This is a genomic window from Streptomyces sp. NPDC059875 (assembly GCF_042731085.1).
In the GTDB taxonomy this organism is placed as follows: Bacteria; Actinomycetota; Actinomycetes; order Streptomycetales; family Streptomycetaceae; genus Streptomyces.
The window spans coordinates 1-54,923 of record NZ_JBHWJZ010000025.1; the positions used below are offsets into that span (position 1 = coordinate 1).

Here is a 54,923-nt window from a genome sequence, read left to right on the forward strand (position 1 = left end):
GGGCCGCCTCCCGGAAGGCGGCCCTGCGCCCGGCCCACCCTCTTCCGCCTCACCAATCCCAGCCCGCCGCCCGAATCTGAAAGGTGCCCCTTTGACGACCCGACCAGACCCCGCTGGCGCGGGAGCGCCCCGGCGTATCGCGCGGTGGGTTGTCCCCGCAGTGTTCTGGACGCTGGTGCTGGCTGTGCTCCTGCTCGTCTTCGGTCCAGGGATGTTCGCACAGGACGCGACTGCTCCGGCCAAGCCCGCGGCCTCTTCCGTGGCCGGACACGGTCCGGCGGCCGCTCCGGACACGTCCCGCCAGGCTTCGCCGAGCGTCGTCCCACCGGCCGGTCCGGCGATGCCGAGGTCGGCTCCTACACGCCTGAAGATTCCCAAGATCGGAGTGGACGCGCCGTTCACCGGCTTGGAGATCGGCCCTTCCGGCGCCCTGGACCCGCCCCCGGCGGACGACACGAACCTGGTCGGCTGGCACACCTCCGGCATCTCCCCTGGCGAGCGGGGAACTGCACTCATCGCCGGCCACCTCGACACCGCCACTGCCCCGGCCGTCTTTGCCCGACTCGGCGAACTCACGCCCGGAGACAGCTTCGAGGTCAGGCGCGCTGACGGCACCACCGCCGTCTTCCTCATCCACTCCGTGGAAAAATTCCACAAGGACGACTTCCCCGACCAGCGCGTCTACGACGACACCCCCGACGCACTCGCGCGACTCATCACGTGCGCGGGCAGCTATGACCGCACAGCGAAGGACTACACCGAGAACCTCGTGGTCTTCGCCCAACTGAACCCCGCTGCCTGACACGGCATTGCATCGGCAGGCCAGCCAGAGATCGGCGGCGCTGGACGCCGGCGAGATGATTCGTTCCGGCCCTCCCGCCGGGTCGGTAACGTCCCAGCCCATGAGCACACACCGAGCTTCTCCGGGCGAGCCGTGGCAGCGCCGCGCGGCTCGGGCCGCGTACGGCCGGCGCCCGGTCCGTACCAGCGTGCTCGTCCCGGCCCTGCCGTACATGCAGCTCATGGATCGGCACCACCTGGCGGTCGGGCCCGCCGCCCGCACTAACGACGTTGTCGGCTATTGATGTTCGGGCGCGCTGGCCTGGAGGGTCGGCCGACGGGTGATTCAGCAGGCCGTCGTGTGGACGAGCACGAGTTCGGTGGTCCAAGAGCCTCAGGCCCACCAGCAGCCGAAGGACCGGCTCGGCACCGCTGCCGCTGGCTTCCGGCGTGTCCCTACGACCAGAACTCGTCGTATGTCGCTTGATCGGCCCAGAGCTCCCAACCTTCGATGATCTTGCCGTCGCTGATGTGGAAGACGATGACATAGTCCATATCGAGCTCCTTACCCGCGCGCGACGCGGTGGCATGGAGCAGAGCGACCGTATGGGCATCGTTCGCGAGAACATCGTGGAGCTGGGGGCGGTACGTGCCACCTGACAGCTCGAAGTCCCGGGCGAACATCTCGAACGTGGCTTCGCGACCCTGGTAGTCCCCCGACAGCGGTCCCCGGCCCCCCAAGTGCCATGCAACATCGGGATGGAAGACCTCCGCCAGTGTGTTCATGTCGCCGGCCGAGAAGGCCGCCATCGCTCGCTGGAACACACCGATGTGCGGGTGGTCCGTCATCGCTTCCTCCCTTCGCTGGCTGTGAACGTAGCCCGAAGCCGGCTAGCAGGGCGAGGGCGCACCGTCCGGGCAGGTGCTGTCACCTGATCGGGCCCGCCGCCCGCACTGAGTGGGCCTGTTGAGATTGCGACGGGTCTCACGTGCGTCGGCCGGGAGGCGGGCGACCCCCCGGATGCGGCCTCGGGCGGTGGGGCCGCCAACGCGCGGCCCTCCCTTTGAGCTGCGCGCCTCGATCGCGCCCGGCGACGGCGACGGCCCGGAGCCAGGGACCGTGGGCCTCATGCAGGCGATCCGGCAACCGGAGCGGTGGGGGACGCCGACGGCGGCGGGCATGTACTTCCGAGGGCCGAAAACGAAAGGGCCCGCTCGCGGAGCCGTCAAGGTCGCCCTCACATGTGGCGTCCGCCGCCGAGCACGATCCGTGCGCAGCGTGATCGTCCGGTGACGCTTCCCGTGCGAGTGGGAAGCCTGCGAGGAAGTGTGGCCCACCGCGCGGGACAGGGCTGGTGTGCGGAAGCCGTTCGGTTCGGGTGCAGGTGCTGGGCCGGTTGCGGGTCTGTCCCCAACTTCCTCCGCGACCAGGCACCCGTGTGCCCGGCCACCAGTGGCGCGGTCCGTCTGACTCACGGAAAGCGTCCCTGGGGGACGAATGGATGCCTCCTTGCCTGTCAAATAGAATCGAGGTACTCCCGGAGACCCATGAAGCAGAGCTGGGAAGGCGGCCGTCATGGCTGGGTCCGGCGATCTTGAGCGGGGCCGGGCGGCCTACGCCGTGCGTGCGTGGGCGGATGCCCACAAGGCTCTGGAACTGGCGGATCGGGCGACTCCGCTGAGTGCCGAGGACCTCGAACTCCTCGCCACTTCCGCCCACATGACAGGCCGCCACGAGGACATGGTGAGCGCGCTGGCGAGGGCGTACGGCTCGTACGTGGAGGCTGGACGGGCGCTGAACGCGGTGCGCTGCGCCGTCTGGGCGGGGTTGGATCTGGCATTCAGAGGGGAGATGGGCCGCGCGACCGGGTGGTTCGGGCGGGCGCATCGGCTGGTCGCGGTCGAAGAGGGCGCCTGCGCCGAGGAGGGCTGGCTGCTCATGCCGGCCGTCATGGGGCAGCGGGCGGGCGGTGACTACGCCGGCGCCTACGCCACCGCGGGCCGGGCAGTCGTGATCGCGGAACGGTTCGGGGACGCGGACCTGCTCGCCCTCGCCCTGCAAGAGCAGGGGCACTCACGAGTGAGGGAGGGGCGGGTTGAGGAGGGGCTCAGGCTCCTTGACGAGGCCATGGTGGCCGTCACCGCGAATGACCTCTCTCCCATCGTCACCGGTGTCATCTACTGCGAGGTGATCGACGCCTGCCGTGCGGTGTACGAGCTCCGCCGCGCGCAGGAGTGGACCGAGGCGCTCGCGGCGTGGTGCCGGCAGCAGCCCGGCATGGTGGCTTTCACCGGCCAGTGCCTCGTATATCGCGCCGAGATCATGGAGTTGCATGGTGCGTGGCGGGACGCGTTGGTGGAGGCGGAACGGGCGGGCGAGCGGTTCCGGCAGGAGAAGAGACAGGGGGCTTCCGCTCAGTCCTCCTACCGACAGGCGGAGATCCACCGCTTGCAAGGGGCTTTCGCGGCGGCCGAGGAGGCGTATCGGGACGCCAGCCGGTGCGGAGGGGATCCGCAGCCGGGGCTGGCCCTGCTGCGGCTGGCCGAGGGGAACGAGGGTGCCGCAGTCGCCGCGATCCGTCGGGCGATCGAGGAGACCACCGAGCCCTTGGAGCGGGCGAGGCTGTTGCCCGCCTGCGTCGAGATCATGCTGGCCGTGGGAGAAACGCAGGCTGCGCGAAGCGCCTGTGACGAGCTCGGGGGTGTCGCCGAGAACTACCGGACCGGCGTACTGCCTGTGATTGCGACGGCCACCCGTGGCATGGTGCAGCTGGCGGCCGGTGACGCACGGTCTGCCCTGATCGCACTCCGTAAGGCCGCGCAGGCATGGCGGGAACTCGATGCACCGTACGAGACAGCACGGATGCGCATGTTCATGGGCACAGCATGCCGTGCTCTGGCCGACGACGAGACGGCGGCCCTGGAACTCGAGGCGGCCCGTGCCGTGTTCGAGCGTCTTGGAGCCGCACCGGACGTCGAACGGGTCGACTCGATCACTCGGGATGCCGCCGCGGCCGAGGAGGCGTCTGGGCACGTCCCCGGGAGTGTCCTCGGGCTGACACCGCGGGAGCAGGTCGTGCTGCGCCTGGTCGCCGCCGGGAAGCACAACAGGGAGATCGCGTCCGCCCTGGTCATCAGCGAGCACACGGTCGCGCGGCACATGCAGAACATCTTCGCCAAGCTCGACGTGTCGTCGCGGACCGCCGCAAGTGCTTACGCGCACGAACACCACCTCGTCTGACGCCCGAGTGGTCAGAAATGACCACGCCTTTCTCCGGGGCCCAGTTGGTGATTCCGGGCGATGCCGGCCGTCGTCGCCACGAGGACGCTGAGAGCGGATGGAGGTGGCAACGATGGCAATGATGAACACGTCCTACGCCGACAGCGACATCCGCGAGCGGCTCCTCGCGGGGTTCCCCGCCACGGAACGACGAATCGACCTGGCAGGTATCCCGACTGCCGTGCTGGCAGGTGGTGACGGCCCGCCGCTGGTCCTGCTGCACGGCCCCGGGGAGTTCGCCGCGACCTGGATGCGCGTGATGCCGGACCTGATGGCGACCCATCGCGTGATCGCTCCCGATCTGCCCGGCCACGGCGCCTCCGAGGTGGGCGACGGCCTGCTGAAGGCCGATCGCGTTCTGGCGTGGCTCGACGAGCTGATCGAGCGGACCTGTACGTCGCGCCCCGTCCTGGCCGGACATCTGCTCGGCGGCGCCATCGCAGCCCGCTTCGCCTGCGATCACGGAGACCGGATCGGCCGGCTGGTCCTCGTGGACACGTACGGCCTCGGCCGGTTCCGGCCCGCCCCCAAGTTCGCCCTCGCCATGGTCCGTTTCATGGCACGGCCCACGGAGCGAGCGCAGGACCGGCTCATGGCGGCGTGCATGACCGACCTGGGCAGGCTGCGCGAACAGCTCGGAAATCGCATGGAGTTGCTGGAGGCGTACGCTCTCGACCGCGCCCGTACGCCGGGCCAGAAGGCCGCTCTCCGCAGCCTCATGCCGGAGTTCGCGATGGCCCCGATCCCGGCGGAGGCCCTGACGCGGATCGCCGTACCCACGAGCCTGATCTGTGGGAGGCACGACCTCCAGGTGCGGCTGAGGGTCGCCGAGGCCGCGAGCGCCCGATACGGATGGCCGCTGTACGTGATCGAGAACGCCGCCGACGACCCCGCCTTCGAACAGCCCGAGGCCTTCCTGGACGCGCTACGGACGGAGATCGACACCCCCCTTTCCCCGCACACCACATGATCAAGAGGACAGGGACAACCGACCAGAGGGAGACCGTCATGGCGATCGCAATGCTGGTGGATAACCCACACGGCACGCAGGAGATCTACGACAAGGTCCGGGAGCAGCTGGGCTTGCAGGAGAAGCCCGCGGGTGGCATCTTCCACGCCGCCGGACCGAGCCCGAACGGTGGTTGGCGGGTCATTGAGATCTGGGAGTCGGAGGACGACGCGAAGCGCTTCATCAAGGAGCGTCTCGCACCTGCCCTCCAGGCCGCCGGCGCGGTGGGCCCGCCTCCCACGCCGCAGTTCTGGCCCGTCTACAACTACATGGCCTAGCCGCGACGCAGCATGGTCGGCCGTCAGCTTCGGCTGACGGCCGACCTGTGCTCCTGAGCGCTCTTCGGGCGTGAGGACGGCCCGGTGTCGCGACGGGGGCGTCGGTTCCACGGCTCCGCAAGGCGTGCCTCAGGCTCGTCGGGGCAGCACCGCCTGGGCCGGCCGCGGCCGCGGTGAGCTTGCCGACGGCGTGCACGACCGGGATCGGCGGGGAGCCGGCGGTCAGGTCGACGCGGTGGAGGCGGGCCTGGAGGACCGGGCCGAGGCCCATCTGGTCGAGCGGGTCGCGTACCGAGCCGCCGACAGTAAGCTCGAAGTCGGTGACCTCGCGTACGTCGAGGGGGTGTTCGCCGGGTGTGAAGCCGACGATGCGGGGCAGGGCCGCTCCGGTGAGGCCCACGGCGTTGCGGTGCGGGCGACAAAGGATGGGCGGTGGGTCGTCGATCCGCTCGCCGAGGGTGCCGCCCATGGTGATCAGCGTGCTGCCTCGTCTGCGTGCCTCGGCGTGGATGGTGTCGCCGTCGAGGTGCCATTCGATCTCGCCCAGCTTCTTGGGGGTAGCCGAGCAGTTCACGGCCGAGGATGAGCGCGACGTCGTCGTCGAGGATCATCCAGGGGCAGTGGATGCCGGTGCGGCGGCCGACCTGGATGTGCACGAACACCCCGGCCTCGTGATAGACGGAGCCGTAGGTGCAGTCGGGGAAGAACGCGGTGAACACGTCCGCCCGGGCTGGCTCGGCGAGTCGGACTCCGAACGGCAGCCAAGGCCGCATCCGTTCGGGGTCGACCTCGGCGGTCGCGGTGAAGTAGTGCGCGTCGCGGTACAAGGTGCGGCGCGGGTTGCCCAGGGTGAGCAAGCGCCGCAGGTCGGAGGCCAGGCCGCGGCCTTGGGTGCGGGTGGTGGGTTGCCAGTCGGTCACGTCAACCTCCTGTACACCGCGCGCAGCGGCCGGCCGGTGACCCCGCGGGGGGTGTACTGCCCGCTGACCGTCTGCACCTTGGCGAAGGCCCCCGGAACGACACGCCGTCTGCCCCGGGCCATGCCGGCGATGGCCTGCCGTGCGGCCTGTTCGGCCGATACCCACAGGGGGCCGGGGACCAGCCGGCCGACCGCTGGTACGTCGGCGACGCGGGTGAACTCGGTGCGTACCGGGCCGGGGGCAAGAAGGGTTCAGCCGACCCCGCTGCCGGCGAGTTCGGCGTGCAGGGATTCGGCGAAGGTGTTCGCGAACGCCTTCGAGGCGGCGTAGGTGGTGTTGTTCGGGCCGGGCTGGTTGCCCGCGGTGGATCCGGTGATCAGGATCGCGCCCGCCCTGCGCTCCAGCATCCCCGGCAGCACCGCCAGGGTCGGCTCGTGCACAGCCATCACGTCCAGCTCGACCTGCAGCCGCTCCCGCTCCGGCGCGAGCGTGGACAGCGGGCCGTACGTGGCGAAGCCCGCGTTGTTGCACAACACCGCGATGTCCCGGGGCGCGAGCTCCGCGACCAGCTTCGCCCGTTCCTCCCGGTCGCCGAGGTCGCAAGGACGCACCTCCGCCTGGACGCGGTAACGCTCGGTCAGCTGCCCGGCGAGCGCATCCAGCCGGTCCTGGCGGCGGGCCACCAGGATCAGCGAGTGGCCGCGGGCGGCCAGGCCCTCGGCGAGCGCGGCGCCGATGCCGGACGACGCGCCGGTGACCACGGCCCGGCTGCGTGATGTGGGGGTGGGCAGGCTCATGCGGACAGCTCCTTCTCGACGAGGTCGGCGACGTCGGCGGCGTCCGGGACGTTCACCGGAGGCGGGTGCGGAAGCTCGGGTACGGGCGCGCGGTGCGCGCTCCACGACGCCACACCGCCCCCGAGCAGCCGGGCCTGGCGGCCGTAGGCGCGCACGATCCGGCGCAGCAGGCGGATCCGGGTGAGGATCTCCGCTGACCCGGCCAGGATCGAGCTGCGCGCCGCCATGCGGCGGGCGACCAGGCCGGACAGCGGGATGGGGGAGCAGCGGTTGCGCGAGGACCGCTTCGGCGCGGAACTCCGAGCCGTGCGAGATGACCCTCCCGGCGCCGGAGCGGTGCGCGACCAGGCCCCAGATGTAGAGGTTGGCGTAGCGGGGCACGAGCACGTGCTCGATCAGCAGCGGCTTGCCGTTCTCCCACACGAACAGCGACTCGTCCAGGAACGGGAACCGGGTGCGGAACCCGGTGGCCCACACGATGGTGTCGTACCCCCACTGGTGCCGTCGACGAAGTGAACCGTGGATCCGTCGAAGCGGGCGATCTCCTTGCGCGGCCGGACCTTGCCGTGCACCAGCTCGTACATCAGCGAGGAGTTGACCGTGACGTCCTTCCTGAACAGCTTGTGGTCGGGCCGCTAGAGCCCGTACCGCTCGTAACGCCCGTAGGACAGCCGCAGCAGCGCCTTGAAGCCGAGGCCCTGCACCGGCATCGGCAGCCACACCCGGTCCAGTTCCGAGGCCGGGATCCCGAAGATCCTCTTCGGGATGAACCAGTACCCGGAGCGCATGGACATGTCGGCGCTGCCGAAGGTGGCCGCCGCCTCGACCGCGAGGTCGCTGGCCGAGTTGCCGCCGCCGACCACGAGCACCCGGCCGCCGGTGCCGAAGTCGGCGGGGCGCTTGTCGTCCTTGGAGTGCAGCCGGCGCCGCTGAACGTGCCGGGGTACGCGGGGATGGTGCGCTCCCAGTAGCGGCCGTTGGTCACGACGACCCCGGCGTACTCGCGCTGCTCACCGGTCGACAGCGTGACGCGCCAGCCGGCCATGATGGTGCGGTCCAGCGGCCGCACCTCGACGACCTCGGTGTCGAACTCGATGTGCTCGCGCAGGTGGAAGTGGTCCACGTAGTCGATCAGGTACCGCAGCATCTGCGCCTGGCCGGGGAACGTGGGAAAGTCGGCCGGCATCGGGTACTCGACGTACTGCGTGGACTTCTTCGAACTGATCAGGTGCGTCGAGTCGTAGACCCCGTGCGCCCAGTTCCCGCCGATCTCGCCGGTGGCCTCGACTTGGTCGTACGGGATGCCCGCCTGCCGCAGGGCACGCGCCAGTCCGTTGCCGACGTAGCCGGCGCCGATGATGCACAAGCGCTCTGGTGTGCCGGTGGTCGTCATCGGCCCTCCCTTCCCGCAATTTCTACACGCCTGTAGCTTTCATTGCTACGGGACTGTAGCTACAGGGATGTAGCTTCACAAGGGTAGGATTGGGGTCATGACATCCTCCAGCACGGCCCGCAAGCGCCCGTACGCCCCACGTATGGCCCCGGCCGAGCGGCGCGAGCAGCTGCTGGACACCACCCTGAAGATCATCAACACCGAGGGGGTGGCCGGGGTCTCCGTCGACGCGGTGGCCAAAGCGGCCGGTGTGACCAGGCCGGTCGTCTACGGCCAGTTCACCGACACGAACCACATCCTGCGCGACCTGCTCCGTCGCGAAGGCGAACGCGCCCTCGCTCAGATCGCCGACACCCTCCCCGCCGACCTCGCCGACGCCGACCCGGTCGACACCTTCACCCACGTCGCCGAGGGCTTCTTCACCGCCGTCACCACCCACCCCGACCGGTGGCGCGCCATCCTCCTGCCCGTCGACGCCACACCCCCGCCCGTACGCACGTACCGCCGGCAGGCCGAAGCCGCCATCCGCGCACAGTTCGCCGACATCACCCGCCACTTCCTCGCAGGCCGCCCGGGCACCGAGACCATCGACGTCGCCCTCCTGGCCCACCTCCTGCTCACCGCCATGGAGGAAGGCGGCCGACTCGTCCTGGCCGACCCCGACGGCTACCCGCCCGAACGACTCACCGCCATGGCCCGATTCATGGTCGAGACCTTCTTCGCTCGCTATCCGGCTGGCCGTTGAGGTGGTCGGCCCTGCTCTTTGGTGTCGATAGCTCTGCCTGACGTCATCCCAGGCTGTGTGGGCGTGGCCTGTGCGATGAGGATGGCGACGTCGTCGTGGTCGTCGGGGTGTCGCAGGGTGTGCAGGAGCCACTGACAGGTGTCGTCCAGGGGTCGGCGTGATTCATCGAGGGTGTGCAGCAGGGTGTCGAGGCGTTCGTCGATGGGGTGGTGGCGGGTTTCGACGAGCCCGTCGGTGTAGAGGACGAGCCGGTCGCCAGGATTCAGCTCGAAGGCCGTGGTGTCGAAGGGGATGCCGCCGACGCCGAGGGGTGCTCCGGTGGGCAGGTCGAGCAGCCGGGGGTGCCGGCCGACCGCGGCGAGGACGGGCGGGAGGTGTCCGGCGTTGGAGATGCGGCACCAGTGGTCGTGGGGGTCGTAGACGGCGTAGACGCAGGTGGCGATGGAGTGCTCGAGCCCGCGGGTGAGCTTGTCCAGGTGCTGCAGCACCTGATCGGGATCCAGGTCGAGGTCGGCGAAGGCACACGTGGCGGTGCGTAGGCGTCCCATGGTGGCGGCGGCGTCGATGCCGTTGCCCATGACGTCGCCGACGACCAGGGCCGTCCTGTCGCCGGCCAAGGGGATGACGTCGTACCAGTCGCCGCCGACCTCGCTGGATGCCTGGGCGGGCTGGTAGAGGGAGGCGACCTCCAGCCCTGTCAGTTGGGGCGGTGTGCCGGGCAGCAGACTGCGTTGCAGGGTCTCGGCGGTATTGCGCACGCTCTCGTGCCAGCGGGCGTTGTCGATGCAGACGGCAGCACGCGCGGCGAGCTCGCCGGCGAGGAGGACGTCGTCTTCGTCGAAGGGGAGCGGGTTGCGGGCGCGCAGAAGGTCGAAGGCGCCGAGGATCTCGCCGCGGGCGATCAGCGGCACGGCGAGGTAGGAGTGTGCGCCTGCCTGCGCGAGGACGGCCGCGGATTCGGGACTGCGAGCGATGTGCAGGAGATCCGTACTGCCGACGCGGGCCACGAGAACCGGCCGACCTGTGTGGACGCACTGGGTGACCAGGCGGTCGGCGCCGTAGGCGGCCAGATCCCCGACCTCGTCGGCGGCGGCGGTGATCTCGGTGGGATAGGCACTGGCCACGGCGAGCGCGCGGAACAGCTCCGGCCCCTCGTGGGACCCGTTGGCGCGGCGGAAGGCCAGGACGGCGTCGAGGACGTCGACCGCAGCGACATCGGCCAGATCGGGGACGGCGACCTGGGCCAGCTCGCGGGCGGTCTGCTCCACCCCCAGGGTGGTGCCGACGCGGGAGGAGGCGTCGGCGATCAGGGCCAGGCGGCGCCGGGCCCGGTCCGCCTCGGTCGCCGCCCGATGGCGTTCGGTGACGTCGACGACCGAGATGGCTACGCCGATGATCCGCCCGCCCGGGGCCTCGAGCCGGTAGTTGGACACCGACCACGCGTGATCACGATCCGGATCCGCCGCTGTGCGGCCGACGGTGTAGTGATCGATCAGCGGGGTCCCGGTGATCAGGACCTGCCGCAGCGCCGACTCGATGGTGTCGATGTCTATGGACGGCAGGATCTCGCGGGGTCGGCGTCCGAAGTGGTCGGCGGCGGGGATGCCGTTGATGCGCTCCAGGGCCGGATTGACCAGCAGGTAGCGCAGGTCGGTGTCCAGCAGAGCGATGCCGATCGGGGACTGCGACACCAGTCGCTGGGACAGGGCCAGGTCCGTCTCCACCCGCCGCAGCGTGCTCTGGTCGGCGGCGATGCCCAGGGCATAGACATCGCCGAGGTCGTCCAGCAGCCGCATGGCACGGAACTCCACCAGGCGCGTGCTGCCGTCCTTGTACCGAATCGGAAACGCGCCGGCCCAGTTCGCGCCGGTGCCCATCACCTCGGCGAACAGCTTGGCGACCAGGTCGTGGTGCTCCTTGTGGACCAGCAGGTCGGCCGCCCCGTGGCCAAGTGCCTCCTCGGCGGTGTAGCCGAACACCTCATCGGCCTGCGGGCTCCAGAACACGATCCGGCCATGGTCGTCCAGGACGACCGCGGCGACGCTGAGCACGTCGAGCAGCCCTCCCGGTGGCGTCGGCCCCGCCGGACGGTCCTGCTCCTTGCCCGGGTGCGGCTCCTGTGTACCCATCCCTGAAGGCTCCCTCCTCAGCAGAGCCCGCTCGCGTCGCGGGCCGGTCGAGGACTTCCCCTCCATGCTGCTCCCCGAGCCCGCGCCGCACGATCCGGACGCCGGGCGCGGCGCCCGGAGAACCCGGTAACGCGCGGTCGACTAGACGCTCACGATTCCGCGGGCCGGGCACAGAATGTCCCCGCGCTCACGGGACGGACGGCAGCCATGATGAGGCGAGGGCTGCACGCCGTACATGGCCGGGAGGACGGTGTACGTGTTGTGCCGGTGGCGCCGTTGCGCGTCGGCCAGGTCCTGGTCGTTGAGGCCGCCGGTCAGCGCCTGGCGCAGCTGGTCGAGGGTGGGCAGGCGGGCAAGGCCATCCGGTGTTCGGTACACCCGGCACGCCAGCCCCGTCGGGCGACCCGCCTCGGTGAACGGGTCGCGTCCGAGCTAAGTCCTGTCCGGCCGATCTTGGGCTGTGGGACGATGTCGTCTATGACTTGCATCCGAAGGGGCCGTGCCTCGTAGAACACCAGCCTCGCTTCGGTCACGGACACGCGGCTGGGGAAGCCCCTGGGCGCGGTGGCGCGATATCCCAGGTCTGTCGGGAGCGGCGAATGCTGCCGTCCGTGTGCTCGAACGGGAACGATTGTCTCCGGGCATCGTGGCGGTGGCGCTGAGCGTGTGGTCGGTGCGTGTTCACGGCACGAAGCGCCGATGGAGGCAGTGGGAGGCTGAATTCACCTGCCCCTGCTGCGGTGAGGGTTGGGCCCGGGACAAGCTGCAAGAGGCCTTGTTCATGCTTCCACCGAGGGCCGCCGGCGAACTCCGGGTGCAGGTCGAGCGCCTGGACGCGATGCTCCTCGGGCGCACGCATCACGAGCCAACGGCAGAGCCGGGGTTGGCTTGGTGGCATCGCAGGTGCTGACCGCACCCAAGTCGTCCACTGGATCGTTGGCTCTTGTGTGACTGGTCGGGGGGATCTGACAGAGGCGGAGTGGCGACGTCTGGAGCCGCTTCTACCGACGGGCAATAACCGCTGCGGGCAGTGGCGCGATCACCGCCAGGTGGTCAACGGCATCCTGCACAGAGTGCGGACCGGAGTGCAGGAGGTGAGGCGCTCGGTCGCTCCCGAGGAGGCTTCACCGGCCGAGGTGGTGGTGGCCATGGCACTTCCTCTCGCTTTGAGTCTCGTACGGGATCGGGCGCGGCGGTTGGGCCGAGACCGACGAGGTGTCGATGAACAGCGGCGGTTCGACCAGGAAGTACTTGACCGCGCGCTCGACCTGCTGTTCGTCCGCCGCAGCCCGCCGGCCTGGAGCCGCTCGAATGCCGCGTTGCCCTTCAGCTCGGCCCACCCGATCAAGCGCTGTGCGGCATCGGGACACCCAGGGCTCCCCCTGCGGTGACGATCTCGTTGTGGGTGTACTGGCCCTGCCTGCGCGCCTTCCACGCGGCCTTCTCCGGCGCGTACCCCAGCGCCGCGGCGAGCAGCCCTGCGGCATCGTCACCAACCTCCTCGATCAGCACCTCGCCGACATCGACCGTCGCATCGCCGACCTCCAGGCCCTGCGCACCACCCCCGGACTGCCCGCGCCAAGGCCGGTCAGGCCGTGGACCGGGGCGAGAACGTCGTGGTTTGCCACATCATCGAAGGCGTGCCCGCCGGGTCCTGACTGGCTCCAGGAGCGCCGAACGGCCGACGATTCAGTGCACGGCTCAGCATGTCGCGCATGTCGCGACGCCTGCCCCTGTCGCTCCGGACGTGGTCCGGAGTGCTGCTGGTGTGCGCGCTCTTCGCCTGTCTGACGGCGCTGGCGCGTCCCGCGGTGTCGATGCCGGGGCCGATGGGGATGTCCCCGCACGTCGCGATCAGCGGCCGTGCCGCGACTCCGGCCGCCGCCGAGTTGCCGGGCCGTGGCCCGGGCTGCCCGATGGCCGCTGAACAGCGCGTAGCGCCGCAGGGCATCGTCGCCCAGGACGGGTCGGCCATTCCCGTGCTCGCGGTCGCGTCGGACGCGACGCCCTGCTCGTCCGACATCCTGATGACGCAGCCCAACGCCCCCCGCCTACGGTAGCTCCTCCTGATCTGCACAGATTGTGCGTGTCACGGACGTGACAGCCGGCCACCCGTGAGGCGAACGCCTTTATCACCGCCCCGAACGGCGACCATGTGCCGGTCCGTCGGGGCGAGCATCCGGAGTGCCGTCGTCTGCTGGCCCCCTTGGTCAGAAGATGCGCTGGCCGGGCGTGAGGATGCCGTCGGGGTCGTAGCGGTGCCGGGCGGCTTCGAACTCGGTCCAGAAGGGGCCGAAATGGCGCACCCAGTCGTCCGTCGTGAGCGGTACAGACCCGATCGGGTACCAGCGACCGCCCGCGTCGAGTGTGGCGTCGTACTGGCTCCGGTTCGCGGCCACCATCTCCTCGGCGGAATCCGCTCCGGGGGAAGCGGTCTTGAGGAGGGAGAAGAGATAGACGAGCTCCTCGTCCGGCATGACCGGGAGCGGCGTCCTGCACTTGGCGGTGAGCACGGGGTAGAGCAGGATGACCGCGCTCGCGCCGATCGCGGAGGCCTTGAGGCCGGACAGCGTCTCCGTGACGACGTCGTTCACGGTGGACGCGGGGAGCAGGCTGTCGTACCAGGGATGGGGACGCTTCCACTCGCCCATGGACCTGAACGCCTCCACCGCCGGGGCGATCCGATTGAGGAAGTCGAAATAATCCATGTCCTGGGCCTCTACCGACGTGTGCTCCAGGTCGTCCGTGAGCCGGGCGTCGTCAGCGGCGGTCCCGTCGTAGGCGGCAGCCTCGATCATGTAGGTCCAGCCGTCCGGGGTGAGCAGGGCCTGGCCGACGAGGAAGTCGAACCGTCCTTCCTCGATCAGCTCGGCCTGCTGCGCGGTGAGCGCGGCGACAGTCGGGAACATCAGGACGTAGTGCCGTACGGAGCGGGGCGCGGGGACGAGTGAGATCGTGGCGCGGGTGACGATCGCGCACTGTCCGAGGCCGCCGAGGACCGCTCGGAACAGGTCGGGACGCACGGTGGGCGAGCAGGTCGTGATCTCGCCTTCACCGGTGACGACCTGGAGTTCGAGCACGTTGTCGACCTGCGTGCCGTAGCGACCGATCTGCCCGCCCAGGCCCCGGCCGACAGCGTGCCGCCTACGGACAGCTCCAGGTAGTCGGTGAAGGCCGGCGGCGTGAGCCCCACGGGCAGGGAGGTCCGAACCAGGGCGCTCCACAGGGCCCCGCTCTGAACTATGGCGGTGTCCTTGCGGATCTCGATGGAATCCAGAGAGCTGAGGTCGATGACGAGCCCGGACGGAACCTGGGCCTGTCCGTTGGTGGAGTGCCCCTGCCCCCGCCCGGCGACCTTCAGCCCGCGCTCCCGGCAGTAGCGCACCATCGCGGCGACGTCCTCGGCCGAACCGGGCCTGAGGACCGCGGCGGGCAGCTGCCGGACGAGTCCGCCGAAGTCGGCTGCCGCCGCTTCCAGGGCGTCCTGGTCGAAGCGCAGCTCCCCGTCCAGTGCGGGAACCGCGTCGAAGGCACTGCCGACGCCGGTGTCGACGGCCGGATCCGGCTGCGGGGAAGGAAGGTGAGGAGGCGTCACGCTCACTCCAGATCAACTCGGCTACAGGGGGCCGCCCCGACCCCCATGCGAGTCGGTCGACACAGTTCCTCCACATTGTGATCGTTGCCGTGTCAGAAGGTCCGCCAAATACCCAAGTCGGCGTCGGCAGTACCACGCGACGTGTCGTAGTCCTCCGAAGATTCAGAGCGGGCGGGCCCGGGTTCTGCCGTGCCCCGCACACGGACCTGTCCTATTCCTCCGCCTCCGCCTCCGTTGATCACGAGGGCCCGTCGTCCGGATCTTGATCGGGTCCGCACCGACCACGGGCGCGGGCGCGGGCCCCGGGTATCCGGGACCCGCACCCGGCCCGTTCAGGCGGCCCGGTAGGCGAGGGTCAGCTTGGTGACCGCGCCGGTCAGGTTTCCGGTGAGGAGCAGGTGGTCGGCTTCGGCGAACGGTCGGGCCGACGCCTCGGTGATGTCCTGGCCGATCTTCTGCTGGACGATCAGCCGGGCCTTGCCGATGAGTTCCCTGCCTTCCGGCGACGCGCCGCGGCCCGTCGCCTGGAGCACACGTGCCGCGAGACCGATGGCCTTCAGGGCGGTCTCCCCGCCGGCGGGCGTCGCGGTGAGGGTGGTCAGCCCCCAGCCGTACGGGAACTGCGGATCGTAAGCGGTGTCACCGACGTTGATCGGCAGCTGCGCCTCGGACTTCGGCCAGGTGACCGGGAGTTGACCGGTGAAGGGCCGCTTGCCGTAGAGGACGTCGGCGACACCGTCGCCCTCCGTGCCCGGCAACCAGGAGGCGACGAGGGCGTCGATGGCCCCCAGCCGGTCGCCGATGAGCTGCGGGCGGCCGGAGACGACCAGGACCGCGCACCTCATCGCCGCGCAGACCTTGTCGACGGACGCCTTGTCGGCGGCGGTCAGTTCGAGGTCGTTGCCGTTGCCGACGTCCCCGAACCCCTCGGCGTAGGGCGTCTCGCCGACGACGACCACACCGACGTCATAGCCGTCGGTCGCGGCCGAGGCGTCCTTGGAGTACGAGATCTCCGCGTCCGGAGCCGCCTTCCGCATGCCCTCGAGGATCGTGGTCCCGCTCGTGGTCCGGCCGGACGCGCCCTGCCAGCTGATCGTCCAGCCGCCCGCCTGGTTGCCGAGGTCGTCGGCGTTGGATCCGGCGACGTACACCTTCTGGGACTTCCTCAGCGGCAGGACGGCGCCGTCGTTCTTCAGCAGCACCTGGGATGCGGCGACGGCCTCTCGGGCCACGGCGCGGTGCTCGGGGGAGCCGATCGTGTCCATGTTCGAGGTGTCGGCCCAGGGCTGCTCGAACAGGCCCAGCTTGAACTTCTGGGTCAGGATCCGGGACACGGCGTCGTCGATTCGCGCCTCGCTGATGCGGCCGGCTGTCACCTCGTCCTGGAGGGTCTTCGTGAAGTCCTGGTAGTTCGTCGGCACCATGATCATGTCGAGGCCGGCATTCACCGACGTGCGTACATCGCTCGGGTAATCGCCGGGAATCTGGTCGATGGCCTGCCAGTCGCTGATCACGAAGCCCTCGAAGCCCATCCGGTCCTTCAGCACACCGTTGATCATCTCGGCGTTGGCGTGCATCTTCACCGGGCCCTGGTCGTCGCCCAGGACGTCCAGCGACGAATACGAGGGCATGACCGTTCCCGTACCGCGCTTCACCGCCTCGGCGAACGGCGCGAGATGTACGGCCTCGAGTTCCTCCCGGGTGACCTTGGTGACGCCCTGGTCGATCGTGTACGAGCCCGTGGTCGACGAGCCGAACTCGGTACCGCCGTCGCCGACGAAGTGCTTCGCACTCGTGAGCACCTTGTCATTGCGGTCGAGGTCCCTGCCGTTGCGGGCGCCCTGCATCCCGTTGATCACCGTCTCCATCGCGGTCACCAACGCGGGATCCTCGCCGAACGCCTCGTAGGAGCGGCCCCAGCGCTCGTCACGCGTGACGCAGAGGCAGGGGGCGAAGTCCCACGGGATGCCGGTGGCCCGGACCTCCTTCGCCGTGACGGCGCCGGTCCGCTCGGCGATCCTCGGATCACGCCCGGCTCCGATGCCGATGTTGTGCGGCATGATCGTCGAACCGATCACGTTGTTGTGGCCGTGCACCGCGTCCACGCCGTAGATCAGCGGGATCTGGAAGCGGGTCGCCCGAGCACGCAGCTGGTAGGAGTCGACCATCTTCGCCCATGCCTCGGGCGAGTTGGGGGTCGGCACCGAACCGCCGCCGGAGAGCAGCGAGCCGAGCTCGTACGCCGCGATGTCGCCCTGAGACCTGAGCGCGTTCCGCTCGGCCTGCGTCATCTGGCCGGCCTTCTCCGCCAGGGACATCCTCCCGAGCAGATCGGCGACGCGCTTCTTCATGGGCAGCTTCTTGTCGAGGTACGGCAGGCCGTGGGCGTTCACGACGACCATCGGGTTCTCGGCGGGGGCCTTCGCACCGGTCACGGCCAGCGTGAGCGGGATCGTTTCCGCCGACTCGTCGGAGGCGTCCTTCCGGGTGGCCACCGCGATCGAACGGGTCTCGCCGGATGCCGTGCCGGCCGGGAAAGTGATGGTGCCCGTGACCGGTGTGTAGTCCGTGCCGGACTCGGCACTGCCGTCGCCGGCGGTGTACGTGACGGTGACGGGTTCGTCGATCGGGCCGGATCCTGTGGTGGCGACCGAGAGTCTCACCTCCGCAGTCCCGCCCTCGGCGACCGGGTACACGGCGGCGCTGGTGACGACCTTGGTGTTCAGGGCCGGTTCGGCCTTGCCGTACAACTCCATGCCGTCGACGGCGAACGAACCGGGTGCGCCGGGCGGCAATGTCAGGGCGTAGCCCCACATCGCGTTCAGGCCGAGGACCTGGTCGATGCCGCCGACCGGCTGGTAGTCGGTCCGGTACCGGAAGTCGGCGAACGGGATCTCGACCAGGTGCCAGCCCTCCCAGTCATCGGTGAAGGACGTGGTCCACAGCTCGGACGCCTCGCCGTTCGCCCCGCCGTCCTTGATCTCGAAGTTGATGCGCTTGCCCGAACCGGGCGGCAGGGGAGCGGTGTTCTGGCCGTACCACCAGAAGCGGATGCCCTTGAAGGGAGTCCAGTCATGGGCGGGCTTGTCGAAGGCGAAGTCGTGGCTGAGCCCGCCCCACCCGCTGATGTCGTAGTCGCCCTCGAGGACCTTGGCGCCCTCGGGGGCGTCGGCGCGCTCGACGATCCGCAGCCTCGGCTGGTCGTCGGCGTCGCTTCCCCAGGTGAAGATTCCCTCCGCCGGCGGGCCCGCGAAAGGAATCTCCCCTTCGTACCGGTCGACTGCGACCGGTACGGGCTCGTCGGAGGCGGAGGCGGCGGCGCTCGGCAGGGCTCCGGCGAGCAGCCCGCCGAGTACGGCGGTGGCGGCGATCACCGCAGTACCGGTTCTGCGCCTGAAACGGCTTCGAAAGCGGCTACTGACGTGGCTTCCGATGCGGGGTCGTGGCATTGCGGCTCCTTCTTCGGGACACGGACGGACGGGGGCCGAGGGAGTGAGGGACCGGGGGAGCGGGGACCGGGGGACCGGGGACCCGGGAGAGCAGAGAAACGGCAGGGGTGGCGTCCGGGTGCCGCGCCGCTTCAGAGGGAGGGGGCGGAGCGTCGGACGACCAGTTCGGTGGGAAGGACGACCGGTTCGTCGGGGATGGCGCCGCCGGCCAGCCCGGCGAGCAGCATCCGGGCGGCCCTCTCGCCCATCTGCCGCATGGGCTGGCGGACCGTGGTGAGGGGCGGTTCGGTGTGCCGGGCCATGGGAATGTCGTCGAATCCGACGACCGCGACATCGTCCGGAACGCGGCGGCCCGCCTCGCGCAGGGAATGCAACACGCCTGCGGCGATCAGGTCGTTGTGCGCGAAGACGCAGTCGAAGTCCCAGCCCTCGGCGATGGCCCGCTCGACGCCCGATCGCCCCGTGTCCTCGGTGAACTCGCCCTCGACGATCAGACCGGTGGGCAGGACGTCGAGAAAGCCCTCCAGCCGGTCGCGCACGCAGCCGAAGTCGCGACGCCCGGTGATGACAAGAGGCTTGGAGCGATCCGAGGAGAGGAGATGGGCGGCGGCGGACGCGCCGCCGGCGCGGTTCGTGGTGGCGACCGACGGGAAGGCCGGGTGATGGCCTCGGTCGTCGATGAGTACGACGGGCAGGCCACGGCGGTGCATGGCCGCGATGGTCTCGAGGGTGTTCTCCGGCTCCACGACGAGGAGTCCGTCGAAGGCCCGGGCCGAGACCTGACCGGCGAAGTGGCGGACGGAGTCCGCGCCCCGGTTGCAGGTGAACAGCAGCAGACCGTATCCGGCGGCCTCGACGGTGTCGACGACGCCTTGGAGGACCTCGCCCATCCACGGCCAGGTGAGCGACGGCGTCAGCATGCCGATGGTCTGGCTGCTTCCACGGGCCAGGCCGACCGCCCCGGAGCTGGGCACATAGCCGAGTCCGGCGATCACTTCACGAACACGGGCCGCGGTGGTGGAGTCCACCTCCGCCCCGGAGTTCAGGACGCGTGAGACGGTGGTCTTGCTGACACCCGCCTCACGTGCGACGTCGGCGATGGTGACACGCATCGTGGGGCCTCCGCGTCGGGGGACTGACATCGCTGTCGGAACCGCTTCCGGAACCGGTTCCGACGCGGTGCGGTGAGTCAACCGCCATGCCACCATGGCGTCAAGACTTGACGCGGACAACGGCTGAATCGCAAGTGCCGTACCTGCGGCGCCAGTTATGTGTTCAGGATCTGAATGCGCGAGACCTTGACGGGCGCCTCTCGGAGCAGTTCACTCACGCCTCGGTCCATCACTCGGTCCACGGACTCACCCCCAGATCCACAGACCCCCCACACCCTGCCGAGAAGGGCACCGACATGTTCCGTTCGACGCACAGGCCGTCGGCCACCGGCCGACTCGCCAGAGCGCTCCTCGCGGGCGCACTCACCACGGCCGGCCTGACCGGCCTCACCGGACTCTCCGCCGGCACCGCACAGGCCGCCGGCGAGCAGGTGAACATCTGGCTCACCACCACCGACGACTCCGGCGGCCGCCACGTCACACGCGGACTCCAGCAGCAGACCCCCGTAACCTTCCAGAGCGGAAACGGGGGTGGCGGCACGAACATCACCGTCGACGAGAACACCCGCTACCAGACCTTCACCGGTGGCGGTGCCTCGTTCACCGACACCGCCGCCTGGCTCATGAAGGGTTCCGGAGCCCTGTCCCAGGCGACCCGCGACGACACCATGAGGAAACTCTTCTCGCCGACCGAGGGCATCGGCCTCTCCTTCGTCCGCAACCCCATGGGCGGCTCGGATCTGGCCCGCTTCGGCTACACCTACGACGACCTTCCGGCAGGCCAGACCGACCCCACCCTCGCCAAGTTCTCCCTCACGCACGACCTGCAGGACGTCCTGCCCCTCACCCGGCAGGCCAGGCAACTGAACCCCCAGCTCACACTGGTCGCCTCGCCCTGGACCGCACCCGCCTGGATGAAGGACAGCGGTCAGCTCAACGGCGGCTGGCTGAAGGCCGAGCACTACGGCACCTACGCCGACTACTTCGTGAAGTACCTCCAGGGATGGCGGGACCAAGGCATCCCGGTCGACTACGTCACCGCCCAGAACGAGCCGACCTGCTGCTCCGGCTACCCCTCGATGAGCTGGAACGCCTCCGGGCTCTCCTACTTCACCAAGAACGAACTCCTGCCGAAACTCCGGTCGGCCGGCCTGACCACCAAGGTCCTGGCGCACGACTGGAACTGGGACACCTACGACGCCTACGCGGCGCAGACCGTGAACGACGCCGACGTACGCAGCCACCCGAACTTCGGCGGCGTCGCCTGGCACGGATACGGCGGCAACGTCACCAAGCAGACCGAGGTCCACCAGCAGTACCCGCAGCTGGCCGCCTTCCAGACCGAGCACTCCGGCGGCACCTGGATCGCCCACCAGCAGCGCGAAGACATGATGAACATCATCGACTACACCCGGAACTGGGCGAAGTCGGTGACCAAATGGTCCCTCGCGGTCGACCAGAACCGCGGCCCGCACAACGGCGGCTGCGGCACCTGCGACGGCCTGATCACCGTCCACAACGGCGACTCCCGGCACGGTCAGGTCGACTACACCGTCGAGTACTACACCATGGGCCACCTCACGAAGTTCGTGAAGCCCGGTGCCCACCGCATCGCCTCCACCGGCAGCTCGACCGTACCGAACGTCGCATGGCGCAACCCCGACGGCTCCAAGGCCCTCATCGCCTACAACGACTCCACCAGCCCGCAGACGGTCACCGTCAACTGGGGCACCCAGAGGTACACGTACGCCCTGCCCGGCAGGACCTCGGCCACCTTCACCTGGTCCGGCAACCAGACCGGCGACCCCGAGCGGACCGGCACCCTGGTGGGCCTCGACGGCAAGTGCCTCGACGTTGCCGGCGGCTCCAGCGCGGACGGTACGCCCGTGCAGCTCTGGGACTGCAACGGCTCGGCGGCGCAGCGCTGGACGATCCGCAGCGACGGTTCGGTCCAGGCCCTCGGCAAGTGCCTGGACGTGTCCGCCGGCGCGACGACGGACGGAGCCAAGGTCCAGCTCTACACCTGCAACGGCTCCGGCGCGCAGCACTGGCGTCACGAGTCGACCTCGGCCGACCTGGTCAACATCCCCGCCGACAAATGCCTGGACGCCTCCGACAACACCTCCACGAACGGCACCCGGGCGCAGATCTGGTCCTGCACCGGAGCGGCCAACCAGAAGTGGCGCCTTCAGTAGCACGAACCGCGACGGCGGCGGCCGGCTCGGCAGGACGGCTTCGCCGCGGCCTGCTCAGCCGGCGGCAGCCTGAGAGGGGAGTGCTGTGAAGGTGGCCTCGGTGAACTCGGTGACCTCGGAGAAGCCGAGCCTGCGGTAGAGCCCGACGGCTGTGGCGTTGTCCGCCCGGACGTTCAACCCGATGTGGTCCACGGTCTTCCCGAGCCGCCGGCACAATTCGGCGACGCAAGCTCCGGCCGCTCCCTGCCCGCGCACGTCGGGGTGGGTGGTGACGTTCCCGATCGCGGCGACCCGGTAGGCAGCCGAGTAGACGTGCACGCCCGCGACGGCGACCAGCTGTCCGTCGTGCCGGGCGCCCAGGTACTGGCCGGTGTCGAGCATCCGGTGGTCGAACCAGTTGCCCGGATACGCCTGCGCGAACAGTGCCAGCAGCTCCGGCAGGTCGGCCCGGCCCAGCGGGGCGGGCCGCCAAGGGCCGTTGGGGTGCGCAGTGGTGCGGTCGGGATCGGTGAGCGCCATCCGCAGCAGGGTGCCGTGCGGCTGCACCGCGTACGCCGACTCGAGCACCTTGGCGGCTGCTCCGGTCAGATGCCCGAAGAAGCGCCGGGGGAGGACGGGCAACAACGAACCGGCCAGTTCCTCCAGTTCCGCGGCATCCCCGGGGCGGGAGAAAGCGAGCAGGGTCGGGATGTCGCCGACCGAATACAGCAGCGCGACAGGACCGTTGTGCGACACCGTGTACCAACTGGTGTGGGGCCACAGCAGATCGTCGAGGTCGCCGAGTTCCATCAGGTGCATCGACGGGTCGCGTCCGAAGCGGTCGGCCAGGGCGGATCGGTCGTGAAGACTGCGCAGGGTCACCCGCCCAGCGTACGGCGCTGCTTGAGTTCTCCCTGGCGGCGGGCCCGCCCCGGCCTCGCAGTGCGGTGCCGAACGGCGTTGGTGGCGCGCGGGTTCGGGGTCAGAGGATGTGGATGCGCTCGAGGGAACCCTCGGTGTCGCGGATCATGAGGTCGTGCCCCTTGGCGCGTTCGCGCTCGACGAATCCCAGGAGCAGGATGGCTCGGTTGATGACGTCTGCCTTGCTGACGCCGCTCTCGGCGACGAGTTCCGAAACCGCGGTCACGGCAGGGGGGCAGAGCGTCACGGACAAACGCTCGCTGTCGGGGTGGGAGGGGAGCTGGCTCATGGCGGTACCTTTCCAATCGATCGACGAATCTGCGCACCAGCATGACACGAATGTGGTGCATAAGTGCACCACATTTACGCAACTCTCGTGATGGCTGCCGGGATCCGGCCCCAGGGCGGCCGGGTCGGGGGCACGTGATGCGCCGCCCGGCCCGGAGTCTGTCCGGCTCGTTGTCCCGGAAGCGCTTCAGGAGGTGGTCAGGTTGATCATCTTGTGGTCGGACAGACCGCCGTCCACGACACGGCAGGCGTAAGAGGGCCCCTGAGGGCCGAAGATGTAGTCGATCTTGTTGCCGCCATCCGTGGCCTCGCCGGTGTGCGGTGAGGTCGGAGTCGGCTGCCCGCACTCCTGGTGGCCGGGGTAGAGGGTACTGAGGTAGCCGACGTCTTGCGTGGTGGTGTTGAGATCGCCGCCGTAGTAGGTGGTGTAACCGCCGGCAGTGAGCGTGTCGACGTGCTCGCGCATCTTCGCAGCCTGCTTCGGACGGAAGAGGTTGTCGGGATCCCTGTCGTCACCGGCCGGATTGCCGTTGGAGTCGCGGTAGGGACCGCTGCTGAAGTGGGCGTTGCAGTATGCGGAACCCTCGGCCGGAACGACCGCGCAGAGCATGGGCCGCTGCTCCTTGCCGGTCGGCGACGGCAGAACGGTGCCCTGGTACCAGGTGTTGCTGTCGGGCACGGCAAGGGCGATGCCGAAGGCTCCTCGGTCGATGTGGTCAGTGCCGTCCGAGCAGTTCTTCTGCGCGTGGATGACCGTGCCGTCGGTTGCGGTGGCCACCCTGTAGTACGTCGGCATGAACCGCACATCCAGTTGGCCGGCCCAGTCCTCAAGTTTCAGCTCCAGGGGTTTGGCTGACTTCTCGCAGATCTCCTGGAAGAAGATCGCGTCGGGCCGCCTGGTGCCCATGGCGAGGTGGAGAGCAGCCGAGACATCGTCCGCGACGGTCGCTGGCGGGGCGTACTCCAGACCGCAGTCGGGGTCGGGGTTGTTGTTGGCGCAGATATTCCATGAGACGACGTCGCGTGCCTTGGGGGCCTGGGCGGTCGGTGCGGGCATGTTCCCGGTGTAGGCGCCCTCCGGTCCGATCCTTTCCAGAGTGAAGCGCTCCCAGGAACCGAGGTCATCGGGATGGGTTACGGACGTACGCGCGCGCAGCAGCCCGTAGTCGGGGTAGCTGCCGAGTTCCGCCGCAACGTACTTGTCGTTGTGGGCCATGAGGCCGAAGGTGCCTCCGGCCAGGGGCTTCAGCCTGAAGCGCTCCCAGGATCCGGTGGTCGTTCCGCGGGTACGCAGCAGGGATTCGCCGGCGTCGCCCTCCGCCGTGACGTAGTTGCCCGTGGCCTCCGAGCGGAAGCTGACCGTCGTCCCGTACTTCTTCACATCCGCGACGTAGTCGGTGTGCAGGGTGAACAGCTCCCACCCCTTGGCCGTGGTGGCCTCCGGGTTGGCCCTGAGCTTCGTGTCACCGTTCGGCCCGGCGTACACGGTCACGTAGTGGCCGTTGACCTTCAGCGCCCACCTCTGTCCCGCCGACGACGGCGGCACCGCGGTATCTGCGGCGGCCGACGGCGCGGCCAGCGCCAGGGCGCTGACGGCGATGAGCACCGCCGCCATCGCGAGCCGTATTCGCTTCAGCATTGCCTGTTCCCTCGTGAATGCTCCGCACTCGTGTGCGGAGATGAACGAGGCGAGTCAAGCATGATCGAGATTCAAGGGAACACGAACAAAGCCTTTTGAGTCCGGCCGCCCACAAGGGGACCGCCCGCCTTCGATCGCGACGCCTACAAACAGCGCAACACGGCCGAGCGGTGCATCAACCGCCTCAAGCAATGGCGCGGCCTCGCCACCCGATACGACAAGACCGCCACCGTCTACCTCGCCGCACTCCACATCGCTGGAATCTTCATCTGGTCCTCGAGGTGATTTCAGGCCTCAGGCAACCGCTCGAACAACCGCCAAGGTCAGGGCGATACCGGCCGTAATACCCAACACCAGAGCGGTGATGGCCCCCGTTCGGCCGACGCCCTGCTCGAACGGGACACTCGGCACAACCTTGTGCAGCACAGGCGCCACTACCGCGATGAGACTGAAGCCGACACCAAGGCGCCAGTACGTCCCGCCTGAGCACGAAGCATGGAAGCGACCTCCGCAACCACTCGGTTCCACGGTGAAGCCCGTCACGACGAGGAACAACGCGCTGGCATACACCGCGCCAAACAGCACCGTTACGCCGAAGTCGATGCGCCGCGCTCTCGCAGAGCTGTTGCCGTCACCTGCCACGTCGCCCCCCAAGCGCGCTGAACCAAGAGCGCGGAGTCTACTGCGTCGGGGCTGCGGCCCGTCAGCGACGGAAGATCCTCTGATCCGAAGGAACAGCCCTAGTTGAGCCTTTCGGTCGAGAACAGTCGGCCGAAACTTCAGGGTGGGGACTTTGGCACGGCGAAGATGACACGGTGTCCGCATGCGTTCACGCGACTGCGCTGGTCGCCGCCGGGCGGCCCGAGGAAGCCCGGAAGGTCGCGCCGGTGGCGCTGGAGGCGGACGGCCTCGAGCCTGCGCTCCTCCTCGCGGCCGCCCGTGGGAGCATGGCCGACACCTGGGCGGCCGACGCGGGATCCCTTGGCGGCTTGAGGCCGCGGCGCCGCCGGCACTGCTGGGCAGTGTCACAGCTCCACTCACCGCTCCGCGGTCGTCACGTGCGCTTGTCCCGGACGGGCGGATTCGACGAAGGGTGTGCGCAGGTCCGCGAAGCGTTCCATGAGCGGGTCGCGGATGAGGCCGCCGATCATCTGCGGCCAGGCTGCGGGGACGCGGTCGGCGAGTGCGAGCACCCGGGATGTCTCATCACTCGAAAAGCACTGGCTCTCCTGGAGACAGAACTCCAGGAGGTCTCGGTCTTTCCACCTCTCCTCGTCATCCTTGCTGGACCAGCCCATGAGGAGATCCCACGCGACGAACGCGGCGCCGTGGCAATCGTGATCGGAGGTCTCTGCGTTGAAGGGACCCCAGCCGGACTCCAACGCCTCCAGCGCCGAGCGGAGCACGGCCCGGTCCAGGGCGAGCCTCTCCAGCGTCCGGCAGTACTCCAGCAGAGCCTTCGCCGCACGCAAGAGGTCCGGTGGAGCCAGCAGCTCCAGCGGACCGAACGCCGTCTCCACGGCCATGCCGTGAGCGTCGAGCTGTGCGCTGCGCTCATCGTGATCGACACTGGGCAGATGCCGAACTGTGCGCGCCAGTGCGTCAGCCGCACGGAGGAATACCGAAGACGTGTCGGTCAGCGCGGTCTGCTGCAGTAGTTCGTGCTCGCTGCGCGTTTGAACATGTGCCGCAGCGAGGGAGGCGTCGGCCTGGCTGAGACCCGCACTCAGTGTCGCGTCTGCCGACCGCTCACCGCTGCGCCTCGCCCACAAGGCGGTCATGAAGCCGACAGGAAGTGCGAGTAAGGCGGCTGCAACAGCGCCTAGTTCTGCCACATTCATGGACTGATGCTGCCTGGCCCGACAGTCCGCACCGGGTCCATGGCAGATACTGCCGCAAAGTGACAGGCTGTGATCGTCCGCGGTGTTCCTCACCGCCTTCCCGCTGCCTTCCACGGCATCCCTCTTCCTGGCGTGGACGGCACGGGTGCGAACCCGTCCACGGTTGAGGGCAGGGGTGGAAGCCTGGGGGCAGTGCTGGCAAGGGGGTTCCATCGGGATTCGCCGGACCCGCGTCCGATCGGCGGTCTACGGTACGGATATGCCGCGCCGTCTGCCGCGGTCACATGAGGAGGAATCCTGTGTCTTCGCCCTGCGACCCCCGGTACGCTCCCGCCGGCGATGTGGGTGCAGCGCTCATGATGATCGACTCTCGGCTCAAGGCCATCTACGACGGAAGAACCGGGACCGACCCCGAACAGCAGCGGCTGATCGCCCAGTTCACCGCGTCCTTGGGCCCCAGGGGAGTCGATGAAGTGCTGGACGGCGCGTGCACGCTCATCTTCATGTTCATGAAGTGGCTGCGGATGGCATATGAGGATCACGACAAGGACGTCATCGAGTACGTGGTGCCCAACCTCGTGGCCGCGATGCGGATGATGCCCAAGAGCGTCCGTCCCGAGGCCATCCCCACCATGGCCGGTCTGGTCATCGCGGCCGGCACCGGCCTGAGCCCCAGCCTGTGGCGCAGGCAGTACGGAGACTGGACCGAGACCGAGATGAATCCCCTGGAAGCCACGGCCTTCCTGCTCGCGGAGCACATCAACCGGCTTACCGACGACCGGGACTTCGCCACCCGCCTGATCACTGAAGCCCTGTCCAGCTCGGAGCAGGACTGACATGGCGGCCAACGGGGCCCCGGACCGTCCTTCGCGCCACGAAAGCGCTGGTCAGGAGGTCGCAGGGCGGCCGCTACGACCCGCCCAGCACTCGTGCAGGTCAGGCGTTGGCGCCGCCGGACTCGTCATGGGCTCCTGACCCGGGACGGCCGTGTCCGGGAAGCCGGACGCGCGAGGTCGGACACGTCGGTGCGCCCCGGCGGGTTCCAGCTCCAGATGGGGCGGACGAGGGTCCGAGTGACATCGGCATGGACGTGGTGGCCTGGGCTCTGACGCGACCGCTTGTGAGTCGTCCCGCGATTCGTCGGATCACCCCGGCACACGGCCGGGGTGATGAGCGACCGGTCGGCAGAAGGCCACGTGATCCGCCGGCGGGTAGAACCCAGGCGGGTCGGACGTCCGGGTGCGGTCAGCCGGCGTGGGTGGTGCTCAGCCAGTCCCGGTAGTGGGTGGGGGCGCGGCGGGCGTCGGAGCCCGCGGTGAGGACGTCGCCGCGGATGGCGGCGAACATGCCCGCCTGGTCGTCGGTGACGACGCGGCGGCCGTCGCCGTGGGCGGCCAGCGTGATCCGGCCGATCTCGTCCAGCGCGAGGACGTCGGGTCCGGCAACGTCGAGCGTGCCGTTGAGAGGCGCCGCGGTGGCGACGTCGGTGAGGGCGTCGGCGACGTCTGCGGACGCGATCGGCTGCAGGGGGGTGGCGGGCAGGCGGACGACGCCGTCGACCGAGGTCCAGGACATCACGGCGTCCATGAACTCGAAGAACTGGGTGGCGCGGACGATCGAGTACGGGGTGGGTCCGTCGCGCAGCAGATCCTCCTGGAGCAACTTGGCGCGGTAGTAGTCCAGCTCGGGGACCTGGTCCACGCCGACGATCGAGAGGGCGACCTGGTGGCGCACTCCTGCCCGCTCGCCCGCACGGAGCAGGTTGCTCACGGTGGTGCGGAAGAAGGCGGGGGACTGGTCGTCGAAGGTGGGGGAGTTGGTCACGTTGACGACCGTGTGGGCGCCGGAGAGGGCCTCGTCCAGGCCTGCGCCGGTGAGCAGGTCGACCCCTGAGGAGAGGGATGCCGGGACCACGTCGTGGCCGGCGTTCTGGAGGGTGGCGACGAGCTGGGAGCCGATGAGGCCGGTGCCGCCGATGACGGTGATCTTCATGGTGTGCCTTCCTTCGCGGGCCTGTCATGACCCCGGGACGCAAACTCGGATACCCGATGTCCGAGATTCTACTCGGATAGTATGTGTCCGAGTCAAATGGGGAGGTGGCATGAAACTGTCCGGTGGCGTGGAGTGGGCGCTGCACTGCTGTGTGGTCCTGACGGCGGCAAGCCGACCGGTGCCGGCGGCCCGGCTGGCGCAGCTGCACGACGTGTCGCCGAGTTACCTGGCCAAGCAGATGCAGGCACTGTCGCGGGCGGGGCTGGTGCGGTCCGTGCAGGGCAAGACCGGCGGATACGTGCTGACCAGGCAGGCCGCTGAGATCACCCTCCTCGACGTGGTGCAGGCCGTCGACGGGCCCGATCCGGCGTTCGTCTGTACCGAGATCCGCCAACGCGGTCCCCTGGCGACCCCACCGGAGAAGTGCACGAAGCCGTGCCCCATCGCCCGGGCGATGGGTGCCGCGGAAGCCGCGTGGAAGGCCTCGCTCGCCGGGATCACGATCGCCGATCTCGTCGCCTCGGTGGAGGGCGACAGCGGGCCCGACGCGCTCCCCGGAATCGGCTCCTGGCTGACCGCGGGACCCGACGCGAAAGCAGGCACGGACGGCTCCTAGGCCCCTGTCCGGAGGGGAAGCCGTGCTGGTTGGGACCTGGCGAGGGATGAGCGAATGGGCGACCCCCTGCCTGACCACGGCCCGTCGTGGGCAGGCGGCCCCCCACCCTCCGAAGCCACGAGCGACGGCGCAACGAGCGTCTGAAGGTCTACAGCGAGCGGGAGAGCAACCGCCTGGAGCACGTGCGCGAGCTGCGGCGGGTCCTGGAGTACAAGGAATTCGCCGAGGCGGCGCCCTACCTATGGACCTGGGTGGACGCACGGTTCCCCGCCGGTGACGCGTTGTGCAGCTGGTCCCGCGCCCCGCCCACTCACTGTGAGCGCTCCGGCCGCGTGGGCGCGGCCAGAGCCGCGGGAAAATCCGAGCGCGATCCGTCAGCAAGATCGGCGGGCGTTGAGCCGGGCGGCCTGGCGCGTCAGGTGGTCGCGCTCGGCAAGATTGGGTGCCTTGTGGGCGGCCTCGGCGTACAGCCGTGCCGCCGTCGCCAGGTCGCCGTCGCGCTCGTGGAGGTACGCCGCCACCGCGGCGTGGCGGGGCAGTGAGGCGTCCAGCGCCGCGAGCGCAGCCAGGCCGGCGCGCGGTCCGTCGGCCTCCCCGACGGCGACCGCGCGGTTGAGTCGGACGACCGGACTGTCGGTCAGGCGCGTGAGCTCGTCGTACCACTCGACGATCTGCACCCAGTCGGTCTCCTCGGCGGTGGGCGCGTCGGCGTGGAGTGCCGCGATGGCGGCCTGGGCCTGGAACTCGCCCAGCCGGTCGCGGGCGAGGGCCGCCTGGAGGATCCCGACACCCTCGGCGATCAGCACAGTGTCCCACCGGCCGCGGTCCTGCTCGGCGAGCGGCACCAGGCTGCCGTCGGACGCCGTCCGGGCGGCACGCCGGGCGTGGTGGAGCAGCATGAGGGCGAGCAGCCCGGCTACCTTGGGGTGGTCGATGCGGGCCGCGAGCTGCCGGGTGAGCCGGATGGCCTCGGCGGCGAGGTCGATGTCGCCGGAGTAACCCTCGTTGAAGACGAGGTAGAGGACGCGCAGCACGGTGGCGACGTCGCCGGGCCGGTCGAAGCGCACGCCGGAGACGGTGCGCTTGGCCCGGCTGATGCGCTGCGCCATGGTCGCCTCGGGCACCAGGTAGGCCTCGGCGATCTGGCGGGTGGTCAGCCCGCCGACGGCGCGCAGCGTGAGCGCGACCGCCGATGCCGGGGTCAGCGACGGGTGGGCGCACAGGAAGTAGAGCTGGAGCGTGTCGTCCACCGCGGGCGCCGGCCCGGGAGCAGGCTCCTCCTCGACGCGGTCCTCACGCCGGCGGCGGGCGGCGTCGGCGCGCGTCGCGTCGAGGAACTTGCGCCAGGCGACGGTGACCAGCCAGCCCTTGACATCCCGAATGGGGTCTCCCCTGCTCGAGCGAAGCCGAGAGCTTGGGGAAGGGTCGGCCGCCCAGACCCGGAGCGCCTCGACCAGAGCATCCTGCACGGCGTCCTCGGCCGCCGCGAAGTCGGCTCCGCGGCGGACGAGGACGGTGAGCACGCTCGGTGAGAGGCTCCTGAGCAGGACCTCGTCCATCGGTGACGTCACTCCGTGATCGTGGGCTGCTCGCCGTAGAACGGGCGAACCTCCAGCCACTCGTGGATCGGCTTGCCGCCTGCCCCAGGGGCGGCCGACAGCTCCCCGGCCAGCTCGACGGCGCGGTCGTAGCTGTCGACGTCGATGATCATCCAGCCGGCGATGAGGTCCTTGGTCTCCGCGAACGGTCCGTCGGTGACCGGCGGGCGCCCCTCACCGTCGTAGCGGACCCACGCTCCCTCGGGGGCGAGCGCCTGACCGTCGACGAACTCGCCTGTCTTCTCCAGCCGGGCTGCGAAGTCGTTCATGTACTGGACATGCGCCGAGATCTCCTCCGGGCTCCACTGGTCCATCGGCACGTCGTTGACCGGAGCCGGGGCGCCGCGGTAGTGCTTCAGCAGCAGGTACTTGGCCATCGTGGTTCTCCTCGGTTCTCGTGCGACCCATTGTGGTCGCGTTCACCCCGGGGACGGAGCCGGACGCGGGTTCTCGACATCGCCGTCCGATTTTTTTGGGCGCTTGTGGATGAGCCTGGGTGAGCCGTCTCATGGTGTCCGGTTCCGGAAGGGAGGAGTTCACCGAAGACTGACCAGGTCAGGTACGGACACGGCGCCACGGATTGTCGTACGGGCCGCCGCACGTGGTGCACGACGCGGCGTCGAGGGCGGCGTCCGGGCGCCCATCCGGCTGCTGGGCTCGGCCGGGTACTGGCGGCCGGAGAACGTCACGACCAGCTGCGGCTGCGGATACGTGCAGGGGCCGCCCGCTGTCAGCGCGGCACGGCGGCCCTGGTGACGGCGCTATCAGCGGGCGGGCTGACAGGGACTGCTTCGGTGTGCTCCGTCTTCCGGCTGTCGATGGGAACGTGGCTCGGGGTGTCGGGACTGTCAGTGTCAGAGCCAGTCGCGGCGGCGTCGGGCGGCGCGGAATTCGTTTTCGGCGACTCTGTCGGCGAGCTGGGAGGTCCCGGTTAAGGCGTGGCCGCGGCGGCGGACGACGTCGACGGGGACGCTAGACGGGTCCGGTGGCGTGGGCGTGGCGGAGCAGGCGGGGAGGCTCCGCGTCAGGCCGGGCCGAGGACGCAGAACTCGTTGCCTTCCGGGTCGACCAGGACCTTCCACGGGAAGTCGCGCCGGCCTGCGTCGGCGGGCGTCGCGCCGAGGGCCTTGAGCCGGGCCACCTCCGCCGTTTGACCGTCACCGTCAAAGGGGTAGGGCGCCAGGTCGAGATGGACGCGGTGCCGCATGTCCTTCAGGTGGGGTGTGCGGAGGAACTCCAGATACGGGCCGACACCCCGGCCGGAGCGCAGCAGCGCATGATCGTCGGTCACCTCGTGCAGGGGCCAGTCCATCGCCTCGCCCCAGAACCGGGCCATGACCCGCGGGTCCGCGCAGTCGACGACCACCGCGGCGATCGGCCCGGTGTCCCGGAAGATCTCCCGAGGCTCCAGGACGCAGAACACGTTGCCCTCCGGGTCGGCCAGAACTGTCCGAGCGAGGTTGCCCTGGCCCACATCGGCGGGCGTCGCGCCGAGCTCCTTCAGACGCGCGACCAACTCCGCGTGATGAGCCACAGAGGTGGTGGCGAGTTCAATGTGCGCACCGTAATTCACTGTCTCGGGGTCCGGGACGGCGATGACTTCGACGCGGACGGCGGCGGGGTCCGGCCAGGCGGAACCCACGGGCTTGACGCTGGTCGCACCGGGTTCCTCGCTGGAAACACTCCAGCCGAGCGCCTCCGCCCAGAACCGGCCCAGCGCGGAGTCGTCCCGGGCTTTGAAATTCACCTCAAAGAGTCGCAGCGCCATGCCGCCAACCGTATCCCCATGGGACGAACTGACAGTCGGGGCAGCTGAATTCGGACGGGCGGCCGGAGGTCGATCACGACTCACCACCCGGGTACGGGTCCGCCCGAAGTTCGAGGCCGCGCTCGCCGCCGCCCGGGATAAAGCCCCACGCGCCGCACTGCCGGGTCGTCTTCACCGCGTACGAGATGAAGCGGCAAGGAGGCGACGCCGGCCGAGCTGACCGCGCTCGCCGACCACCTCGCAGCCCACGGCAGTTCGCCTTCTTCGCAGCCATGGCGGAGACCGAGCGGGAGAACATCCGCGAGTCGACACTGGAGGGGCTCGACACCGCCGCCAGCAACGTCAAGGACGACGGCCGGCCCGCCGGTCATCACCGACGACATGCTGCACGCCGTGCTCCGCCGACGTACAGGCGGCGAGACGGTCGAGCAGATCCAGCCCGACCTGATCATCCCCACCGGTAGGCGCAAAGGGCAGAACCGAGCCCGTCCAGCATCGCCGTGCTGGCCGAACACGAGAAGCGGGCGGCGGGCCCCGAAGCCGTCACCGCGGCGCACACCGACTTCGCCGCCCTCCAGGCCGCCGGGGGCGTTCCGGGGCAGACTCCCGCTAAGGAGTCGGCGGGCCTCTCCGGGCCAGCCCAGAGACCATGGTCAATCTCAGCGCTGAGAGATCGTCTCGATTGGAATGTGCGCAGCTTGGTGGGTGCCTCGCGGCGGTGTGGGGGAGAGGGTTACATGCCCCGGTCCGGTCCGTTCCACGGCTCTGGACGTTCGCCGGCGGTCATCGGGAGCCGGCACAGCTGTACCGGGCCGGGGCAGAAGGCGGAGCTGTTGGGGCCGGCCATGTCTTCGCCGATGAGGTAGCGGTAGAGCCATTCGGCGAAGCCCATGTCGTACCGTGCCCAGCCACCCTCCCCGTCTTCGATCAGGAGCCAAGGCGCCGCGCTACCCGCTGCGACGAGGAAGACGGTCTCGCCGCGGTCGGTGCTCGTGATCGGCCACAGCCCGTCGTAGGTACCGAAGCGCAACTCCTCGAGTCCGAACAGGAGGCGTGGGTCCTCATCCGGGTCGAGATCCCCCCAAGGTACGTCGGACCAGGCTTGGACGGTGTCCCGGATCTGTTGGCCCAGATTCCAGCGTTCGGTTGCGGGGTGGTGCAGGTACAGGTGGCCGTTGAGCTGGATGGGAGCGTATGCGTCCACGAAGACCTGGTAGTCGCACGGCAACTGGATTCCGAGTTCTGCGTGGAGCTGGTCCCAGGCGGCAGGATCTGCGTAGCGGTTCTGGGCTGGACCGAGCATCGCCATGGCAGCGGTCAGATAGTCGGTCATGGCGTCCTTACTGGTTGTGCACCCGCCCATGGTGCATCCGGTTACCGCATGGATCATCCCAGCTGCGGCGATCTCCGGTAGGGCGGTGAGTCTGCGGTAGAGGAGTCGATGCCCCTCTGCGCGAGATGCGAGGTGTGATGTTGCGGAAGCGGAGCCACGTCCGCTGTGGGTCGGAGTCGTGGTCTTTTGCGCCATGCAGCTTGGCAGGTCGGCGGCGGCGCGAAGTGTCGGTGCGCGGTCGGCCGGAGAGGCCGAAGACTGGTGGCCGTTGCCGTCACGTGCAACCGGTCGTGGCCACGAACACAATGGCGGCCAGCACCGGTCGGTCCCCATACCGGCCGTCGGCCCCCACCTTGCGGTGCACCGGCGCCGCCGCAACGAACCGTTGGACCGCCGGGGAGGGGCAGTCGACAAGAAGGGCTGCAGGAGCGTCGCTCCATGCGGCTCTCGAGCGCCGCCGGAAGGAGGTGCCGCGAAAGGTTGCCGCCGGGGCCCGAAACCGCTAACGGACAGGAGCCCGCACGAGGTGGGCACGTAGCCGCGTACCGGATTGCGCAAGTTGGCGTGCACGCCGCCAACCGGTGCCTTCGTGGGACGTCTACGACCGTTTCACATACCCGACGTGGACCAGCAACACGGTCTCGGCCTCGCCCCTCAGTCAGACCTCTACTGGACCGGACCAGCCAGTGTTTCGATGGGCAGAGGCGGCCACTCCTGCTCTTTCCGCGTAAGGCTCGCCAACTCTTCCGGTGGTTCGGCGCCGTCGCGAACGCTCGTGACGTAGGCCTTTGCTTGCTGCAAGCTCAGCCGCGGGGCCTGCTTGCGCAGGTGGCCCATCGCGGCCACGACACCGGCGGAGCGGACGAGGGCGCGAACAGCGGAGGCCAGTGGGTCAGGCCGCCTGATGCCCTTGGTCTGTAGGAGGTACTGCTCCTCCCAGCCCTCGTCCTCCCACCACGCGGCGTGCACGTGGTGGATGCTCCCATCGTGCCGGTCCACCAGGTAGTGGCCGCCGACGAAGCTGCCGCGCACGTCACGGGCGCGGGCCTGCTCCGCCGAGCGCCAGAACACGAGCCAGCCGACGGCGCGTTCCTCCACGTGGTAGACGTCCGGTGTGGGGGCAGGCCCCCTCCACGGCCACGTCGGCAGCTCTCTGCCCAGGAAGGACTCGACGAGCTCAACGGCACGTTCCTTGGAGATCACGATCTCATCGTCAACCACAGGTCAACCGGTTTTCGGTAGGCCGGCGCCATCCCCACCGATCTCATACGCGGTCTCGGAGTCGTCCCATTTCCATCCGGTTTCGGGGAACTGCTCGAGCAGGGCAGAGAACGAGGTTGCTTGGTGGATGGCGGACGACCAGTCCTGAGCGGAGACAACGAGCAGGACCAGAGGCGGGGGTTCCTGCCGAAAGTCGTAGGTAAGCATTTCGCGGCTTCCGTCACCGCCGATGACGACGCTCCCGGGGAATCGTTCCTGGAACTCGCCGGCCTCATTCACTTTGATGAGCTCCGTGATGGCGTCGATCATCAGGAAGTCGTCCGCAGGAGGAACGAACCGGGCCATGCGCCCTTCTGCGGCCAGGAAGTGTCGGTAGTCCCCGGGAAATCGGACTCCGAAGTGGCGCTCGGCCTGCGCGATCTGGTCGTCGTTCGAACTCATGAGGACGTTCTATCAAGGCCGTCATGCCTGGTGGTCGATGGCTGCCTTGAGCTACGGCGAGCAGGACACGCTTCCGGCGGAGGGGGTCCGGGCAGAACATCGGCGAGTAGGCCACGGTGTACGCGTTCAGCACGGCGGGATCGGAACGCGCCGGCTTCTTCCCGGCACAGAGCGAGAACTGATCGCTCACCTCAACGGTCTCTGCCGCTGGACGCTGGACGCTCCACGCCGCGCAGCCGACGGCCACCTCACCCACGCCCACCCGGCGGCGGATCGTGGCCGCGGCGGGGCGGTATGCGGCCGGTCATCCGGGAGGGCCTTTCACATGCCTCATCGGCAATGCGCTGCCTGCTCCTCGTTGGCGCCGTCGCGCATGTAACCGACTTTCCTCGCCGCGGCCTTCAGGGGTACGACTGGGCTCCGAGGTGGCTCAACCTCTACTGGTCCTCGCTGGCGTTCCTCGCCCCGCTCGCAGCTGCGCTTCTGATCAGCGGCACGCGTCGAGGGACTGACCTCAGATCGTGGACGGATCTCTCGATCCCGCTACCGGCGCCCACCTGATCTGGGCCGACGTCGCCGATGACCTCAACTATCCCGATGACCTGCAGCCACTCGTCTCGTGCGCGCTCAACCTGGATGACTGGCACGAGAGTTGGGTGTCTCCGTCGAGGCGCTGAAGGAGGAAGCGATCGAGGCAGCAGAACAACTCCTGAGCAAGCAGCCGCCGGGGGAGCACAAGGACTGAGAGGGTGTCTCACGTGGCAAGTTTCGCGAGCTTCTTGTGGCAAGTCAGGGCGGCGGCCAGGACGAGGAAGGCGAGGAAGTGCGAGCCCTTTCGTTCGTGTCGGACGGTGAGGCGGCGGTAGCCGAAGGGCCAAGCGATCGCACTCAAGCCGGCAACAAACTCCGTTCCCACCTGCGCGAATACTTCCCCGGCTTCCTCGCCGCCTTCCAGCCCAGACGCGAAGGGCTGTGCTCGAAGACAGCCCGCGTCGTGCTGGCCGCCGCCCCCACCCCGGAACAGGCCGCCAAGCTCACCCGCACCCAGCTGTGCTCGCTCCTGAAGAAGGCCGGCCGCCAGCGCGGCATCGAGGCGGAGGCCGAACGGCTCCGCCAGGCCCTCCGGGTCCCGCAGATGCGGCAGCTTCCGCAAGTCGAACAGGCCATGGGCCGCCAGGCCATCGCTCTGCTGAGACAGCTCGACGCCGCCTGCACCAGCGCAGACGACCTGACCGCTGCTGCGGTGGAGTCTTTTGAAACGCACCCGGACGCCGAGATCATCACCAGCTTTCCAGGGCTCGGGTTCCTCACCGGCGCCCGGGTGCTCGCCGAGATCGGCGACGACCGATCCCGATTCACCGACGCGAAGGGACTCAAAGCCTTCGCCGGGGCCGCACCGGTCACCCGGGCGTCCGGCAGAAGCCTTGCGGTCATGGCCCGCAGGGTCAAGAACCAGCGCCTGGCCTCGGTCGGCTACGTGTGGGCCTTCGCCGCACTGACCGCCTCTCCCGGCGCCCGAGCTCACTACGACCGTCGACGGACCGGCGGGGACCGCCACACCGCCGCCCAGCGCAATCTTTTCAACCGCATGCTCGGCTGCCTCCACCACTGTCTCACCAAACGAACCCACTACGACGAAGCCACGGCATTCCCCACCGCCCAAGCCTCTCAACTATCCGTTGCGGCTTGACAGATCAACTGCATCGGATGTCTTGTCCGCGCGGAGTTTGACGGGTCGGCGCCGCCGTGGTCCCTGGCGGGACCGGACGGCGGGTATGCCGCGGATGAGCGGTTTGAGGGCGAGGCTGTCGTGCATGGTCGCGCCGGACACGGCGACGGCGAGCGGGGTGCCCTGGGCATCGGACAGCACGTGCAGCTTGCTGCCCTTCTTGCCGCGATCGACCGGGTTCGGCCCGGTCAGCGATCCCCTTTTGGCGCGAACGGAGGCCGCGTCGACGATCGCCGAGGTCCAGTCCACTTCGCCCCGGGCCCCGAGGTCGTCCAGCACCGCCCGGTCCAGCCGACACCACAGGCCGGCCTCGGTCCATACCGTGAAGCGGCGGTGCGCGGTGGCGGGCGACGTGCCGAATGTCGGCGGCAGATGCCGCCAGGCACAGCCGCTGGTCAGCGCGTACACCACTGCCGTGAACACGGCCCGCTCGTCACGCGGAGCGGTCCCACCACCTTGCGGACGAGCAGCGAACGACGGTAGCAACGGGGCGGCCGGCTCCCAGAGTTCATCAGGAACCAGACGCTTCCATAGATCGGCACCCACGACCGGCATCATGCCGCACGAACATCACCTCACGTGAGACACCCTCTAAGCCTTGATTGGTGCGGCCGACCTGGCGGCCTGCTCGATCTTCGCGCAGTAGGCTGCACGGGCTTCCTCGTCGATCTGCTTCTCGTGTTCGGCGCGCAACCCGGTCCGGCCGTCGAGGCCCTCGCGCAGGATATCGGCGTGCCCGGCATGCCGGATGGACTCGCCGAGGACATGGACCATAACGGCGAACAGGTTCGTGTCGGCATAAGGCTCCGGCCACCACGGCACGTGGCCGGGGGCGTCGAGGGGAAGCTCGTTGATCGTCGCGTCCGAGTGTTCCCACGTGCGCCGGTAGAACCCGATGATCTGATCGCGGGTCTCGTCCTCGGTCGCCCACAGATCGCTGCCGTCGGAGTCCTGCCACCGGGGCAGCGGTTCCGGGGAAGGGCGGTCGAAGACCTCGCCGAAGTACCTGGCCTCGACGGTGGCCACGTGCTTGACCAGGCCGAGGAGGTTGGTCCCGGTCGCCGTCAAAGGTCGGCGGGCGTCGTATTCGGACAAGCCGTCGAGCTTCCAGAGCAGCGCCTCGCGGTCCCGCCGCAGTCTCTTGTGCAGGTTGTCTTTCGCGAATTCATCGATCATGCGGCATGAGCCTGTCATGGGCTGCTCGTGGTCTCAAGATCCCGTACATGGTCCGCAACGACTGGCGGAGCCGAGGCCGGATGTCATGGCGCCGCGCCGACCCGTGATGGAGCCGCATGTCCGGATCTGCAGGGGATTCGTCATGGCGCCCTGGCAGCCCAAAACTGACGATGGAGGCCGTACCGGGACTCGCCGCGCAGCGAGGAAGGGAATCGTGGACGGCTCCACGAATTCACTTTCCGCTCCTTCGGCGTGCGCCCTGAGAGCCCGAAGTGTAAGGGGACATCAATGCATGCCAAGGCCAGGAACATCACCGCGGTTATGGCTGCCGTGACTTCGGTTGCCTTGCTGGCAGCCTGCTCGTCCGGCGCCGAGGTCAAGGCTGGCCAGGACAACAAGGAGGGCAGCAGCACGGCTGCGACGGCGTCCCCGGCAGTCACGGCGCCGACGAGCCCGACGGCAAGGAAGGGCCCGTCCGAGTTCCTCTCCTTCCCCTCGTCCAGCCGGACGTGGAAGGAACTTCCGGGGTCGGGCGGCGTGAAGTACGCGAACGTGCGGGGCGATCTCGCGGGGAGCGGCAGCTACGAGGCGTTCGTGTCCTTCCCCGCCGGGAAGGACAATCCGATGCATGTCCACAGCCAGGACCTCCCGACCGTTGTCCTCAAGGGCACCTTCTACGCGGACATCGACGGGAAGCGCGTCCAGTACCCGACCGGCTCCTACTACCGCCTCCCTGCAGGCAAGCCGCACCTGAGCGGATGCGAGAAGGGAGAGGACTGCCTCCTCTTCCAGTACCAGGATGACCAATTCGACCTGGTGCCCGCCAAGGCCGGGCAGTAGGCCAGGCCGGTCTAGGCCGCCTCGGTCCCGCCCTATTAGTTGAACGGCCGCGAAATGGGCAGCGGGCAGCTGTTGATTTCGGGGCTGGGTTGCTTCTTTTGGATCACGCGCTGAGGGGAGCCGACGCCCGGCGTGCGGTGCGGCGGCTCGTGAATGCTCCTGTCCAAGAGTGCGGATGAGGTGCTGCGGCGGGCGGCGGCTCAGGTCGTGCCCACGAGTGAGCGGCCAGGTCCCACGAGGACCTGGCCGCTCTTTGAGCCTTCGGCCGGTTCACCGACCGCCTGCTCATCCGCTCTTCGCTCCGAAGGGGTAGCCGCCTCCGTATACCGCGCGGCATACTCGATGCATGGCCGATACGACCGTCAAGATCGACGACACGACTCGAGACCGACTCAAGGCCCTGGCCGACGACGCGGGCATGTCCATGAAGGACTACCTCGCGCAGCTGGCCGCCGAGAAGGAACAGGAGCGTCTCCAGGACACTGCGACCGCCGCCTTCCGCCGCGCTATCAGCGCCCCAGGGATCATGGACCGATTCGACGCCGACTTCGGCGGGCTCCCGTCGGTGACCAAGCACGAGAACCCGCGGGCGGCCTGACCTGTGGATCTGCACATCGACCACCGATGGCTCCTGGAACGCCAGGAAGACATCCTTCGCAAAGACCTCACGGTCAACGACCTCTCGGTGCTGGTCGGCATGGCCGGCCGCCACCGGGTGAACACCCCCAGTCTCGACCAGGCGGACCCGGACGCCTTCTGGCGCGCTGCTGTGCTCCTGGAGGAATGCGTCCTGCTGCGCCCCCTCCCCGCTCGGAACGAGCTCTACGGTTACGGCATCGCCATCTCCTACCTGGAGGCCTCCGGCCTCCGCGTGGACACCTCGTACGAGCCGTGGCGCGACCTGATCCACGAGATCCGGTCGCTGCGCCTGGACTCCTACGACATCGCCGATCGCCTGAGGTCCTGGCGCACCTCGTAGAGGGCCGTCGCCCGGTGGAGCGGCCGACCGCCGCCGGCACGCGCCCGGGCGGACGCCGGAGGGGCGGAGACACCCATCCCGGTCGCGCTCGCCCCCAGCCATTCCCCGGCTGCCCGATTGAGACCGAAGCAGACCCTCGGCCTCGGTGCGGACGGGCTCGGGGCGGCCCTGGGCTACCTCGCCGACGCGTCCGCGATCGGCCTGTACCTCGACGAGGCCAGCCCCGCACGGGGCGGCAACGGACGGGGGCCTCCTGTCTGGAGATGCTCCTGCGGGATTCTCCTGAGGCCAGCGGGTGTCGTACGTCTTACTGAGGAGTCCTCGGTGGGCTGCGTAGCACTTCGGGATGACCCGGCGCCCGTACGGAGATGGACTTTTCAGCCTCTAGGGAACCTCAGCCTTCCGTCGTCGTCTTGATCACCAAGTTCGACTGGAGGAGGGTTCTGATGGCAGGTCAGATATGTGAGGCGGGACGGACGAAGGCGTCCGCGCCGGAGTACCAGGGGGTTCTCGGGTCGCTGTCGGTGAACGCTCCGCTGGCCGAGGTGCTCGCCCGGGGTGTCGAGGAGCTGCGGGCGGCGGAGCGGGCCGGTGACCGGCAGGGGGCGGCGCGCTGCGGGCTCGCCGTCGCGGAGGCCTGCCGGCGGCTGGGGCGGATCGAGGAGGCCGACCGGGCGTGGAAGGCGAGTTACCGGGCGGCGCGTTCGGCAGGTCACGAGGGAGCGATGGCGTGGGCGCTGTGGAGCGGTGGCACGCTGGCCCGGCAGCGAGGGGCGCTCCGGCTGGCGTACCGGTTGCTGCGGCTGGCGGCCGAGATGGGCGAGCGCGGCGGGGACGTCGTCGTGCGGGGCTACTCCCTGGCGGGGCTTGCCGAGACGGGGCGCATACAGGGCGATTACGCGGCTGTGGGCAGGCTGCACGAGCAGCTGCTGGCCGAGGCCCGTCGGCGCGGTGAGGCCCGGCATACGGTGTGGGCGCTGGAGGGCATCGCGCAGATGCACCGCAACACCGGCGCCTACGACGAGGCGCTGGCGCTGTTCGAGGAGGCTGCCGAGACGGCGTTGCGTGCCGAGGACCGGCGCGGGTGGGCATGGGCGCTGCGAGGCGTCGCCGATGTGGTGTCCGCGCGGGACGGGGACGTGGAGCGTGCCCTGTCGCTGCTGTCGCAGGCGGAGGAGGCCTGCCTGGAGATGCGGCTGTCGAGCGCGCTCGCCTACAACCACAAGATGCGTGGCAACGTGCTGTACCGAGCGGGCCGTTACACGGAGGCCCGTGAACTGTATACGCGGGCCCTTGAGGAGTTCCGCGAGATGGAGGAGCCGCGGGGCACAGCGCTTTCGAGGCTGGGGCTGGTCAAGGCGCGCGCCCGGCTGGGCCAGGAAGCCGCCCAGAGCGTCGCCGAGCTGACGGAGCTGCGCTCGATGCTGGACCGCATCGGTCTGCGGCACGCCCAGGAGATGGTGGAGAAGGCGGCGGCCGAGCTGGGCGTGGGGCCGCTGCCGGACGAGGCCGCAGACGGGCCAGGAGCCGGCGAGCCGGTGCTGTTGGCGGCCGGAGTCGACGCGCTGCGGGCGGCCGATGCGGAGGGACTGCGGTGAGTTCCTCCCTGACGTCGACATCACCGGCGCCGGTGACGTCGTCCTCGCCCCTCACAGCACAGGGCGCGGCGGCCCCGGCCGTGGCGCGCTGTCGTGAACTGGTGCGGCCCGCACTGGTGGAGGCGGTGGGGCGGCTGCATCCCTGGACCGGCGAGATGGCGGCGTACGCGCTGGGCTGGAGCGATGCGGCCGGGACGCCGGATCCGGGCGGCTCGGAGGGCAAGGGAGTGCGGCAGGCGCTCGCCGTGCTGGCGGCCGAGGCCGTGGGAGCGGACGGCGCCGTCGCCGTCCCCGGCGCGGTGGCCACGGAACTGGTGCACACCTTCTCCTTGCTCCACGACGACATCATGGACGGCGACGGCCTGCGTCGGCAGCGTCCGGCGGTGTGGAAGGCCTACGGGACCGGTCCGGCCGTCCTGGCCGGCGACGCCCTCCACGCCCTGGCCGTGCAGACTCTGGCCGAGGCTCCGAGCCCCTGGGCAGGGGCCGCGGTCCGGCACCTGTGCGGGACGCTCAACGCGCTGGTGTGCGGGCAGGCGGACGACCTGCGGTTCGAGCAGCGCCCGTGGAGCGGACCCGGCGCGGTGGAGTTGGAGCAGTACCGGTCGATGGCGGAACGGAAGACGGGGGCCTTGCTGGGCTGTGCGATCGGGCTCGGCGCGGTGCTCGGCGGCGCTCCTGCCGGGACTGTTTCGGTGCTGGAGCAGGCCGGGCGTCATCTGGGCATCGCCTTCCAAGCGGTGGACGACCTGCTCGGCATCTGGGGTGACCCGGCGGTGACTGGCAAGCCCGTCCACAGCGACCTGCGGCAGCGCAAGAAGACCTACCCGGTCCTCGCCGCGCTCGCCGCAGGCGGAACGGCCGCCCGCGAGCTGGCGGCGCTGCTGGAAGCCCCCGGGCAGCTGCGCGGCACGGCAGTGGCACATGCCGCTGTGCTCGTGGAGGAGGCGGGCGGGCGGGCCGCGACCCGTGACGAGGCGCGCCGGCATCTGGCCACCGCCCGCCGCGGCCTGCGGGAAACGTCACTCGCGCCTGAAGCCGCCGGGGACTTGGACGCGCTGTTCACCTACGTGCTGGACCGCAGCTGGTGATACGCCGGCACCACGTGCGCCGGACGTGTGCCCTTTCGGGCACGCCCTTCGGCGCACTACCGGGTGTGTAGGGCGGCCTCTTTTGGCGCCCCGCCGTAACGGCTCTGTCCGGCCCCAGTAGGCTCAGTAGCGGTGGTCGGGCCAGTGCGGGTCATCCCAGCGGGCGGGGCCGGTGAGTCCTATCAGCCGTATCCGGTGGAGCAGTTCCTCGGAGCTGCCCTGGGCATTCAGCCGCGCGGGTGCGACGCGGACGAGCCATGCCGCAAGCTCGCTACGCCAGGCGTCTGCGTCGATGTCCCCCGAGTGCCACGACTCCCACGGGAGTTGGTCCGCGAGCAGGTCGTACTCCCAGAGGGAGGCCGCTTCGGCCAGGTGCTGGTCGGCGACGGGGTGGTTGAGTGTCTCCCAGGTCTCCAGCCACGGGCTGAGCGTGGCTGATGCCTCGGCGCACAGCTTGAGGAGCTCGTGCGCCGGGAAAGTCGGTTCGCGTTCGGTGAGGGTATGCGCCCACCAGGCGTTCAGGAACTCCCGGACCGCCGCGGTCTGATCTGCGGGCCACTGTTGCCAGTGGCCGCGAGCGAACGATTCTCCGACCCACTCGGCGAGCGTGGGTTCGACGAGTCCGTTGACGAGTGCCCTGGCGAATTGAGGGAGGATGCGGCGGAGTACGGCTCCGTGATCGTTCCAGTCGGGGGCGTTCCAGGTGCGGTGCAGTAGGTCGGCTTCGAGCTCCACACCCGGGACCTTCAGTTGTGCAAGCTCTTCTTCGCTGCCCCAGTGGCACTCGCACTGGGTCTCGTCGCTGCGAGCTGTCATGCCGCGAAAGGTGACCGTCAAACAGTCCAGTGCCTGGTCGAGTCGGAGTCGTGCGGGAGTCGCGTCACGGGTCATCGTTGTCGGCACAGCCTTAGGGGACTCCGGGCGGCTTCCACCAACCGAAGATCGCAACAATACGCCCCCCGGACGCCGTCTTCATAGCGGGTCCAGCCGGTTACCCGGCGCTCGCGTTCATCCGTCCGGGGTTGAGGAGCACAGGAACTCCCGGGCCGTTGCCAGCCGCTACGACAGAGGGCCGACGTCTTCCATGGCACCGTCACGGTCGCGGCGATCCACTGATGGCTCAGCCCGTGATCCGCCGGACAGAACCGAATCTAGCGGTTGCTCGTGTGGGCGGGGGCCGGTGGCTTCGGTGGGCTGGGGCAGCGGAGGGTGTTGCCGGTCACGGGGGCGCCTTCGGCTGTGTTGCGGTCGTAGGTGACGGTCTTGACCTCGACGGGTCGTGTGCCGACGGCGACGTCGAGGAACCTGTCATGGTGGGCGACGGGTTGAAGGCGGGCGCTGGGCAGGGCGGCCGCGAGGGTGGCCGCGTCTGCTTCCCGGCCGGGGGCATGACTGATGACCGGTGGGCCGTCGGGGCGTACGGGTGGTGCGGAGGGCGAGCTGTGGGTGACGGCGAATCCGTTACGGCGCAAGGCCTCGGCTACGACCGGGTCGTCCACGCGCACCGCGATCAAAGCGGGGTTCGTCTTGACCGGGGTTTCCGGAACGGGCTGGATGCGGGGGTCGCCCGTGATGGGACGGTCCGCGCTCAGCGCGTTCCACAGTGCGGCGGAGCGGGCCTCGTCCCACACCAGAGTGGAACCCACTCCGGGCACGCGGTGGTCAAAGAGCCGGATCGGGACGGTGGCGAGCTCGATGTTCTCCGGCCTCAGGCGGCCGAGCGCCCAGCCGACGCGGACCAGGTCGACCAACTCCGTCCGGTCGTCGGTGCGTACGGACCTCAGCAGGGTCCGGGCCGTGCGAGCCGTGTCGACCGGGCCGGACAAGGCGCCTTCGGCGGTGAGGCGCGCCAGCAGATCGTTCACCATGCGCTGCTGGCGACGGACGCGGCCGAGGTCTCCGGGCGGGGTGACGTGCCTGGCCCGGACGTAGCGCAGTGCGCCGTTTCCGTCGGTGTGGTGGGCGCCCGCAGGGATGTCGAGGCCGGAACCACTGTCCTTGAGGGGCTTGTCCGTACACACGGTCGCACCGCCGAGATTGTCGACGGCCTGCTCAAAGCCGGTGAACCCGGTCTCCAGGTAGTGGTCGATGCGCAGACCGGTGACCTTCTCGACGGTTCGTACGGTCAGAGGGCCCGCGCCGCGCGCGAACGCCCCGTTGATCTTTCCCGAGCGGGCCGGCCCGCCGGCCGCCGTTGTCGCCGGGTCGCCGGCGTACTGGACGTAGGAGTCGCGGGGTAGGGAGACGATACTGGCCCGCCGCTGGTTCGCGGAGAGATGGACGAGCATTATTACGTCGGTGCAGTTGCAGCCTTTTCCCCCGACGTGGAGACGCTCCTTCTCGGCGGCGGAGAGTCCCGCGCGGCTGTCGATGCCGACGACGAGGATGTTCGTGCCGCGCCCGCCGCCAGGCGACTCACGCTCGTCGGAGACTGCCCGCGAGCCTGCGTAGGAGCCACTGACGAGGGCTGCCAGCAATGTGAGAGCAACGGTGATTCGACGCAACGCGCATCCTCGGAAAGAGTGCCAGAACTCCGGATCGTGACGTTACCGGGACTCGCGTCGGCCCCGGTCGCGCGCACACCGACCGGCGCAGGAATTACCCGGTTGGCGCGACTCGCCAGGGCGAGCGAACCCCGATCCCCACCGTGATCCGCTGGGCGCAGGCCGCGGCGTCGGCCTCTGTAGGGCGACGGCCGGCCGACGACGTCGGTCCAGGTGGGACGTCGTCGGTGCGGCCACCAGATCGCGAGCAGCGCCGCATCCGGCCATCGTGCGGCCGAGGACGCGGACGGGGCGGCGTACTCCGACGGGTGTCGGTGTACGCCGCCCTGGGGGTGGGACGGGTTGCGGGAGGTGTCCCGCGTTGTCATGGCGGTTACTTCGGGTCGCGGTTGAAGGACGCCTTCGACCAGAAGTAGCCGAGGACGGTCAGTGCCAGGCACCAGGTGATGGCGAGCCAGCCGTTGTGGCCGATCTCGGTGCCGAGCAGCAGGCCGCGCAGGGTCTCGATGGCCGGGGTGAACGGCTGGTACTCGGCGATGGGCTGGAACCAGCCCGGCATCGCGTCGACCGGGACGAAGGTGCTGGAGATGAGCGGCAGGAAGATCAGGGGCATCGCGTTGTTGCTGGCAGCCTCGGCGTTCGGGCTGATCAGGCCCATGCCGACCGCGATCCAGGTGAGTGCCAGGGCGAACAGGGTGAGCAGTCCGAACGCCGCGAGCCATTCCAGGGCGGTGGCGTCGATGGAGCGGAAGCCGATGGCCACGGCGACGGCGCCGACGAGCACCACGCTCATCACGCACTGCAGCACGCTGCCGATGACGTGTCCGATGAGCACGGAGCCGCGGTGGATCGCCATCGTGCGGAAGCGGGCGATGATGCCCTCGGACATGTCGGTGGAGACGGACACCGCGGTCCCGATCGTGGTGCCGCCGATGGTCATCATCAGGATGCCCGGGACGACGTACGCGATGTAGGCGGAGCGGTCCGCGCCGCCGATGCCCGCGCTCATGGTGTCGCCGAAGATGTAGACGAACAGCAACAGCAGCATGACCGGGGTGAGCAGCAGGTTCAGCGTCAGGGACGGGTAGCGCCGGGCGTGCAGGAGGTTGCGGCGCAGCATCGTGTTCGAGTTGCGTACGGCGAGGGAGAGGGCGCTCATCGGACTGTCTCCTTGGGCTGGTTGGGGATGGTGGTGTCGCCGGTGAGGGCGAAGAAGACGTCGTCGAGGTCGGGGGTGTGCACGGTGAGCTCGTCGGCCTCGATGCCGACGGAGTCCAGCCGGTCGAGGATGGAGCGCAGTTCGCGCTGGCTGCCGTCGCTGGGGATCTGCAGCGCGAGCGCCTCGTCGTCCCGGGTGACCTCGCGCAGCGCGGAGGCGGCGCTCTGGTACGCGGACGGGTCGGTGAAGCGGAGCCTGATGTGGCCGCCGGGGATCAGCCGCTTCAGTTCCTCGGCGGTGCCCTCGGCTGCGATCTTGCCGTCGTTGAGCACGGCGATACGGTCGGCGAGCTGGTCGGCCTCCTCCAGGTACTGGGTGGTGAGGAAGACGGTGACGCCGCCCGTGACGAGCTCGCGGATGATCTGCCACATGTTGTGGCGGGAGCGGGGGTCGAGACCGGTGGTGGGTTCGTCGAGGAAGATGATCCGCGGGCTGCCGACCAGCGTCATGGCGATGTCGAGACGGCGCTTCATGCCGCCGGAGTAGGTGGAGGCGGGCTTCTTCGCGGCCTCCACCAGGTCGAAGCGCTCAAGGAGCTCGGCGGTGACCCGCCGTCCCTCGCTGCGGGGGAGCAGGTGCAGGTCCGCCATGAGGAGCATGTTCTCCTCACCGGTGATCAGGCCGTCGACGGCGGAGAACTGCCCGGTGACACCGATCGTGGCGCGCACGGACTGCGGGGCGGTGGCGAGGTCGTGGCCGCCGACGCGGATCTGGCCGGAGGAGGGGTCGGGGGAGATGAGGGTGGAGAGGATCTTGACGGCGGTGGTCTTGCCGGCGCCGTTCGGGCCGAGCAGGGAGAAGATCGTTCCTTCCGGGACGGCCAGGTCGACGCCGTCGAGCACGGTCTTGTCGCCGTAGGACTTACGCAGCCCGTTCGCCGCGATGGCCAAGTTGGTCATGAGGAGTGCTCCTTGAGAGGCTGCGGGCTGTCAGAGGCTGCGGGCGGTGATGTCGCCGTGGTGGGTGGTGGCGCGGATGTCGAGTTCGGCGGTGCCGTCGCTCTTGAGGGAGTTGTTGACGCGGCCGTAGCTGGTGCCGGCATCCAGGGCAGCCGAGACGCCGCGGGCGGCGCCGACCGAGATGTCGCCCTTCTGCGTGCTCAGGCTGACCGTGCCGCGCACTGCCTCGGCGATTCGGATGTTGCCCTTCTGGGTGCTGATCTCCGCGGGGCCGCCCAGTCGGCCGATCTCGACGTCGCCGTCGGTCGCGGTGAGACGGACGCTCGCGGCCTCGTCGATCTTGATCTGGCGGTACGCGCCTTCGAAGGCGATGTCGCCGAGCCGTCCGACGCCGCGGAGTTCTGCGGCGGCGGCCTTCGCCTCGACGTGGGAGCCGGCGGGCAGTTGGACGGTCACCTCGACGGATCCGGAGTTGCCCAGGATCCGGTTCTCCGCCGCCGGGGCCTCGATCCGCAGGACGCCGTCGGCGTAGGCGACCGTGGTCTGCTCCGCCGCCTTCACATCCCGGCCCTTGGAGGCATCGGCGGGCCGGACCTCGACGGTGGTGTCGGCGCGGTCTGCGGCGATGAACTGGATGCGTCCCGCGGGGATGTCGAGGACGGCGGCGACCGGGGCGGGAGTGTCGAACTTCTGCATCATGCTCTCCTGTTGACTCGCTGTTTCCGATGACGGAAAAGCTACGTTGCATTTGAAGATCTGGCAACGACGCCGTTGCGCGTAATTACTATGTGCGCAGGTGGGAGCCCGAAAATCGTTGCAATGGTTTCGAGTCTAACGCAACGACCTCGATCCTGTGTGTTGCAATGGGTTGGGAGTGAACGCTAAAGCGGAGAGGCCACGAACCACGAAGGAGGGCCACGGCACGGCCGGCGGTGACCCGACGTGCACGTCGGCTTCCGGCCGACTCGGGCCGAACAGCGGCGCGCTTCCTGCCGAGTTGGGCCGATCAAGAGTCGTCGTGCGCGCGAAACGTCATGCCGCCAGCAAGGGGGAGGGGCCGCGGTACTCGCAACTCGCGGTGTGGGACTCGCCTTCGACTACATCGACCTGCGCGTCGGCTTCGAGCACGTCCGACGCGACGTCCGAAAGAACCGCCGCTGGCGTCCGGAGGAGGAGCCCTGGTCGCAGCCACTCGTTGAGGACTGCGACCAGCACTGTCGCCTCGTAGCGGACGGCGAGTTTGTCGTATGGGGTGGCCACGGCACGGTGACGCTTGAGCCGGTTGATCCCGCAATTGACCGCGTGCCGCTGCTTCTAGTCAGTCTCGTCCGCCTTCGCCGCGGCGGGCGCGGCTGCGGCTTCCGGTGCGACGTCGGCCGGCTCAGGGGCGGGTACGGAATCGGGCGGCAAGATCCTCAGGGTGCGCACGAGGATGCGCCCCGCCGCATTGTTGGCGGCCTCGATGACCTGGGTCTGCTCCAGGCGGGCCGTCGTCGCCCAGGCCGTCGACTCCGCGCACACGGTGAGTCGGCCGGGGTCCGAGCCGAACCCGACGGCAGCGACGTGCCCTGCGAGCTCGGGGGCATGGCCGTCCACCGCTCCCGTAGCATCGCGCCAGCGGCCGGGAGCTCTCATGCCTGCTCAGCGACCAGCGCGCCGATCGCTGCCCCGAGGCCCAGCGGCTCGCGCGCCCATCGCGCCGCCCCGAATGGACCGGGCGCGGCTTCGAGAGGCGGCGCGGCGCAGCGGGCTCAGACCGGGGTCCGCGGGCAGGCGATCGGGTCACCGTTGGCCGGCTGGTGCGTGGTTGCCACCCGCAGCTTGTTGTACTGCGCGACGTACGCGTCGTGGACGGCGGGGTCCTCGAGTTGGAGCATCGTCTCGTCGCTCTGGCGCAGGGAGTTGGTGGTCAGGTTGTGGCTGCCGGTCCATACGATCTTGCGATCGGGGACGTTGTAGTACTTGCCCTCGATCAGCAGGAACTTGTCGTGGATCCACGTGGCGTCCTTGCCGCAGTAGTACTTGGTGATGACGCCGCCGTACGCGCTGCTCGTCTTGGCGAGCAGGCGGTTGAGGGAGTCCTCCGCGTGGCTGTACTTTCCGTCGTCCTTCGGCGGGGTGTAGGTCATGGCGACCTCGACGTAACAGCCGGCCGCGTCGACCTCGTTGAGCTTCGACGCCAGGTAGGGGCGGGCGAACGCGGTCAGACTGACGCGGATGCGGGTGCGGTGGGTGTCGGTGGTGCCGACCTCGGAGTTGCCGTAGCACTGCACGTGGTCGAGGACGGTCGAGACGGTGTCCTCGCTGGGATCGCTGTAGAAGACGGAATCGCTCGTCGCGGCCCGCGGAAAGAAGTGGATCTTTGCATTGCCCGAGGCGAGCGGCGGGCGGCCGGTGTCGTAGTAGTTGTTGTTCGAGGTCCGCGCGCGCAGGTCGTCGAAGTAGCCGTCGTACGCCTGGTAGATGGCGTCGTTGCCGGCGAGTACGAGGGCGTTGTTCCAGCCCAGCCGGCCGTCGCGGCCGATGTGCAGGTTCGCCGAGGACTGCATGACGACCCGTGCGGTGCCCTGTGTCTCGGTGAAAAGCAGGAACTTGTTGTGGTTGATGGCCGTCACACCGTTGTTCATGCGGGTGCCGATACAGCCCCGGCCGGTGCCGCAGGTCATGACGAACGACGGCTCGGTCGGGTCGCCACCGAGCTTCTCCACCAGCCGGTTGTAGATCGGCGCGTACTCCGCGTGCAGCGCCTTGTCGTCGAAGATCGCCTGGACCTGAACACCCCGGTCGTGGGCGGCGATCAGGGCGTCGGTGAAGTCCGCGTCGTTGAGGTAGTAGTACGAGAGGCGGATCCGCGAGCCGGCCGGGGCGCCGGCGATCAGCTCGATCTGCTTGTCGACGATGGCCCGCTGTTCGCTCACGGTGCCGATCGGGTTGTTGAAGACGGCCTGGGTGGTTACGCCCGCCGTCGCGCCGGCGCTCTCGGCGCCCGCGGGCGCGGCGGAGACGGTGAGCACGGAGGCCAGGAGCGCCGCCGCCAGGGCGACGGCGCGCAGCTTGTGCCGGGTACGCATGGAGTTCCTTTCGTGTGTGGACATAGGAGCGACTCGCATGCGACATCCAAGGTTGCAGCGATCTTCAGCAATGATGGCCGAGGTTGGTACTACGGCCAGAGCAGCTCCCGGAGCCGGCCAGTACCGTTCCCGGACGGGGTCGCAGCGGACACGGACATGGCGGCGGGCTTCGTCGCCCTGGAAGAACCCCACCTCGGCCGGTACGACGACGTAGAGGGGCCACGTGAGGGCGCGGGCGTCGGGCTCGGCCTCGGCGCGACGCTTGCCTCGGCGAGGGCGGCAGGGGAGTCGAGGACCTCGCTCTGCGGGCCCCGCCAGGGCCGAGACGAGGGCGCCGGTGGCGCGGGCGCGGGGTCCTCGTACGCCTCCTCGACGGTTCCGGTGGTGACGTGGCCCCGAATTCGAGTGGCCAGAGTGAGCCGGCTGGAGGCGCCATTTCATGCAGGCCTCGTACCCCTCCGCCCAACGCGACCGCGCAATGTCAGGCCCCCCACCCGTCCGGCCGAGTTCTTGGTCCAGTACCTCGGCCTGTCCAACACCGACGCCGACGCCATCCGGCGCGCCCACGCGGTGCACCCGATCTCGGTCCTGCAGCACGAGTACTCGATCGTGGCCCACGACTCCGAGCGGTTCCTCCCCGTACTGGAGGAGCTCGGCATCGGGCTCGTCGCCTACTCCCCGCTCGCCCGCGGCTTCCTCAGCGGCGCCGTCAAGCCCCGCGAGGAGTACGACGCCCACGACTTCCGCCGGGGCATTCCCTGGTGGAACCCGGAGAACTTCGACCAGAACCTCTCCATCGTCAGCGAGCTCAGCAAGCAGGCGGAGAGCAAGGGCGTCGCCCTGCCGCAGCTCGCCCTGGCCTGGCTGCTGGCGAAGAAGGACGACATCGTCCCGATCCCGGGATCGCGCAACCCCGAACGTGTCGCGCAGAACATCGCCGCCGCCGACCTCAACCTGACCGCCGACGACCTCACCCGTATCGACGAGATCGCCCCCGAAGGGGGCATCGGCGGACGAGGCATGTGACACCCCCCGGCCCAAACGGAGCGCCTCACCAGCCGGTACGGGCAAGCAACCCGCACACGGGCAACACTTCCCGCCCCAGAGAAGCCCTTGTGCGTACTGCCCCGCGAAGAGGTCCACGGCGTGCAGGGGAAGGCCGCGGGTGGCTGCCGTCCGACCTCGGCTTCCGCACGCCGGCCCGCGGGTGCCGTGGCACAGTGGCGGTATGTGCGGCCGCTACACCTCCACCCGCAGTCCTGAGGATCTGACCCGGCTCTTTCAGGTCACCGACTGGCGCCCCGACGAATCACTGGAGCCCAGCTGGAACGTCGCGCCGACCGACGAGGTCTACGCGGTTCTCGAACGCGCCGCGCGGAATGACGGTGACGAGGTGCGCCGTGAACTGCGGGCGCTCAAGTGGGGTCTGGTGCCGGCGTGGGCGAAGGACCCGAAGGTCGGCTCCCGGATGATCAACGCACGGGTCGAGACCGTCCACGAGAAGCCCGCCTACCGGCGTGCCTTCGCCAAGCGCCGCTGCGTGCTGCCGGCCGACGGCTTCTACGAATGGGAGCCGGTGAAGGACGAGGCGACGGGCAAGACCCGCAAGCAGCCGTACTTCATCCACCCCAGCGACGGCCAGGTGATGGCCATGGCGGGTCTGTACGAGTACTGGCGCAACCCCGACATCACGAGCGACGGCGACCCCGACGCCTGGCTGATGACCTGCACGATCATCACCACCGAGGCCACTGACGCAGCCGGCCGCGTCCACCCCCGCATGCCACTCGCCCTCACGCCCGACCATTACGACGCCTGGCTCGACCCCCACCATCAGAACACCGAAGACCTCCGCGCCCTCCTCGCCCAGCCTGCGGACGGCCAGCTCGACGCCCGGCCCGTCTCGACGGTCGTGAACGACGTCCGCAACAATGGCCCGCACCTTCTCGACGAAGCCACCTGACGCTGTCCCGCAGCCACGTGAACGCTCAGCGCGGCAAGGGCTGAGGGCGCGGTGTCAGTGCGGTGGGCGAATCTCAGCGCATGGGGGAGCTCCAACGGCCGATACCGCCGTCGCCCGCGAGCGCACCACACCTTTTGCATCCGCCACGATGAGCCGCATTGGCGCTCAGCTGCACGAACGCTCCTGCCGTGCGATCAGCCCCAGAGAACCCCCTCCGCCCAGGGCGCCGAGAGGCCGTGCTCGCCCTGGAGAAGCCGAAGAGGGCGACGCCCGCATCGGACGGTGAGGAGCTTCTTCGGCGTTCTTCAACCATGGCGGTGGGCTGAGGGTCGGGGCGGTGACCGAGGCTGATCTGCTTCGTTATCAGGCCATGAACAACATCATCAAGCGTGCTTTCGTTGCCACGGCCCTGGTCGGTGCTGCTGCTGCTGCGGTCGGTGCCACTCCGGCTGCGGCTGATCCGATCGGCGGTCTCCCGATCGGCGGCCTCTCGGGTGCCAGCGTCGACGGCCTCGGGCTCGTCGGCGGAGTCGCCGACACGGTCGGTGGCCCCGGCGATGCCGGCGACGTCCTGAACAGGGCCGGCAACGGGAGCGCCATCAACGGCCTCAACGGCTGAATCGAGGCCGCGAGCGACAGCAGAAGCGACACGGTGCCCTTCTCGCCCGCGGGCGAGAAGGGCACCGTGGTTCAGGGTCGATGCTGCTCACGCCCGGACAGCGGGCGGACTGCACCCAGTTCGAGCCGGTCATGAATCGAATCCGTGTCCCGCGCCTGACCGTCGGCAGACCCAGGACCAAGGAATGGTTTCAGAATGAAATCCGTGGTGGACCAGCGGCGTGACGGCCTGGCGGCCGCTGCGGGACTGGACCGAAGCCGGCGTCTGGCCGCCTTCACGTCGTCGTCCTCGCCGGACTGCGGAAGGGCGGCCTCCTGGACATGGATGATGTCGCGGTCGACGCCTCACACGTCAGGGCCCCCAAAGGGGTGACCCGTCTTCGCGTCCATCAGGTGACTCTTCTGAGCAGGTGCCCACCTGATTCGTGACACTCCCGAGCCGCCGGCCCGCCGCCGTCTGGCGGGGCTCACGGTGCCCTTCGTCGTGGACGGGCTTCAGCCGGATGCCTCGTGGTTTGCCAGGCGTGATTCGAGGCTGTCGAGGATGAGGTCCAGGCCGTACCCGAACTCGTCGGCGTAGGAATAGTCCCGATGCATCACGTGCTCGGTGATCAGCTCGGCCAGGTGCGGGTAGACGTCGGGGGAAAGCTGCTCCTGGATCTCGCCGACGAATTCTTCGACTCCGGCGTCGGCGTCGAAGGGCAGGTTGAGCTCGGTCAGCACGAAACCGTAGACGTAGGCATCGATCGCGGAGAAGGCGTGTGATGCCAGCGTCATCGGAAAGCCGTTGCGGCGCAGGCAGCCGAGCACGGTGTCGTGGTGCCGGAGCAAGGCGGGGCCTGGGGAGCGGCGGGATTCGATGAGGCCGAGGGCCCACGGGTGTTCCGACAGAGTGGCGCGGGCCGACGCTGCGCGGTCGGTCATCGCCTGTCGCCACGGTTGCCGGGGTTCGGGAAGCTCGATCCGGGCGAAGATCCAGTTCGCCAGTGCGTCCAGCAACGCGTCCTTGCCGGCGAGGTGATGGTAGAGCGACATTGCCTCGACGCCGAGTTCCTTGCCGACGTTGCGCATGCTCACTTGGGCGAGGCCGCCGCGGTCGGCGACCTGTACCGCGGCGTCGATGATGCGGTCGTGGCTGAGTGCTGGACGCCGGGGCATGACGGACCTCTCGAATCAGGCTTGCTGCCTTACGTGCGTAAGGCTATCGTCAAGCAGAGACTTACACATGTAAGGAGGGGGCCATGCAGGCAGCAGTCGTCGACCGGTACGGCGGGCCCGACGTCGTACGCATCGGCGAGGTTCCCCGGCCCGCGCCACGTGGAGACGAGGTACTGGTGCGCGTCCGGGCGGTGGCGGTCACCTCGGCCGACTCGCGCATCCGCGGGGCCCGGTTCCCCTCGGGATTCGGATTGTTGGCACGGCTGGCGTTCGGCGTCTTCCGCCCCCGGCGGACGGTCCTGGGCAGTTCCTTCTCCGGGGAGGTCGTGGCCGTTGGCGCGCACGTCAGTGACATGGCGCCGGGTGACGAGGTGTGCGGCATGACCGGAGTGAAACTGGGTGCACATGCCGAGTACGTCGCGGTGCCGGCGAAGAAGCTCGCACGGAAGCCGTCCGCGGTGAGCCATGAGGATACGGCAGGGTTGCTGTTCGGAGGCTCGACAGCGCTGTTCTTCCTGCGGGACAAGGCAGCGGTGGGCCCCGGTGTGTCGGTGCTCGTCAACGGTGCGTCAGGCGCGATCGGCACGAACGCCGTCCAGTTGGCGAAGCACTTCGGCGCGACTGTCACCGGTGTGACCAGCACGGCGAACGCCGACCTGGTGACCGGCCTGGGAGCCACGCGGGTCATCGACTACACCCGCGACGACCTGGCCGGCATCGCTGACCGGTTCGACGTGGTGCTGGACGTCGTCGGCAACC

52 protein-coding genes and 7 pseudogenes (1 of these 59 running past the window's edge) are annotated in these 54,923 nt (G+C 69.3%); 24 read left to right on the forward strand and 35 right to left on the reverse strand.

What is annotated here, in order from left to right:
* Window positions 1–211 precede the first annotated feature (211 nt).
* Together ACFV9D_RS27045 and ACFV9D_RS27050 are read left to right on the forward strand one after the other, a co-directional pair.
* Entirely contained in the window at window positions 212–802 is a 591-nt protein-coding gene (locus ACFV9D_RS27045) for a class F sortase (RefSeq protein ID WP_385151401.1), read from the forward strand.
* A 100-nt stretch (window positions 803–902) separates the two neighbouring features.
* Window positions 903–1,085 (forward strand): hypothetical protein, encoded by a 183-nt coding sequence (locus tag ACFV9D_RS27050; RefSeq protein ID WP_385151403.1) that lies wholly within the window; start codon window positions 903–905, stop codon window positions 1,083–1,085.
* A 151-nt stretch (window positions 1,086–1,236) separates the two neighbouring features.
* On the opposite strand, the gene ACFV9D_RS27055 is transcribed toward ACFV9D_RS27050, so the two are convergent.
* A complete protein-coding gene (locus tag ACFV9D_RS27055; protein ID WP_385151406.1) occupies window positions 1,237–1,629 on the reverse strand; it encodes a nuclear transport factor 2 family protein in 393 nt (130 codons plus the stop codon).
* A 928-nt stretch (window positions 1,630–2,557) separates the two neighbouring features.
* Between ACFV9D_RS27055 and ACFV9D_RS27060 the strand changes: the two genes are divergently transcribed.
* From ACFV9D_RS27060 to ACFV9D_RS27070, 3 genes are all read left to right on the forward strand, one after another.
* Window positions 2,558–4,021, forward strand: coding sequence for a LuxR C-terminal-related transcriptional regulator (locus ACFV9D_RS27060; protein ID WP_385151408.1), 1,464 nt, complete (start codon window positions 2,558–2,560; stop codon window positions 4,019–4,021).
* 112 nt (window positions 4,022–4,133) lie between these two features.
* Window positions 4,134–5,030, forward strand: coding sequence for an alpha/beta fold hydrolase (locus tag ACFV9D_RS27065; RefSeq protein ID WP_385151411.1), 897 nt, complete (start codon window positions 4,134–4,136; stop codon window positions 5,028–5,030).
* A 38-nt stretch (window positions 5,031–5,068) separates the two neighbouring features.
* Window positions 5,069–5,347: a hypothetical protein gene (locus tag ACFV9D_RS27070; protein ID WP_385151414.1), complete on the forward strand. Its 279-nt coding sequence runs from the start codon at window positions 5,069–5,071 to the stop codon at window positions 5,345–5,347.
* On the opposite strand, the pseudogene ACFV9D_RS27075 reads toward ACFV9D_RS27070, so the two are convergent.
* The 5 genes and pseudogenes from ACFV9D_RS27075 to ACFV9D_RS27095 form a co-directional block, all read right to left on the reverse strand.
* Window positions 5,253–6,120: pseudogene (locus ACFV9D_RS27075) on the reverse strand (acetoacetate decarboxylase family protein). The gene ACFV9D_RS27070 and the pseudogene ACFV9D_RS27075 overlap by 95 nt on opposite strands.
* Before the next feature lie 398 nt (window positions 6,121–6,518).
* Window positions 6,519–7,064 (reverse strand): SDR family NAD(P)-dependent oxidoreductase, encoded by a 546-nt coding sequence (locus ACFV9D_RS27080; RefSeq protein ID WP_385151417.1) that lies wholly within the window; start codon window positions 7,062–7,064, stop codon window positions 6,519–6,521.
* On the reverse strand, window positions 7,061–7,291 hold the full coding sequence (locus ACFV9D_RS27085) for a hypothetical protein (RefSeq protein ID WP_385151420.1): 231 nt from the start codon (window positions 7,289–7,291) through the stop codon (window positions 7,061–7,063). Before ACFV9D_RS27085 ends, ACFV9D_RS27080 begins: the two co-directional genes overlap by 4 nt.
* Before the next feature lie 408 nt (window positions 7,292–7,699).
* The gene (locus ACFV9D_RS27090) at window positions 7,700–8,032 is read right to left on the reverse strand and encodes a hypothetical protein (RefSeq protein WP_385151740.1); all 333 of its coding nucleotides are present in this window, start codon (window positions 8,030–8,032) and stop codon (window positions 7,700–7,702) included.
* A pseudogene (locus ACFV9D_RS27095) lies at window positions 8,017–8,457 on the reverse strand (hypothetical protein); the annotation flags it as partial. The pseudogene ACFV9D_RS27095 and the gene ACFV9D_RS27090, both read right to left, overlap by 16 nt.
* Before the next feature lie 97 nt (window positions 8,458–8,554).
* Here ACFV9D_RS27095 and ACFV9D_RS27100 point away from each other — a divergent pair.
* Complete coding sequence (locus tag ACFV9D_RS27100; protein ID WP_385151423.1) at window positions 8,555–9,202, forward strand: TetR/AcrR family transcriptional regulator; 648 nt, start codon at window positions 8,555–8,557, stop codon at window positions 9,200–9,202.
* Here ACFV9D_RS27100 and ACFV9D_RS27105 read toward each other — a convergent pair.
* Window positions 9,184–11,331: a SpoIIE family protein phosphatase gene (locus ACFV9D_RS27105; RefSeq protein ID WP_385151426.1), complete on the reverse strand. Its 2,148-nt coding sequence runs from the start codon at window positions 11,329–11,331 to the stop codon at window positions 9,184–9,186. The two genes, ACFV9D_RS27100 and ACFV9D_RS27105, sit on opposite strands and share 19 nt — an antisense overlap.
* A 141-nt stretch (window positions 11,332–11,472) precedes the next feature.
* Window positions 11,473–11,709 carry a hypothetical protein gene (locus ACFV9D_RS27110; protein WP_385151429.1) on the reverse strand — a complete coding sequence of 79 codons (237 nt, stop codon included), beginning with the start codon at window positions 11,707–11,709 and terminating at the stop codon, window positions 11,473–11,475.
* A 569-nt stretch (window positions 11,710–12,278) separates the two neighbouring features.
* Between ACFV9D_RS27110 and ACFV9D_RS27115 the strand changes: the two are divergent.
* Window positions 12,279–12,416: pseudogene (locus ACFV9D_RS27115) on the forward strand (transposase); the annotation flags it as partial.
* Window positions 12,417–12,675: 259 nt separating this feature from the next.
* Here the strand turns inward: ACFV9D_RS27115 and ACFV9D_RS27120 are convergent.
* On the reverse strand, window positions 12,676–12,843 hold the full coding sequence (locus ACFV9D_RS27120; RefSeq protein ID WP_385151763.1) for a hypothetical protein: 168 nt from the start codon (window positions 12,841–12,843) through the stop codon (window positions 12,676–12,678).
* On the opposite strand from ACFV9D_RS27120, the gene ACFV9D_RS27125 reads away from it, so the two are divergent.
* Complete coding sequence (locus tag ACFV9D_RS27125; protein ID WP_385151743.1) at window positions 12,817–13,122, forward strand: hypothetical protein; 306 nt, start codon at window positions 12,817–12,819, stop codon at window positions 13,120–13,122. The genes ACFV9D_RS27120 and ACFV9D_RS27125 overlap by 27 nt on opposite strands.
* Complete coding sequence (locus ACFV9D_RS27130) at window positions 13,047–13,391, forward strand: hypothetical protein (protein ID WP_385151766.1); 345 nt, start codon at window positions 13,047–13,049, stop codon at window positions 13,389–13,391. The genes ACFV9D_RS27125 and ACFV9D_RS27130 overlap by 76 nt, the downstream gene beginning before the upstream one ends.
* A gap of 150 nt (window positions 13,392–13,541) precedes the next feature.
* On the opposite strand, the gene ACFV9D_RS27135 is transcribed toward ACFV9D_RS27130, so the two are convergent.
* The 4 genes and pseudogenes from ACFV9D_RS27135 to ACFV9D_RS27150 form a co-directional block, all read right to left on the reverse strand.
* Complete coding sequence (locus ACFV9D_RS27135) at window positions 13,542–14,411, reverse strand: hypothetical protein (protein WP_385151432.1); 870 nt, start codon at window positions 14,409–14,411, stop codon at window positions 13,542–13,544.
* A gap of 35 nt (window positions 14,412–14,446) precedes the next feature.
* Window positions 14,447–14,932 (reverse strand): annotated as a pseudogene (locus ACFV9D_RS27140) (FAD-binding protein); the annotation flags it as partial.
* A gap of 326 nt (window positions 14,933–15,258) precedes the next feature.
* The gene (locus tag ACFV9D_RS27145) at window positions 15,259–18,375 is read right to left on the reverse strand and encodes a glycoside hydrolase family 3 N-terminal domain-containing protein (protein WP_385151435.1); all 3,117 of its coding nucleotides are present in this window, start codon (window positions 18,373–18,375) and stop codon (window positions 15,259–15,261) included.
* A gap of 131 nt (window positions 18,376–18,506) precedes the next feature.
* Window positions 18,507–19,487 carry a LacI family DNA-binding transcriptional regulator gene (locus tag ACFV9D_RS27150; RefSeq protein WP_385151438.1) on the reverse strand — a complete coding sequence of 327 codons (981 nt, stop codon included), beginning with the start codon at window positions 19,485–19,487 and terminating at the stop codon, window positions 18,507–18,509.
* 296 nt (window positions 19,488–19,783) lie between these two features.
* Here ACFV9D_RS27150 and ACFV9D_RS27155 point away from each other — a divergent pair, with 296 nt between their 5' ends.
* Window positions 19,784–21,682 carry a ricin-type beta-trefoil lectin domain protein gene (locus tag ACFV9D_RS27155; RefSeq protein ID WP_385151442.1) on the forward strand — a complete coding sequence of 633 codons (1,899 nt, stop codon included), beginning with the start codon at window positions 19,784–19,786 and terminating at the stop codon, window positions 21,680–21,682.
* A gap of 54 nt (window positions 21,683–21,736) precedes the next feature.
* On the opposite strand, the gene ACFV9D_RS27160 is transcribed toward ACFV9D_RS27155, so the two are convergent.
* The 3 genes from ACFV9D_RS27160 to ACFV9D_RS27170 form a co-directional block, all read right to left on the reverse strand.
* Window positions 21,737–22,543, reverse strand: coding sequence for a GNAT family N-acetyltransferase (locus tag ACFV9D_RS27160; RefSeq protein WP_385151445.1), 807 nt, complete (start codon window positions 22,541–22,543; stop codon window positions 21,737–21,739).
* Window positions 22,544–22,643: 100 nt separating this feature from the next.
* Entirely contained in the window at window positions 22,644–22,871 is a 228-nt protein-coding gene (locus tag ACFV9D_RS27165) for a hypothetical protein (RefSeq protein WP_385151448.1), read from the reverse strand.
* 186 nt (window positions 22,872–23,057) lie between these two features.
* A complete protein-coding gene (locus ACFV9D_RS27170; RefSeq protein ID WP_385151451.1) occupies window positions 23,058–24,509 on the reverse strand; it encodes an endonuclease/exonuclease/phosphatase family protein in 1,452 nt (483 codons plus the stop codon).
* 120 nt (window positions 24,510–24,629) lie between these two features.
* Between ACFV9D_RS27170 and ACFV9D_RS27175 the strand changes: the two are divergent.
* Window positions 24,630–24,794: pseudogene (locus ACFV9D_RS27175) on the forward strand (IS5/IS1182 family transposase); the annotation flags it as partial.
* A gap of 9 nt (window positions 24,795–24,803) precedes the next feature.
* On the opposite strand, the gene ACFV9D_RS27180 reads toward ACFV9D_RS27175, so the two are convergent.
* A complete protein-coding gene (locus ACFV9D_RS27180; protein ID WP_385151454.1) occupies window positions 24,804–25,151 on the reverse strand; it encodes a hypothetical protein in 348 nt (115 codons plus the stop codon).
* Window positions 25,152–25,546: 395 nt separating this feature from the next.
* The gene (locus ACFV9D_RS27185; protein WP_385151457.1) at window positions 25,547–26,350 is read right to left on the reverse strand and encodes a hypothetical protein; all 804 of its coding nucleotides are present in this window, start codon (window positions 26,348–26,350) and stop codon (window positions 25,547–25,549) included.
* 299 nt (window positions 26,351–26,649) lie between these two features.
* On the opposite strand from ACFV9D_RS27185, the gene ACFV9D_RS27190 reads away from it, so the two are divergent.
* Entirely contained in the window at window positions 26,650–27,186 is a 537-nt protein-coding gene (locus tag ACFV9D_RS27190; RefSeq protein WP_385151460.1) for a hypothetical protein, read from the forward strand.
* Window positions 27,187–27,595: 409 nt separating this feature from the next.
* Here the strand turns inward: ACFV9D_RS27190 and ACFV9D_RS27195 are convergent, their stop codons facing one another.
* Complete coding sequence (locus ACFV9D_RS27195) at window positions 27,596–28,342, reverse strand: SDR family oxidoreductase (protein WP_385151463.1); 747 nt, start codon at window positions 28,340–28,342, stop codon at window positions 27,596–27,598.
* 109 nt (window positions 28,343–28,451) lie between these two features.
* Here ACFV9D_RS27195 and ACFV9D_RS27200 point away from each other — a divergent pair, with 109 nt between their 5' ends.
* Window positions 28,452–28,958, forward strand: coding sequence for an RrF2 family transcriptional regulator (locus ACFV9D_RS27200; protein ID WP_385151465.1), 507 nt, complete (start codon window positions 28,452–28,454; stop codon window positions 28,956–28,958).
* 374 nt (window positions 28,959–29,332) lie between these two features.
* Here ACFV9D_RS27200 and ACFV9D_RS27205 read toward each other — a convergent pair whose 3' ends face one another.
* The 6 genes from ACFV9D_RS27205 to ACFV9D_RS27230 all read right to left on the reverse strand — a co-directional run bounded on the left by ACFV9D_RS27205 (window position 29,333) and on the right by ACFV9D_RS27230 (window position 35,319).
* Window positions 29,333–30,517, reverse strand: a complete 1,185-nt coding sequence (locus tag ACFV9D_RS27205) for an RNA polymerase sigma factor (protein WP_385151746.1) — start codon at window positions 30,515–30,517, stop codon at window positions 29,333–29,335.
* A gap of 8 nt (window positions 30,518–30,525) precedes the next feature.
* A complete protein-coding gene (locus tag ACFV9D_RS27210; protein ID WP_385151468.1) occupies window positions 30,526–30,933 on the reverse strand; it encodes a YciI family protein in 408 nt (135 codons plus the stop codon).
* Between the two features lie 647 nt (window positions 30,934–31,580).
* The gene (locus tag ACFV9D_RS27215) at window positions 31,581–32,324 is read right to left on the reverse strand and encodes a VOC family protein (protein ID WP_385151470.1); all 744 of its coding nucleotides are present in this window, start codon (window positions 32,322–32,324) and stop codon (window positions 31,581–31,583) included.
* A 733-nt stretch (window positions 32,325–33,057) separates the two neighbouring features.
* Window positions 33,058–33,657 (reverse strand): SMI1/KNR4 family protein, encoded by a 600-nt coding sequence (locus ACFV9D_RS27220; protein ID WP_385151473.1) that lies wholly within the window; start codon window positions 33,655–33,657, stop codon window positions 33,058–33,060.
* 666 nt (window positions 33,658–34,323) lie between these two features.
* Complete coding sequence (locus ACFV9D_RS27225; RefSeq protein ID WP_385151476.1) at window positions 34,324–34,860, reverse strand: hypothetical protein; 537 nt, start codon at window positions 34,858–34,860, stop codon at window positions 34,324–34,326.
* Between the two features lie 21 nt (window positions 34,861–34,881).
* Window positions 34,882–35,319, reverse strand: coding sequence for an SMI1/KNR4 family protein (locus tag ACFV9D_RS27230; protein WP_385151479.1), 438 nt, complete (start codon window positions 35,317–35,319; stop codon window positions 34,882–34,884).
* A gap of 880 nt (window positions 35,320–36,199) precedes the next feature.
* Between ACFV9D_RS27230 and ACFV9D_RS27235 the strand changes: the two are divergent.
* A pseudogene (locus ACFV9D_RS27235) lies at window positions 36,200–37,009 on the forward strand (transposase); the annotation flags it as partial.
* Here ACFV9D_RS27235 and ACFV9D_RS27240 read toward each other — a convergent pair.
* The gene (locus tag ACFV9D_RS27240; RefSeq protein WP_385151482.1) at window positions 36,992–37,606 is read right to left on the reverse strand and encodes an IS5 family transposase; all 615 of its coding nucleotides are present in this window, start codon (window positions 37,604–37,606) and stop codon (window positions 36,992–36,994) included. The pseudogene ACFV9D_RS27235 and the gene ACFV9D_RS27240 overlap by 18 nt on opposite strands.
* 33 nt (window positions 37,607–37,639) lie before the next feature.
* On the reverse strand, window positions 37,640–38,224 hold the full coding sequence (locus tag ACFV9D_RS27245) for a DinB family protein (RefSeq protein WP_385151485.1): 585 nt from the start codon (window positions 38,222–38,224) through the stop codon (window positions 37,640–37,642).
* A gap of 321 nt (window positions 38,225–38,545) precedes the next feature.
* Here ACFV9D_RS27245 and ACFV9D_RS27250 point away from each other — a divergent pair, with 321 nt between their 5' ends.
* The 5 genes from ACFV9D_RS27250 to ACFV9D_RS27270 all read left to right on the forward strand — a co-directional run bounded on the left by ACFV9D_RS27250 (window position 38,546) and on the right by ACFV9D_RS27270 (window position 42,732).
* The gene (locus ACFV9D_RS27250; protein ID WP_385151488.1) at window positions 38,546–39,064 is read left to right on the forward strand and encodes a cupin domain-containing protein; all 519 of its coding nucleotides are present in this window, start codon (window positions 38,546–38,548) and stop codon (window positions 39,062–39,064) included.
* Window positions 39,065–39,410: 346 nt separating this feature from the next.
* A complete protein-coding gene (locus tag ACFV9D_RS27255; RefSeq protein ID WP_385151491.1) occupies window positions 39,411–39,662 on the forward strand; it encodes an antitoxin MazE7 in 252 nt (83 codons plus the stop codon).
* 3 nt (window positions 39,663–39,665) lie between these two features.
* Window positions 39,666–40,043 (forward strand): toxin Doc, encoded by a 378-nt coding sequence (locus ACFV9D_RS27260; protein WP_385151494.1) that lies wholly within the window; start codon window positions 39,666–39,668, stop codon window positions 40,041–40,043.
* 446 nt (window positions 40,044–40,489) lie between these two features.
* Complete coding sequence (locus tag ACFV9D_RS27265) at window positions 40,490–41,641, forward strand: tetratricopeptide repeat protein (protein ID WP_385151496.1); 1,152 nt, start codon at window positions 40,490–40,492, stop codon at window positions 41,639–41,641.
* An 8-nt stretch (window positions 41,642–41,649) separates the two neighbouring features.
* Window positions 41,650–42,732, forward strand: a complete 1,083-nt coding sequence (locus tag ACFV9D_RS27270; protein ID WP_385151749.1) for a polyprenyl synthetase family protein — start codon at window positions 41,650–41,652, stop codon at window positions 42,730–42,732.
* A gap of 123 nt (window positions 42,733–42,855) precedes the next feature.
* On the opposite strand, the gene ACFV9D_RS27275 is transcribed toward ACFV9D_RS27270, so the two are convergent.
* The 7 genes from ACFV9D_RS27275 to ACFV9D_RS27305 form a co-directional block, all read right to left on the reverse strand.
* A complete protein-coding gene (locus tag ACFV9D_RS27275) occupies window positions 42,856–43,548 on the reverse strand; it encodes a hypothetical protein (RefSeq protein WP_385151499.1) in 693 nt (230 codons plus the stop codon).
* 335 nt (window positions 43,549–43,883) lie between these two features.
* Window positions 43,884–45,236 (reverse strand): LCP family protein, encoded by a 1,353-nt coding sequence (locus ACFV9D_RS27280; protein WP_385151502.1) that lies wholly within the window; start codon window positions 45,234–45,236, stop codon window positions 43,884–43,886.
* Window positions 45,237–45,609: 373 nt separating this feature from the next.
* Window positions 45,610–46,395 (reverse strand): ABC transporter permease, encoded by a 786-nt coding sequence (locus ACFV9D_RS27285; protein WP_385151505.1) that lies wholly within the window; start codon window positions 46,393–46,395, stop codon window positions 45,610–45,612.
* The gene (locus tag ACFV9D_RS27290) at window positions 46,392–47,354 is read right to left on the reverse strand and encodes an ATP-binding cassette domain-containing protein (protein WP_385151507.1); all 963 of its coding nucleotides are present in this window, start codon (window positions 47,352–47,354) and stop codon (window positions 46,392–46,394) included. Before ACFV9D_RS27290 ends, ACFV9D_RS27285 begins: the two co-directional genes overlap by 4 nt.
* 30 nt (window positions 47,355–47,384) lie before the next feature.
* A complete protein-coding gene (locus ACFV9D_RS27295) occupies window positions 47,385–48,050 on the reverse strand; it encodes a DUF4097 family beta strand repeat-containing protein (RefSeq protein WP_385151752.1) in 666 nt (221 codons plus the stop codon).
* Window positions 48,051–48,668: 618 nt separating this feature from the next.
* A complete protein-coding gene (locus tag ACFV9D_RS27300) occupies window positions 48,669–48,989 on the reverse strand; it encodes a DUF721 domain-containing protein (RefSeq protein ID WP_385151511.1) in 321 nt (106 codons plus the stop codon).
* Between the two features lie 116 nt (window positions 48,990–49,105).
* Window positions 49,106–50,425: a phosphatidylserine/phosphatidylglycerophosphate/cardiolipin synthase family protein gene (locus tag ACFV9D_RS27305; protein ID WP_385151514.1), complete on the reverse strand. Its 1,320-nt coding sequence runs from the start codon at window positions 50,423–50,425 to the stop codon at window positions 49,106–49,108.
* Between the two features lie 510 nt (window positions 50,426–50,935).
* Here ACFV9D_RS27305 and ACFV9D_RS27310 point away from each other — a divergent pair.
* From ACFV9D_RS27310 to ACFV9D_RS27325, 4 genes and pseudogenes are all read left to right on the forward strand, one after another.
* Window positions 50,936–51,451, forward strand: a complete 516-nt coding sequence (locus ACFV9D_RS27310; protein WP_385151517.1) for an aldo/keto reductase — start codon at window positions 50,936–50,938, stop codon at window positions 51,449–51,451.
* Between the two features lie 202 nt (window positions 51,452–51,653).
* Entirely contained in the window at window positions 51,654–52,388 is a 735-nt protein-coding gene (locus ACFV9D_RS27315; RefSeq protein WP_385151520.1) for an SOS response-associated peptidase, read from the forward strand.
* Window positions 52,389–52,725: 337 nt separating this feature from the next.
* Window positions 52,726–53,007 carry a hypothetical protein gene (locus tag ACFV9D_RS27320; RefSeq protein WP_385151523.1) on the forward strand — a complete coding sequence of 94 codons (282 nt, stop codon included), beginning with the start codon at window positions 52,726–52,728 and terminating at the stop codon, window positions 53,005–53,007.
* 214 nt (window positions 53,008–53,221) lie between these two features.
* Window positions 53,222–53,372: pseudogene (locus tag ACFV9D_RS27325) on the forward strand (IS5/IS1182 family transposase); the annotation flags it as partial.
* 129 nt (window positions 53,373–53,501) lie between these two features.
* Here the strand turns inward: ACFV9D_RS27325 and ACFV9D_RS27330 are convergent.
* Entirely contained in the window at window positions 53,502–54,164 is a 663-nt protein-coding gene (locus tag ACFV9D_RS27330; RefSeq protein ID WP_385151525.1) for a TetR/AcrR family transcriptional regulator, read from the reverse strand.
* An 83-nt stretch (window positions 54,165–54,247) separates the two neighbouring features.
* Between ACFV9D_RS27330 and ACFV9D_RS27335 the strand changes: the two genes are divergently transcribed.
* Window positions 54,248–54,923, forward strand: the 5' portion of a protein-coding gene (locus tag ACFV9D_RS27335) for an NAD(P)-dependent alcohol dehydrogenase (RefSeq protein ID WP_385151528.1). It continues 272 nt past the right edge of the window; only the first 676 of its 948 coding nucleotides appear in the window; its start codon is at window positions 54,248–54,250; its stop codon lies off the right edge, out of view.

Bases quoted from the DNA above. Each gene is read 5' to 3' on its own strand.
- ACFV9D_RS27130 (WP_385151766.1), top strand. From the start codon at position 13,047: ATGTCGCGACGCCTGCCCCTGTCGCTCCGGACGTGGTCCGGAGTGCTG.
- ACFV9D_RS27150 (WP_385151438.1), bottom strand. From the start codon at position 19,487: ATGCGTGTCACCATCGCCGACGTCGCACGTGAGGCGGGTGTCAGCAAG.
- ACFV9D_RS27200 (WP_385151465.1), top strand. From the start codon at position 28,452: ATGAAACTGTCCGGTGGCGTGGAGTGGGCGCTGCACTGCTGTGTGGTC.
- ACFV9D_RS27330 (WP_385151525.1), bottom strand. From the start codon at position 54,164: ATGCCCCGGCGTCCAGCACTCAGCCACGACCGCATCATCGACGCCGCG.
- ACFV9D_RS27300 (WP_385151511.1), bottom strand. From the start codon at position 48,989: ATGAGAGCTCCCGGCCGCTGGCGCGATGCTACGGGAGCGGTGGACGGC.
- ACFV9D_RS27170 (WP_385151451.1), bottom strand. From the start codon at position 24,509: ATGCTGAAGCGAATACGGCTCGCGATGGCGGCGGTGCTCATCGCCGTC.
- ACFV9D_RS27165 (WP_385151448.1), bottom strand. From the start codon at position 22,871: ATGAGCCAGCTCCCCTCCCACCCCGACAGCGAGCGTTTGTCCGTGACG.
- ACFV9D_RS27065 (WP_385151411.1), top strand. From the start codon at position 4,134: ATGGCAATGATGAACACGTCCTACGCCGACAGCGACATCCGCGAGCGG.
- ACFV9D_RS27205 (WP_385151746.1), bottom strand. From the start codon at position 30,517: ATGGACGAGGTCCTGCTCAGGAGCCTCTCACCGAGCGTGCTCACCGTC.
- ACFV9D_RS27145 (WP_385151435.1), bottom strand. From the start codon at position 18,375: ATGCCACGACCCCGCATCGGAAGCCACGTCAGTAGCCGCTTTCGAAGC.
- ACFV9D_RS27055 (WP_385151406.1), bottom strand. From the start codon at position 1,629: ATGACGGACCACCCGCACATCGGTGTGTTCCAGCGAGCGATGGCGGCC.
- ACFV9D_RS27100 (WP_385151423.1), top strand. From the start codon at position 8,555: ATGACATCCTCCAGCACGGCCCGCAAGCGCCCGTACGCCCCACGTATG.
- ACFV9D_RS27050 (WP_385151403.1), top strand. From the start codon at position 903: ATGAGCACACACCGAGCTTCTCCGGGCGAGCCGTGGCAGCGCCGCGCG.
- ACFV9D_RS27285 (WP_385151505.1), bottom strand. From the start codon at position 46,395: ATGAGCGCCCTCTCCCTCGCCGTACGCAACTCGAACACGATGCTGCGC.
- ACFV9D_RS27105 (WP_385151426.1), bottom strand. From the start codon at position 11,331: ATGGGTACACAGGAGCCGCACCCGGGCAAGGAGCAGGACCGTCCGGCG.
- ACFV9D_RS27230 (WP_385151479.1), bottom strand. From the start codon at position 35,319: ATGAGTTCGAACGACGACCAGATCGCGCAGGCCGAGCGCCACTTCGGA.
- ACFV9D_RS27185 (WP_385151457.1), bottom strand. From the start codon at position 26,350: ATGAATGTGGCAGAACTAGGCGCTGTTGCAGCCGCCTTACTCGCACTT.
- ACFV9D_RS27155 (WP_385151442.1), top strand. From the start codon at position 19,784: ATGTTCCGTTCGACGCACAGGCCGTCGGCCACCGGCCGACTCGCCAGA.
- ACFV9D_RS27295 (WP_385151752.1), bottom strand. From the start codon at position 48,050: ATGCAGAAGTTCGACACTCCCGCCCCGGTCGCCGCCGTCCTCGACATC.
- ACFV9D_RS27305 (WP_385151514.1), bottom strand. From the start codon at position 50,425: ATGCGTACCCGGCACAAGCTGCGCGCCGTCGCCCTGGCGGCGGCGCTC.
- ACFV9D_RS27080 (WP_385151417.1), bottom strand. From the start codon at position 7,064: ATGAGCCTGCCCACCCCCACATCACGCAGCCGGGCCGTGGTCACCGGC.
- ACFV9D_RS27220 (WP_385151473.1), bottom strand. From the start codon at position 33,657: ATGACCGACTATCTGACCGCTGCCATGGCGATGCTCGGTCCAGCCCAG.
- ACFV9D_RS27195 (WP_385151463.1), bottom strand. From the start codon at position 28,342: ATGAAGATCACCGTCATCGGCGGCACCGGCCTCATCGGCTCCCAGCTC.
- ACFV9D_RS27265 (WP_385151496.1), top strand. From the start codon at position 40,490: ATGGCAGGTCAGATATGTGAGGCGGGACGGACGAAGGCGTCCGCGCCG.
- ACFV9D_RS27210 (WP_385151468.1), bottom strand. From the start codon at position 30,933: ATGGCCAAGTACCTGCTGCTGAAGCACTACCGCGGCGCCCCGGCTCCG.
- ACFV9D_RS27250 (WP_385151488.1), top strand. From the start codon at position 38,546: ATGGCTGCCGTGACTTCGGTTGCCTTGCTGGCAGCCTGCTCGTCCGGC.
- ACFV9D_RS27290 (WP_385151507.1), bottom strand. From the start codon at position 47,354: ATGACCAACTTGGCCATCGCGGCGAACGGGCTGCGTAAGTCCTACGGC.
- ACFV9D_RS27275 (WP_385151499.1), bottom strand. From the start codon at position 43,548: ATGACAGCTCGCAGCGACGAGACCCAGTGCGAGTGCCACTGGGGCAGC.
- ACFV9D_RS27045 (WP_385151401.1), top strand. From the start codon at position 212: ATGTTCGCACAGGACGCGACTGCTCCGGCCAAGCCCGCGGCCTCTTCC.
- ACFV9D_RS27245 (WP_385151485.1), bottom strand. From the start codon at position 38,224: ATGATCGATGAATTCGCGAAAGACAACCTGCACAAGAGACTGCGGCGG.
- ACFV9D_RS27085 (WP_385151420.1), bottom strand. From the start codon at position 7,291: ATGGCGGCGCGCAGCTCGATCCTGGCCGGGTCAGCGGAGATCCTCACC.
- ACFV9D_RS27215 (WP_385151470.1), bottom strand. From the start codon at position 32,324: ATGGCGCTGCGACTCTTTGAGGTGAATTTCAAAGCCCGGGACGACTCC.
- ACFV9D_RS27315 (WP_385151520.1), top strand. From the start codon at position 51,654: ATGTGCGGCCGCTACACCTCCACCCGCAGTCCTGAGGATCTGACCCGG.
- ACFV9D_RS27240 (WP_385151482.1), bottom strand. From the start codon at position 37,606: ATGATGCCGGTCGTGGGTGCCGATCTATGGAAGCGTCTGGTTCCTGAT.
- ACFV9D_RS27070 (WP_385151414.1), top strand. From the start codon at position 5,069: ATGGCGATCGCAATGCTGGTGGATAACCCACACGGCACGCAGGAGATC.
- ACFV9D_RS27255 (WP_385151491.1), top strand. From the start codon at position 39,411: ATGGCCGATACGACCGTCAAGATCGACGACACGACTCGAGACCGACTC.